Raw genomic sequence first — 57,671 nt, forward strand, 5'->3', positions numbered from 1 at the left:
GGTTCTTCTCCCAACTGAGGGGAGAGGCGCACGGCCGACCGGGCAGACTTGCTGATGTCTAAGGCAACAAACTGGGGCCGGCCGTGGCCGAGGGTCATTGTATTTCCCAGCTGGGCGGCTGGGAGGGGTATCGGGTTGAGGACTGGCGGCACGAGCAGCGCGGAGAGCACCGTTGGCTGGTGCTGGAGCTGAGTCCGGCATCTGGCGAATCTCGCCGCTGCAGCGGCTGTGGTGAGGTCGTTGCGACGATCCACGACCGCACGCCGCGTCGGATACGCGATCTGCCGGTGTTCGGGACCCCGGTCGAGCTGCGCGTCGAGCGCCTGCGACTGGCTTGCCCTCGCTGCGGCCCGCGGCTGGAGCACCTTGCATGGCTGGATCCCCACTGCCGGGTGACGCGCCGCCTGGCCGACAGTGTCGCCCGCCTGTGCGCGGTGACCTCGGTGCTGCATGCCGCACGTTGGCATGGCATCGACTGGAAGACCGCCAAGACCATCGACTTCCGGGCGCTGGAGCGCAGCTTGGGGCCGGTGGACCTGGACGGCATTCGCCGGCTGGCGATGGACGAGTTCGCAATCCAGAAGGGCCACCGCTACGCCACCGTGGTGGTCGATGTGGAGCGCAAGCGGGTGCTGTGGGTGGGGCGCGGCCGTTCGCGGGCTGAGATCAGGCCGTTCTTTGAACTGCTCGGCGCTGCCCGCTGCGCACGCATCGAGGCCGTGGCCATGGACATGAACACGGCCTACGACCTGGAGGTGCGCCAGCACTGCCTGAACGCCCGGGTGGTCTACGACCTGTTCCACGTCATCGCGAAGTACGGCAGGGAAGTGATCGGGCGCGTGCGGGTGGATGCGGCCAACCAGTTGCGCCACGACAAGCCGGCTCGCAAGGTGGTCAAACGGGCGCACTGGCTCCTGCTGCACAACCCGGAAAAGCTCAGAACGAGCGAACAGGTGCGATTGGACGAGGTGCTAGCCGCCAACCAGTCGCTAATGACGGTCTACGTGATGAAAGAACAGCTCAAGGCGCTATGGTCGGTACCGACCGCATGGGCATGGAGGGGCGCGTGGACGCAGTGGCTGCGTCACGCCCGGGCAAGCGGCATCCCGGCCCTGATGCACTTCGCCAAGTGTCTGCGTCCCTACTGGCGCGGCATCCTCAGCCGGGTCCGCTGGCCGATGCACACGGGCATCGTCGAAGGCATCAACAACCGCATCAAGGTCATCAAGCGTATGGCCTACGGCTATCGCGATGACACCTACTTCTTCCTCAAGATCCGCGCCGCATTCCCCGGAGTTGGGAGATGAACCTTTTTTTGGAGCATTCACAATGAAGTCTCGTCATATCCTGCTCGCCGGTGCGGTTGCGCTGGCCCTGTCCGCCTGCGGCAACTCGTCCGCGCCCGCCGATTCCGCGGCCCCGGCCGATGCAGCGCCGGCGGCCGAAGCCCCCGCCGCGGCCCCGGTCGAGGCTGCTCCGGCCGAAGCCGCGCCCGCTGCCGCCAGCACCAAGCCGGCCGTGGTCGAAAACTGCGCCACCACCATCGAATCGAACGATGCGATGCAGTACAACGCCGACTCGATCACCGTGCCGGCCAGCTGCACCCAGTTCACCATCAACCTGAAGCACGTCGGCACCATGGCCGCCAACGTCATGGGTCACAACGTGGTTGTCGCCAAGGAAGCCGACATGGCCGGCATTTCCGCCGACGGCGCCTCCAACGCGGCCGAGCACGTCAAGGCCGGCGACACCCGTTCGATCGCCCACACCAAGATCATCGGCGGCGGCGAATCCGCGTCGGTGACCTTCGACGTGGCCAAGATCAAGGACGGCGGCTACAAGTTCTTCTGCAGCTTCCCGGGCCACCTGGCGCTGATGCAGGGCAACATCCAGGTCCAGTAAGCCGCGCCACCCACGGGCGGGCGGCCCATGCCGCCCCGCCCGTTACCGGAAGTCCGGGTACCGGCCCGCTCGCAGGCTGGTATCCTTCGCAGGATTGACCACGGCGCGTCCACGCCGCTCCTGCCAAGGCCAAGATGTCTCCGCTGATCCGCTGGTTCCACCAACTCGGCTCGCCCCCGTACTTCGATCGCTTTGCCGCCCGCTGGACGCCGTGGGCCTGGCTGCTGGGGCTGGTGGCGATGGTCGTGGGCCTGTATGGCGCGCTGTTCCAGGTCCCCGCCGACTACCAGCAGGGCGACAGCTTCCGCATCCTCTACATCCACGTCCCCGCGGCCTGGATGAGCATGGCCATCTTCGGCCTGATGGCGTTCTATTCGGCGATCGCGCTGATCTGGCGGATCAAGCTCTGCGAAATCCTGGCAATGGCCTGCGCGCCCACCGGCGCCGCCTTCACCTTCGTCACCCTCGCCACCGGCTCGATCTGGGGCAAGCCGATGTGGGGCACCTGGTGGGACTGGGACCCGCGCCTGACCACCGAGCTGATCCTGCTGTTCCTGTACCTGGGCGTGATGGGCCTGTACGCCGCCATCGACGACCGCCGCAACGCCGCCCGCGCGGCCGGCCTGCTGGCCATCGTCGGCGTCGCCCTGCTGCCGGTGATCCGCTGGTCGGTGGTGTGGTGGAACTCGCTGCACCAGGGCCAGACCATCCGCGTGTTCGGCGAGTCCAGCATGGACGCCAGCATGCTGCCGCCTCTCATCTGGATGATCGTCGGCACCAAGCTGTGGTTCGTCGGCTCGCTGCTGGCCCGCGCCCGCGCCGACAACCTGCGCCGCGAGGCCGCCAAGGACTGGGTCTCGAAGCTGGCCGCCGGGGAAGCGCGATGAGCTACCGCGAATACGTCATCGGCGCCTACGCGGTATTCGCCGCGATGCTGCTGTGGGACTTCCTGGTGCCGAAGCTGCAGATCCGCGCCGCCCTGCGCGCCGCCAGACTGCGCAGCACCCGCCGGCAGGCCGCCCCTCCCCCCGATACCGAACGCCCGCTGTCGCGGGACTGACCTGGACGCCATGCACCCCACCCGCAAACGCCGCCTCCTGCTGATCCTCGCCCTGGTCGCCGTCGCCGGCGTCGCCACCGCGCTGATCGCGATGGCGCTGCAGCGCAACGTCGCCTATCTCTACACCCCCCACGAAGTGCTGGGCGGCAGCGCCGGCGACAACGTGCGCAGCGGCGAGGCCCGCTTCCGCCTCGGCGGCATGGTCGCCAAGGATTCGTTCAAGCGCGCACCCGGCTCGATGGAAGCCCATTTCGAAGTGGACGACGGCGATGCGCGCCTGCCGGTGGTCTACACCGGCATCCTTCCCGACCTGTTCCGCGAGAACCAGTCGGTGGTGGCCACCGGGCGGATGCAGGGCGACGTGTTCGTGGCCGAGGAAGTGCTGGCCAAGCACGACGAAACCTACATGCCCAAGGAAGTGGCCGACAAGATGGGCGCAGCGCACAAGAAGCACAACGTGCAGGACAAGACGGCGCCTGCGGAAGGCGCACCGTAATGCTTCCCGAACTCGGCCAGATCGCGCTGCTGCTGGCGCTGCTGGTGGCGGCGCTGCAGGCGCTGCTGCCCCTGCTGGGCGCGCAGCGCGATGTACCGGTGCTGATGGCTGTGGCGCGGCCCGCGGCCTGGATGCAGCTGCTACTGGTGGGCCTGGCCTTCGCCATCCTCACCTACGCCTTCGTGGTCAACGACTTCTCGGTGCAATACGTGGCCGAGAACTCCAACTCGCTGTTGCCCACGCTGTACCGCTACACCGCCGTCTGGGGCGCGCACGAGGGCTCGCTGCTGCTGTGGGCGCTGGTGCTGGCGCTGTGGACCGCGGCGGTGGCGCGGTTCTCGAAGGCATTGCCGCTGCCGGTGGTGGCGCGGGTGCTGGGCGTGATGGGCGTGGTGTCGGTCGGCTTCCTCGCCTTCCTGGTATTCACCAGCAATCCGTTCATCCGCATCCTGCCGGCCGCGGGCGAAGGCCGCGACCTCAATCCGCTGCTGCAGGATCCGGGGCTGATCGTGCACCCGCCGATGCTCTATGCCGGTTATGTCGGCTTTGCGGTGCCGTTCGCCTTCGCCATCGCCGCATTGCTGGAACGCCGCATCGACGCGCAGTGGCTGCGCTGGACGCGGCCGTGGACCAACGTGGCCTGGGCCTGCCTCACCCTCGGCATCGCGCTGGGGTCGTGGTGGGCCTATTACGAACTGGGCTGGGGCGGCTGGTGGTTCTGGGACCCGGTGGAAAACGCCAGCTTCATGCCGTGGCTGGCCGGCGCCGCGCTGCTGCATTCGCAGGCGGTCACCGAAAAGCGCGGCAGCTTCGGCGGCTGGACGCTGCTGCTGGCCATCGCCACCTTCTCGCTGTCGCTGCTGGGCACCTTCCTGGTGCGCTCCGGGGTGCTGACCAGCGTGCATGCGTTCGCCGCCGATCCGGGCCGCGGCCTGTTCGTGCTGATCTTCCTCGGCATCGTGGTTGGCGGTTCGCTGGTGCTGTACGCGCTGCGCGCCCCGGACACCGAGAGCAACGCCAAGCCCTTCGCCCCCGGCTCGCGCGAGACCCTGCTGCTGCTCAACAACCTGCTGCTGACCACCGCCTGCGCGATGGTGCTGCTGGGCACCCTGTACCCGCTGCTGGCCGACACCCTGGACCTGGGCAAGATCTCGGTGGGTCCACCCTATTTCGCGATGATGTTCATCCTGCTGATGGCGCCGCTGGTGGCGCTGGTGCCGCTGGGTCCGCTGACTCGCTGGCAGCGCGAGCAGATGGCCACGCCGCTGCGCCTGCTGCTGCCGTGGGCGGTACTGGCGCTGGTGGCCGCCGTCATCGCGTTCTTCCTGGCCCCGCAGGGCCAGTGGAAGACCGCCGCCGGCATCCTCGGCGCGGTCTGGGTGGGCGCGGGCACGCTGCGCTTCGTCTGGACCCGCCTGCGTTCCGCCGGCGGCCGCCTGACCCGCGAGATGTGGGGCATGGTGCTGGCCCACCTGGGCATTGCGGTGTTCCTGGTCGGCGCGCTGCTGGTCGAAGGCCTGAACCTGCAGCGCGAGCTGGCGGTGAAGGCCGGCGACACGGTGACGCTGGGCGATTACGCGTTCCGCTTCGACGGCATCGTCGAACGCGAGGGCCCGAACTACGTGTCCGACCGCGGCACCGTGCAGGTGCTGCGCGATGGCCGCATCACCCACACCCTGCATCCCGAGAAGCGCCGCTATCGCGCCGGCGGCCAGGTGATGACCGAATCCGGGATCGCCCGCGGCGTGTTCGCCGATGCCTACGTGGCGATCGGCGAATCGCTGGGCAACGATGCCTGGGCGCTGCGCGTCCATATCAAACCATTCGTGCGCTGGATCTGGGCCGGCGCACTGCTGATGGCGCTGGGCGCCGTCGTCACCGCTTTCGACCGGCGCTTCCGCAGCGTGCGCAAGGATCTCCAATGAAGGGCCTCGCATGAAAACCTCCCGCTGGCTGCCGCTGGCCGCCTTCGCCCTGCTTGCCGCGCTGCTGGCGGCGGGCGTGTGGATGAGCCGCAAGCCCAACCGCGATGCCCTGCCCTCGCCGCTGATCGGCAAGCCGGCGCCGGAGTTCGCGCTGCCGGTGCTGCACGACCCCACCTACATGGTGAAGCTGTCCGACCTGCGCGGCCAGCCGTTCCTGATGAACGTCTGGGGCAGCTGGTGCGTGGAGTGCCGGGTAGAGCACCCGGTGCTGACCAAGTTCGCCGAGACCAAGCGCCTGCGCGTGGTCGGCTACAACTGGAAGGACGAGCCCGCCGACGCGCTGCGCTGGCTGGAGCAGTTCGGCAATCCCTACATGGTGGTGCTGTCCGACGTCGAAGGCCGCACCGCGCTGGACTGGGGCGTGTACGGCGCGCCGGAATCGTTCCTGGTCGACGGCCGCGGCATCGTGCGCTGGAAGCACGTCGGCCCGCTGACCGACGAGTTGATCGCCAAGGAACTGCTGCCGATGGTCGCCAAGATCGAGGCCGATCGATGAGCCTGTCCGCGAAACTTCTTCGCCGCGGCAAAATGCGGATCGCCGGCCTGTCCCTCGGCCTGATGCTGGCCTGTGGCGTTGTCCCGCCCGCCTTCGCCCAGGCCAACCAGCAGGCCGACGCCGCCCCGTTGCAATTCCGGAATGCCGCCGAGGAATCCCGCTTCCACGCGCTGACCCTGCAGCTGCGCTGCGTGATGTGCCAGAACCAGTCGCTGGCCGACTCCAACGCACTGATCGCGCTGCAGCTGCGGCGCGAGGTGCTGGAGCTGATGCGCAAGGGCATGAGCGATGCACAGATCAAGGATTACCTGGTGCAGCGCTACGGCGAATTCGTGCTGTACAAGCCGAAACTGGAAGGCGGCACCCTGCTGCTGTGGATCGGCCCGGCGGTAGTGCTGCTGGCCGGCGCCGGCGTGGTCGCCGCGATCGTACGCCGACGCAGGCCCGCGGCCAACCGGGATGCCAGCGACGACGGGCAGGAGTGGTGATGACCGCTTTCGTCGTATTCGCCGCGCTGCTTTGCCTGATCGTGTTGGCCGCCCTGCTGCGCCCGCTGTGGCGCGATGCGCGCGGCGTGGCGCTGGGCATCGGCCTGATCACCCTGCTTTCCACCGGCCTGCTGTACCGGCTGGTGGGCACCCCGCAGGCACTGGACCCCGCCGCCCGGCAGGCGCCGCGCACGCTGGAGGAAGCGGTGGTCCAGCTCAAGGCCGCGCTGGCGCGCGACCCGCAGCAGGCGGAAGGCTGGGCCCTGCTCGGCCAGGCCTATCTGCGCATGGAAGACGCCGCCAACGCCCGCGACGCCTTCGCCAAGGCCGCCAGGCTTGCCCCCGACAACGCCGACTTCCTCACCGAAGCCGCGCAGTCGCGCGCAATGGCCAACCCCAGCCGCACCTTCGACGCCGAGGCGCTGGCGCTGCTGGAGGCCGCGCTCAAGGCGGATCCCAACCACCAGCGCGCGCGCTGGTTCCTCGGCGTGGCCCAGCGTCAGGCCGGCAAGCATGCGGAAGCCGCCGCCACCTGGGCGCCGCTGCTGACGCAGGTCAGCGCCGACACCGCTGCCAGCCTGCGCAAGGAAATCAACGCCGCCCGCGCCGATGCCGGCCTGCCACCGCTGGCCGAAGCCGCCGCATCGCCCCATTCGGTCGCGTTGCTGACTGTCGAAGTGGCGCTCGATCCGGCGTTGGCCGAACGGGTGCGCCTGCGGCCGGATGCCACCGTCTATGTGATCGCCCGCCAGCCCGGTTCGCCGATGCCGGTGGCCGCACAGAAGCGCGCGGCCTCGGAACTGCCCTTCAGCACTGCGCTCGGCGATGCCGACAGCCCGATGCCCACCCTCAAGCTGTCGCAGCTGCAGGAAGTCGAACTGGTGGCGCGGCTGTCTGCCAGCGGCGAAGCCAGCCGCCAGGAAGGCGATCTCGAATCCAAGCCGGTGCTGGTGAAATTGCCGGCCGACAAGCCGGTGAAACTGGCGATCGGCACGCAGTAACCGCGGGTTCATGGCGGCATGCCCAAATGGCATGACCGCCCGCTGCGCCAGGGGGGATGATGGCCTACCGGTCTTCTCCCCCCGCATGTCCATGGCCGAATTCATTCCCCCCGGCACCCGCTGGTTCGATCTGCCCACGCCGTTTCCGATGAAGCGCGGCGGCACGCTGCACGGCGCGCGCTTGGCCTATGAAACCTGGGGCCGGCTGGATGCCGACGGCGGCAACGCCATCCTGATCCTCACCGGAATGTCGCCGGACGCCCACGCTGCGTCCAGCGACGCCGACCCCGCGCCGGGCTGGTGGGAATGGATGATCGGCCCCGGCAAGCCCATCGACACCCGCCGCTGGTTCGTCATCTGCGTGAACCCGCTGGGCAGCTGCAAGGGCAGCACCGGGCCGGCGTCGGTCGATCCCGCCAGCGGCCAGCCCTATCGCCTGACGTTCCCCGAGCTGTCGATCGAGGACGGCGCCGATGCCGCCGCCGCGTTGCTGCGTGTGCTGGGCATCGCGCGGCTGGCCTGCGTGGTCGGCAATTCGATGGGCGGGATGGGCGCGCTGTCGCTGCTGGCCCGCCACCCCGGCATTGCCCGCAGCCACGTCAATATCTGCGGCGCGGCGCGCGCGCTGCCGTTCTCCATCGCCATCCGCTCGCTGCAGCGCGAGGCGATCCGGCTGGACCCGCAGTGGAACGGCGGCGCCTACGACGACGCGGAGAATTACCCGGAAAACGGCATGCGCATGGCGCGCAAGCTCGGCGTCATCACCTACCGCTCGGCGCTGGAATGGGACGGCCGCTTCGGTCGGGTGCGGCTGGATTCCGACCGTCGCGAGGGCGAGGATCCGTTCGGGCTGGAGTTCGAGGTGGAAAGCTACCTGGAAGCGCACGCGCGCCGCTTCGTGCACAAGTACGACCCCAACTGCTACCTCTATCTCAGTCGTTCGATGGACTGGTTCGACCTCGGCGAGGCGCACGCCGGCGACACCGCGCGCGGGCTGGCCGCCATCGAGGGCGTGCGCCATGCGCTGGTGATCGGGGTCAAGACCGACATCCTGTTCCCGATCCAGCAGCAGGAAGAGATTGCCGCCGGCCTGCGCAACGCCGGCTGCGACACCCGCTTCCTGCCGATGCCGTCGCCGCAGGGCCACGACGCCTTCCTGGTCGATGAAGAACGCTTCGGCCCCGCCGTCGCCGGCTTCCTGCGCGCGCTGCCGGCCGCGGCCCTGCCCAGCGGCAAGGTGGCCTGAACGCGCCGCATCGGAAGGACTGGAACCAGCAGAGGCGACGGCCTCGCTCCCGCCGCCGAGGCGTGCATAAAGGCGCGCCGTCACGGTAAGATAAGCGCATGCCGGTGTGGCGGAATGGTAGACGCGGTGGACTCAAAATCCACTGGCAGCGATGTCGTGTAGGTTCGAGTCCTATCACCGGTACCAGCGATCCGAAGGGTCGGGCCTTGCGCCCGGCCCTTTCGCGTTTTTGCGGCCCCCGCGACCGCCACGGCGTCCGGCCGCGCAGGAACCGCCGCCGCGCTGGATTAGACTCCGAGGGTGAATCTTCCCCAGCCCAGCGCACCGACGCCGCAGATCGCCTTCCCCGGAAGCGCGCACTTCCAGGCCATGCTCGATGCCGCCGTTGCGCTGGGTGGAGTGCAGGCGGTCACCGCTGCGCTGCGCGACGCGCTGACTGCGCTGATCGTCGACCCCGGGGTTTGCCTGCCGGACTACGTGCACGCGCCGATGGCCGGGCACTACGCGCGGCGCGAGCTTTACCGCAGCCCCGAGCACGGCTACAGCGTGGTGGCCATGACCTGGGCCCCCGGGCAGGGGACGCCGCTGCATGACCACGACGGCCGCTGGTGCGTGGAAGGGGTCTGGCAGGGCCAGCTGGACATCGTCCAGTACGAACTGGTGGAAAAGGCAGGCGAGCGGTTACGCTTCCGCGTCGCCGGGCGCAGCAGCGCTGGCCCCGGCAGCGCCGGCAGCCTGATCCCGCCGCACGAGTACCACACCATCCACAACGCGGACCCGGACCACATCGCGGTCTCGGTGCATGTCTACCAGGCGCCGCTGGAAAGCTGCGCGAGCTTCTGCCCGCAGGAAGACGGCTGGTTCGTGCGGGAATCCACACGGCTGGCCATCGACGAAGCTGCCTGAGCCGGCAACCGTATCCACGCGCCTCGCTAGGCCGTCGGCGCCGCCCGCCCGTCGAGCGTCGCGCGCAGGTGATCGGCCAGCGCCTGCGCCTGTCCGCGCAGCTCCGGAATCGCCAGGCTTTCCCACAGCGTGCCGATCCGCATCGCACCGAGCACGAACAACCCCGGATCTGGCTGGCCATGTGCATCCAGCACGCGCCCCGGTTCTTCACTGGCAATGCCGATGCCATGCGGGCCGGGCAACACGCGGCCGCGTACCCGCAGTGCGCCCAGCAGCGTGTCCGGCCGCAGGTCGATATGGGTCTCGACGCCGGTGGCATTGATGAGCCAGTCGGCGCGGAACGCGCACTCGCCGTCGGCGTGGCGCGGCCGGTAGCGGACATCGAGGCCCCCGTCCGCGCGTGCCGCGACCGATTGCAGCCGTCCGGCCAGGACTTCCAGCCGGCCACCCTCTCGCAACGCCCCCAGCGTCTGCGCGGCCTGGGGCGCGATGCGGTGCCGATGGATGTCCCAATAGCGCACCAGATGACGCAGGAACCGCTGCTGCTCCACGTGCGCCAGCGAGCGCCAAAGCGCCTGCCCGTGCGGGCGCAGGCGGTCGAACACCCATTGCCAGGGCTCGCCGGCTGCGGTTGCCTCCCGCGTCCACGCACGGATCCGGCGCAGCCGCTCGCGCAGGCCGAGTGCGAGCAGCGCATCGATGGGGGCAGTGTCTGTCCCGCCGGACTCGGCATGCGCCAGCGGCATCAGGCCATGGCGCGACAGCACCCGGATGCGGCCGCGATGTCCACCGTGGACCAGGCTGAGCACCGCGTCCACCATGCTCAATCCGGAGCCGATGATGCAGACGTCCGCCTCGGCGGGAATGGCGGCCACGCCCTCGTAATCCCAGGCATCGGCCAGGCGCACGTCGCCGTGCAGCCGCGCGGCGGGAATGCGCCGCGGCGCATTGCCCACCGCCAGGACCACTGCGCGGGCCGCCAGGGTGGCGCCGGACGCGAGCGTCAGCAGGCTGTCTGTATCGCGCCTTTCGATGTCGGTCGCGCGTTCCTGAAGCCATTGCAACGCCGGATAACGCGGCTGCGCGCGCAGCGTGTCGCCCAGATAGCGGCCGTAATCGCGACGCGGCGCGAACCCGGTCGCCAGCGCCGCGGCCGTGCCGGCATCGTCGCTGCCGGACAGGAAGCGGACGAAATGCCCCGGGTCTTCGGCCAACGCGCTCATCCACCCGGCGGTGACATTGAGCAGGTGGGCGGGCTGGTTGGTCGCATACGCGGCGCCGCGGGCCAGCTCGGCGGCGGGCTCGATGATGGCAATGCGCAGCCGCGAGGCCGGATCGGACAGCAGCCGGGTAGCGACCAGCACACCGGCCGCACCGCCACCGACGATGGCGACATCGACGCCGGAAGACCCGGCGGATTCAAGGGACATGGACAGGGGCCGAGGACTCCGGAGCCCGCATTGTAAGTGGCGCGCGACCGATGCCGGCCGTCATCCACGGGTCATCCGCGCGACACCGTCCGTTCACCGCCATCGCCGACGCTGTGCCGCGACCAGCCCGTGCTGGCGGAGTCGCCCATGCGCTACGGCATCGTCACCGAAACCTATCCGCCCGAAGTCAACGGCGTGGCGCTGACCGTGCAGGGGCTGGAGCACGGCCTGCGCCAGCGTGGCCACGAAGTTGCGATGGTGCGCCCGCGCCACGATGGCGAAGCCGAGCCTGCTGTGGATACGCTGCTGGTGCGCGGCGCCGCCCTGCCCCGCTATCCCGGCCTGAAATTCGGCCTGCCGGCCACCCGCCTGCTGCACAACCACTGGCGGCAGGCCCGTCCCGACGCGATCTACGTGGCGACGGAAGGCCCGCTGGGCTGGTCGGCGCTACGCGCCGCGCGCAGGCTCGGCATCCCGGCCGCTACCGGCTTCCATACCCGCTTCGACGACTACGTGCGCAGCTACGGCGCCCCGTGGCTGGAGGGCACGGCGCTGCGCTGGATGCGGCATTTCCACAACGGCGCGCAGGCGACCCTGGTGCCGACGCGCGAACTGCAGGCGTTCCTGCAGACGCAGCGGTTCCGCAACGTGGTCCGGCTGCCGCGCGCGGTGGACACGGTGGCGTTCCATCCGGGCCACCGCGATGAAACGCTGCGCCGGGAATGGGGACTGGATCCGCACGCGCTCGCGGTGATCCACGTTGGCCGCATCGCCGCGGAAAAGAACCTGCCGCTGGCGGTACGCGCGTTCCGCGAGCTGCAGCGGGTGCGCCCGGAGGCGCGCTTCGTGTGGGTCGGCGACGGCCCCGCGCGCGAGGCCCTGCAGCGCGAAAACCCGGACTTCGTCTTCCGCGGCATCCAGCGCGGCGGAGCGCTGGGCCGGCATTTCGCCAGCGCCGACTTGTTCCTGTTCCCCAGCCGCAGCGAAACCTTCGGCAACGTCACCCTGGAAGCGCTGGCCAGCGGCGTGCCGGTGGTGGCGTTCGACTACGGCGCCGCGCGCGAATTCCTGCGCGACTGCATCCACGGCGCGGCAGTCGCCCTTCCCGATGACGCCGGCTTCATCGCTGCCGCCCTGCGCCTGGCCAGTGACGACGCGCTGCGCACGCAAATGCGCCCCGCCTGCCGCGAAGCGGTGGCGGCGCTGCGCCCGACGCAGGTCGCCGACGCGTTCGACCGTCTCCTGCAATCGCTGACACGGAGCGATTCCCATGCCGCGCCCACCGTCCCCTGAGCGACCGCTGTCGATGGAACACGGCTGGTGCCTGCGCGCCAACGCCCTGTGCGCCCGCCGGCTGCCGTTCCGCTATTTCGCCACCGTCAGCCGGCTGGGCGATGGCGTGTTCTGGTACGCATTGATGGGCGTGCTGGTGGCGCTCGACGGCCTCGACGGCCTGCGCGCGTCGCTGCATCTGGCCGCCACCGGTTTTGTTGCGCTGCTGCTGTACAAGCGGCTGAAGCGCTGGACCCGCCGCCCTCGCCCGTCGGCCCGCGATCTGCGCATCCGCGCCTGGGTGGCGCCGCTGGACGAGTTCAGCTTTCCGTCGGGGCATACCCTGCATGCGGTCGCCTTCAGCGTGGTGGCGGTGGCGCACTATCCGCTGCTGGCCTGGCTGCTGGTGCCGTTTGCCGCCAGCGTCGCGCTCTCCCGCGTGGTGCTGGGCCTGCACTATCCCAGCGACGTGCTGGCCGCCACCGGCATCGGCGGCGTGCTGGCGGCGGCATCGCTGTGGCTGGTGCGGACGGTCGGGATGGGGCCGCTGTAGGAACCACGCGTCGAAAACGCAGGCATCGGCACCGGCAGGGCCACCGTTACAATCGGGGCCTGCCCAGGGAGCCCGCATGAACCTTGATCTTTCCGGCAAACACGCGCTGGTCTGCGGCGCCTCCGAAGGCATCGGCCGCGCCGCCGCCATCGAACTGGCGCAGCTCGGCGCCAGCGTCACCCTGCTGGCGCGCCGCGCGGACGTGCTGCGCGACATCGCAGCCACGCTGCCGCGCGCACAGGGGCAAGCGCATGACTGCCTCGTCGCCGATGTCGCCGACACTGATGCGCTGCGCGGCGCCGTCGTCGCGCTGGCGGCGCGCACGCCGGTGCACATTCTGATCAACAACACCGGTGGCCCGCCCGGCGGCCCGGCGCACAGCGCCTCCATCGATGCCTATCTCGATGCCTTCCGCAAGCACCTGGTCGCCAACCAGACCCTGGTGCAGGCACTGCTGCCGGGCATGCGCGCCGTGCGCTGGGGCCGCGTCGTCAACGTAATCTCGACCTCCGTGTACGAGCCGATCCCCAACCTCGGCGTGTCCAACACCATCCGCGGCGCGGTGGCCAGCTGGGCCAAGACGCTCTCGCGCGAACTCGGCGGGGATGGCATCACGGTCAACAACGTGCTGCCCGGCTACACCCGCACGCGCCGGCTGGAGCAGATCCTGGCCGACCGCAGCGCGGCCTCCGGCAAGTCGCAGGACGCAGTGGCGCAGGCCATGCTGGCCACGGTACCGGCGGGCCGCTTCGCCGAAGCGGAAGAACCCGGCGGCGTGATCGCCTTCCTGTGCAGCCCGGCCGCGGGCTACGTCAACGGCCAGTCCATCGCGGTGGACGGCGGCCGCATGCAGTCGATCTGAGCCGATGCCCGAAGGCCCGGAAATCCGCCGCGCCGCCGACCGTCTGGCCGCGGCGGTGGCCGGGCAGACCGTGCTGCGGGCGCAGTTCGCGTTCGCGCAGCTGCAGCGTTTCGAACGCGAATTGGTGGGCAGCCGCATCCTCTCCATCACCCCGCGCGGCAAGGCGCTGCTGACCGCCTTCGACAACGGCTGGACGCTGTACACCCATAACCAGCTGTACGGCGTGTGGAAGGTGGCACGGCCGGGCCAGCGCCCGGACACCACGCGCAGCCTGCGGGTGGCGCTGGAAACGGCCAGTGCGGCGATCCTGCTGTATTCGGCCTCCGACATCGAACTGTGGCGCAGCGACGAGATCGAGGCGCATCCGTTCCTGCAGGGGCTGGGGCCGGATGTGCTTGATCCTGCATTGAATGCCGATGCCGATGCCGTCGCCGCGCGCCTGCAGTCGCTCGCCTTCCGCGGCCGTGCGCTCGGCGCGCTGCTGCTGGACCAGGGCTTCCTTGCCGGCATGGGCAATTACCTGCGCGCGGAGGTGCTGTTCGACACCGGCCTGCACCCGGCACTGCGCCCGCGCGATCTGGACGCAGCACAAACCGCCAAGCTCGCACGGGCTCTGCTGGCGATCCCGCGCCACAGCTACACCACCCGCGGCATCGAACCCACGCCCGGCATGCGCGCTGACTATCTTGCCCACGAAGGCGAGCGCTTCCGCTTCCGCGTGTTCAAGCGCGAGGGCCAGCCCTGCGAGCGCTGCGGCACGCCGATCACGCGCATCGCCAGCCAGTCGCGGCCGCTGTTCCTGTGCCCACATTGCCAGCCGGGACGTCCATCACAGTAAACTGGCGGGATGCGACGGTTCGGACATGTCATCGGCGCGACTCGCGGCGAAGCGACCAGCACCCGCTGGCTACCGGTATTCGATCCCGCACATGCGCAACCGTATGCACAGGTCGCCGATGGCGATGCCACCCATGTCGAGGCGGCGGTCACGGCCGCCGAAGCCGCGGCACCGGCCTGGGCGGCGCTGCGGCCGAGCGAGCGCGCGCACCATCTGGAACGATTGGCCGATGCGCTGGAGGCCCAACTCGACGCTTTCGCCCATGCCGAAGCCATCGATGCCGGCAAGCCGCTGGCGCTGGCGCGCGACATCGAGATCCCGCGGGCGATCGCAAACCTGCGCTTCTTCGCCCACGCCGCCACCCAGTTCGCCAGCGAATCCCACCACGGCGAGGCCGGCCTGAACTACACCCTGCGCCTGCCGCTGGGCGTGGTGGGCTGCATCAGCCCGTGGAACCTGCCGCTGTACCTGTTCACGTGGAAGATCGCGCCGGCGCTGGCCGCCGGCAACGCGGTGGTGGGCAAGCCTTCGGAAATCACCCCCGCCACCGCCACGATGCTCTGCCAGCTGGCGCTGGATGTCGGCCTGCCGGCGGGCGTGCTCAACCTCGTCCATGGCTCCGGGCCGAACGTCGGCGAGGCGCTGGTGTCGCATCCGCGGATCAAGGCGATCTCGTTCACCGGCAGCACTGCGGTAGGGCGCCGCATTGCCGGCATTGCCGGGCCGCTGTTGAAGAAGGTCTCGCTGGAACTCGGCGGCAAGAACGCCACGCTGGTGTTTGCCGACAGTGACTGGCGCGCCAACCTCGACACGCTGGTGCGCAGCGCGTTCCAGAACAGCGGGCAGATCTGCCTGTGCGGTTCGCGGCTGCTGGTCGAACGCGGCATCTACGACGAGTTCCGCGATGTCTTCGTCGAACGCGCCCGCGCGCTGCGGCTGGGCGCGCCGCTGGAGCCCGATACCCAGCTCGGCCCGATGGTGTCGCAGGCGCATTTCGACAAGGTGCAAGGCTGCATCGAACGCGCCCGCGGCGAAGGCGGCCGCGTGCTCTGCGGCGACACAGCCGCGGATCGTCCCGGTTGGTTCATTGCGCCGACGGTGATCGAAGGCCTCGGCCCGGACTGCGCGACCAATCGCGAGGAAATCTTCGGCCCGGTGGCGACGCTGCAGGCGTTCGACAGCGATACCGACGCGCTGGCGCTGGCCAACGCCTCGGATTACGGCCTGTCCGCCAGCGTGTGGACGCGCGACCTTGCCCGCGCGCACCAGCTGGCCGCGCAGCTGCGCACCGGCATCGTCTGGATAAACAGCTGGATGCTGCGCGACCTGCGCACGCCGTTCGGCGGCAGCCAGGCATCCGGCCTTGGCCGCGAAGGCGGACTGGAAGCAATGCGCTTCTTCACCGAACCGCGCAACGTCGGCATCGCCTTTCCCCACATCCCCCCCACAAGGCAACACATGAAAAAGGAACTCGACACCCTACTGCGCAACAACCAGGGCTGGGCCGAACGCGTCACCCGCGAGGACCCGACCTTTTTCGAACGCCTGTCCAAGCAGCAGGCCCCCAAATATTTGTGGATCGGCTGCTCGGACTCGCGCGTGCCGGCCAACCAGGTCATCGACTTGGTACCGGGCGAGGTGTTCGTCCATCGCAACATCGCCAACGTGATGGTGCATACCGACCTCAACTGCATGTCCACCATCCAGTTCGCGGTCGACGTGCTCAAGGTGCGGCACATCCTGGTGGTGGGCCATTACGGCTGCGGCGGCGTCGGTGCGGCCCTGCACGGCACCCGGCTGGGGCTGGCCGACAACTGGATCCGCCATGTCGGCGACGTGGCTCAAAAACACGCCGGGCTGCTGGGGCAGCTTCCGGCGGAAGCGCGCCACGACACCCTGTGCGAGCTCAATGCCATCGAACAGGCGGAAAACGTCTGCCTGACCACCGTGGTGCAGGACGCCTGGGCGCGCGGCCAGCAGCTGGCGGTGCACGGCTGGGTCTACAGCCTGGCCGACGGCAAGGTGCGCGAGCTGGCGATGGACGTCGATGCACCGGAGGCGCTTACCTCCGTTTACGCCGCCGCCATCGCCAGCGTGCGCGAGCGTCGCGGAATCAGCGGGTGACGCTCTCCGGCATCCATGCCGCCGCCGCGCCCAAGGCGGTAGGCCACTACCCACATGCGCGCCGCATGGGTGACCTGCTGTTCCTGTCCGGCATCGGGCCGCGTGATCCGGCCGACAATTCCATCCCCGGCAACGACTACTTCGCCGACGGGCGGGTGCGCCGCTACGACATCGAGGCGCAGGCACGCGCGGTGCTGGCCAACGTGCGCGCCGTGCTGGAAGCCAGCGGCGCGCGCTGGGAGGATCTGGTCGACGTGACCGTCTATCTCACCGACATGGCCCGGGATTTCAAGGCCTACAACGCGGTCTGGGCCGAGCACTTCCCGGATCCGGCCAGCGCGCCCTGCCGCACCACTGTCGGCATCACCGCGCTGCCCACGCCGATCGCCATCGAACTCAAGTGCATCGCCCGCATCGAGGACTGAAGCCATGTTGCCCGCCGCCTTCAACCTGCACGCCTGGATCGAGGAGCACCGCCACCTGCTGCAGCCGCCGGTGGGCAACAAGTGCATCGTCCAGGACGACTTCATCGTGATGGTGGTCGGCGGGCCGAACGCGCGCACCGACTACCACTACGAGGAAGGGCCCGAGTGGTTCTACCAGCTGAAAGGCGAGATGGTGCTGCGCGTGCAGGAGGATTTCAACGGCGAGCGCGGCACCCCGCGCGACATCCCGATCCGTGCCGGCGAGGTGTTCTACCTGCCGCCGCGGGTACCGCATTCGCCGCAGCGCATGGCCGGCTCGGTGGGGCTGGTGATCGAACGCAAGCGCCTGCCGCACGAGGACGACGCGCTGATGTGGTTCTGCGTGGCCTGCAACCACCGGCTGTACGCGGACTTCTTCCACCTGGTCGACATCGAGCAGGACTTCCTGCGGGTGTTCGAGAAGTTCTACCGCGACGACCACCTGCGCACCTGCAGGCAGTGCGGCACCCTCAACCCGCGGCCGGGCCGCTACGAGCAGCCGGCGGAATAGACCCCGGAGCGCACTTCCACAAGGCGCGCACCGGCGTCGCCTATGCAAAGAAAAAGCGGGCGCAAGGCCCGCTTTTTCATGTCCGGCATTTGCAGCGGCGATTACTCGCCGGTGCCCTCGCCTTCGGTCACGGCCTTGATCGACAGGCGGATGCGGCCCTGCTTGTCGACTTCCAGCACCTTGACCTTGACCATGTCGCCTTCCTTCAGCACGTCGGACACCTTTTCCACGCGCTCGCTGGAGATCTGCGAGACGTGCACCAGGCCGTCCTTGCCGGGGGCGATGGTGACGAACGCGCCGAAGTCCATGATCTTGGCGACCTTGCCTTCGTAGATGCGGCCCGGCTCGACGTCCGAGGTGATCTGTTCGATGCGCGACTTGGCGGCCTGGCCGGCGGCGGCGTTCACCGAGGCGATGGTGATGGTACCGTCGTCCTGGATGTCGATCTGGGTGCCGGTTTCCTTGGTGATCGCCTGGATCACCGAGCCGCCCTTGCCGATCACTTCGCGGATCTTGTCCGGGTGGATCTTGATGGTCAGCAGGCGCGGTGCGAATTCGGACAGCTCGCCGCGCGGAGTGGTCAGCGCGTTCGCCATCTCACCGAGGATGTGCAGGCGGCCGGCCTTGGCCTGCGCCAGTGCGACCTTCATGATTTCCTCGGTGATGCCCTGGATCTTGATGTCCATCTGCAGGGCCGAGATGCCGTTGCTGGTGCCGGCGACCTTGAAGTCCATGTCGCCGAGGTGATCCTCGTCGCCGAGGATGTCGGACAGCACCACGAAGTCGTTGTCTTCCTTCACCAGGCCCATGGCGATGCCGGCCACCGGCGCCTTCACCGGCACGCCCGCGTCCATCAGCGCCAGCGAGGAACCGCAGACCGAGGCCATCGAGGAGGAGCCGTTCGACTCGGTGATTTCCGAGACCACGCGGATGGTGTACGGGAACGCCTCCATGGTCGGCATGACGGCCAGCACGCCGCGCTTGGCAAGGCGGCCGTGGCCGATCTCGCGGCGCTTCGGGCCCATCATGCGGCCGGCTTCGCCCACCGAATAGGGGGGGAAGTTGTAATGGAACAGGAAGTGTTCCTTGTACTCGCCGGCGACGGCGTCGATGACCTGGCCGTCACGGGCAGTGCCGAGGGTGACGGCGACGATGGCCTGGGTCTCGCCGCGGGTGAACAGCGAGGAGCCGTGCACGCGCGGCAGCACGCCGACCTTGGAGCTGATCGGACGCACCGTGTCCAGCGCGCGGCCGTCGATGCGGATCTTGGTGGCCAGCACCGAGCCGCGCATGGTCTGGTATTCCAGCTCGCCGAATTCCTTCGAGGCTTCGGCGGTGCTCCAGCCGTTGGCTTCGATCTGCGGGGCGATCTCGGCCAGCACGGCCTTCTTCAGCGCCGAGATGGCGTCCTTGCGCTCCAGCTTGTCGCGCACCTGGAAGGCGGCCGACAGCTTGTCGCCGATCGCGCCCTTCAGCGCGCCGATCAGCGCATCGTTCTTGGCCGGGGCGGCCCAGTCCCACTTCGGCCGGCCGGCTTCGGCGACCAGCGCGTTGATGGTGTCGATCGCCACCTGCATCTGCTGGTGGCCGAACATCACCGCGCCCAGCATCACGTCTTCCGACAGCTCGGCGGCTTCGGACTCGACCATCAGCACGGCGTCCCTGGTGCCCGCGACCACCAGCTCGAGCTGCGATTCCTTCAGCGCGCTGACGGTCGGGTTGAGCAGGTACTGGCCGTCCTTGTAGCCGACCTTGGCGGCGCCGATCGGGCCCTGGAACGGGGCACCGGTCAGGGCAACGGCGGCGGAGCAGCCGATCAGCGCCAGGATGTCGCCGTCGACTTCCGGGTTCAGCGACATCACCGTGGCGATGACCTGCACTTCATTGCGGAATTCTTCCGGGAACAGCGGACGGATCGGGCGATCGATCAGGCGGCTGGTCAGGGTTTCCTTCTCGGTGGCGCGACCTTCGCGCTTGAAGAAGCCACCCGGGATGCGGCCGCCGGCGTAGAACTTCTCCTGGTAGTCGACGGTCAGCGGGAAGAAATCCTGCCCTTCGCGCTGGGTCTTGGCCGCAACGGCGGTGCACAGCACCACGGTGCCGTCGCACGACACCATCACCGCGCCGCCTGCCTGGCGCGCGATCTCGCCGGTTTCGAGGGTGACGGTCTGGTTGCCGTACTGGAAGGTCTTGCTGATCTTCGCCACTTGGGAATCCTTGGTTTGACGGGTTCATCGACGCAGGCAAGCCCCGCTTGCTGCGCTGCATCGCGACATGCGATGCGAAGTTGCGGGCTGGCCGCGATCGGGTGGAACGGTAGGGCAAAAACGAACCGCGGCGCATTCCTGCGCCGCGGTGGGTGTTCTCTTAGCGACGCAGGCCGAGCTTGCCGATCAGCGCCTTGTAGCGGTCCGCATCCTTCTGGTGCAGGTAGTCGAGCAGGCTGCGACGGCGGTTGACCATCATCAGCAGGCCGCGGCGGCTGTGGTGATCCTGCTTGTGCGCCTTGAAGTGCTCGGTGAGAAGTTCGATGCGGGCGGTCAGCAGGGCAACCTGGACTTCCGGCGAGCCGGTGTCGTTGTCGCCGCGCTTGTGTTCGTTGATGACTTTCTGGGTATCGATGGACATGGTTGCCTCGTAGTCGCGTGACCGGCAGGAACGGGCGAAAAGAGCATCGCCCGCACCGCACGGCTCGCCGTGATGATGCGGATGGAAAGAAGATTTGCCCGGATGAGCAGCGGGATTATAGCCCGCGCCGGGAGTCACGGGCAATGCGGGGTGTCGATGTGCCCGCCGGTGAACGCGGCCCAGCGGAACAACCGGGCCGGGTGCAGGCCCCCTTCGGCATCGACATCGCCCAGACCCAGGCCGCGGCCCTGCTCGTCGAGGATCGCCACCTGCAGGCCACGCGGCGGATACGGGCCGCGCAGGCCCTGCCCGCGCCCCAGCCGCTGCGCCTGCGCCGCGTTGACGCGAACCTCCGGCCACGAGGTCATGCCGGCTTCGATCGGCAGCAGGCAGGCGTCGAGCACGCGCTCCCCGGCCTGTTCGCGCAGTTCCTCCAGCGCCGCCAGCGTCCACATCCGCGGCTCGCGGAACGGGTCCACCCACAGCCGGCGCAGCTGCGCCACGTGGGCCCCGCAGCCCAGCAACTCGCCGAGATCGCGCACCAGACTGCGCACATAGGTGCCGGAGCCGCATTCCACGTGCAGCCGCAGGTTGGGCGATGCGCCGTTCTCCAGCTGGCCGTCCAGCAGGTCGGCGGCGTTGAGCAGGTCGAAGGCGTGCACTTCGACCTCGCGTGGCTCCATTTCGATCGTTTCGCCGCGGCGCGCCTTGAGGTACAGCGGTTCGCCGCCGCGCTTGAGCGCCGAATAGATCGGTGGACACTGCTGGATGCGTCCGCTGAAGGTCTTCAGCGCAGCGTCGATGGCGTCGAGGGTCAACGGCGGCACCGGCCGCTCGCGCAGCACCTGGCCGTCGGCGTCGTCGGTATCGGTGACCACGCCCAAGCGGGCCACGGTTTCGTAGGCCTTGCGCGCGCCCAGCAGGCCGCCGGCGATCTTGGTCGCTTCGCCGAAGCAGACCGGCAGCAGCCCGGTGGCCAGCGGATCCAGACTGCCGGTATGGCCGCCCTTTTCGGCGCGAAACAGGTGGCGAACGCGCTGCAGGGCCTGGTTGGACGACAGCCCCTGCGGCTTGTCCAGCAGCAGGATGCCGTCCAGGCGACGGAACACGGTGCGCGGGCGACGCTCGCGCGGGTTATTCGGCGTCGCCACTGCCGTGCAGGTCGGGCAGGTCGCGCAGCAGGTTGTCGATGCGTTCGCCGCGGTCCACCGATTCGTCGTAGTGGAAATGCAGCTCCGGCACGTGCCGCAGCTTCACCGCGCGCGCCAGCTGGTAGCGGATCTCCGGCGCCAGCGCCTTCAGCGCCTTGACCGTCTCCGCGGCCCGGTCGGGCTGCAGCACGGTCACGAACACCTTGGCGTGCGCCATGTCGCGGGTGACTTCGACATCGGACACGCTGGACGATGCCAGCCCATGCTCGCGCACGGCCGCATGCACCAGCGTGCCCAGCTCGCGGCGGAGCTGGGCGGAAACGCGGTCGGTGCGGTGGAAGGACTTCTGTGCCATCGGGGAAGGCACGCCTTACAGCGTGCGCTGCACCTCGATGCGTTCGAAGCATTCGATCTGGTCGCCCGGCTTGACGTCGTTGTACGCCTTCACGCCGATGCCGCACTCGGTGTTGACGCGGACTTCGTCCACGTTCTCCTTGAAGCGGCGCAGCGATTCCAGCTCGCCCTCGAACACGACCACGCTGTCGCGCAGCACGCGGATCGGCTTGGACTTCTTGACCACGCCTTCCACCACCATGCAGCCGGCGACCGCGCCGAACTTGGAGCTGCGGAACACGTCGCGGACCTCGGCGATGCCGATGATCTCCTCGCGGATTTCCTTGCCCAGCACGCCCGACGCGATCTGCTTCACCTGGTCGATGACGTCGTAGATGATCGAGAAGTAGCGCAGGTCGACGCCATTGCCCTCGATGACCTTGCGCGCGGACGCGTCGGCGCGCACGTTGAAGCCGATCACGGTGGCCTTGGAGGTCATCGCCAGCTGGGCGTCGGACTCGGTGATGCCGCCCACGCCGGAGCCGATCACGTTGATCCGGATCTGCTCGTTGGACAGCCCGGTCAGCGCCTCGCGCAGGGCCTGCATGGTGCCGTGCACGTCGGCCTTGACCACCAGGTTGAGGGACAGCTGCGCCGCGCCCTCGCCCATCTGCGCCATGATGTCTTCCATGCGGTTGCCCGCAGACGCCACCAGCCGCATCTCGCGACGCTTGGTGTCACGCTGCTGCGCCACGTCCTTGGCCAGGCGCTCGTCGGCGACGACGACGAAGTCGTCGCCCGCCTCCGGCACGCCGGACAGGCCGAGGATCTGCACAGGGATCGACGGGCCGGCGGCCTGCACCTGGGTGCCGGTCTCGTCGAACAGCGCGCGCACGCGGCCGTACTGGATGCCGCAAACCAAGTAGTCACCCTTGGCGAGGCTGCCCTGCTGCACCAGCACCGTGGCGACCGGGCCGCGGCCCTTGTCGAGCGCGGATTCGATGACCACGCCGGTGGCGCGGCCTTCCGGCACCGCCTGCAGGTCGAGCACTTCCGCCTGCAGCGAAACCGCGTCGAGCAGGTCGTCCACGCCCAGGCCGGTCTTGGCCGAGAGCTCCACCATCTGCACGTCGCCGCCGAAGTCTTCGGCCACCACGTCGTGCGCCAGCAGGTCGTTCTTGACCCGCGACGGATCGGCGTCGGACTTGTCGATCTTGTTGATGGCGACGATCAGCGGCACCTTCGCCGCCTTCGCGTGCTGGATCGCCTCCACCGTCTGCGGCATCACGCCGTCGTCGGCCGCGACCACCAGGATCACGATGTCGGTCAGCTTCGCGCCGCGCTGACGCATGTGGGTGAACGCCGCGTGGCCGGGGGTGTCGAGGAAGCTGATCACGCCCTTCGGCGTGGTCACGTGGTAGGCACCGATGTGCTGGGTGATGCCGCCTGCTTCGCCGGTGGCGACCTTGGTGCGACGGATGTAGTCCAGCAGCGAGGTCTTGCCGTGATCGACGTGGCCCATGATGGTGACCACCGGCGGACGCGGCGCCTTGTCGCCCTGCACTTCCTCGGTGTGCGCCAGCAGTTCGGACTCGGCGTCGCCCGCATCGGCATGCACGGCCTTGTGGCCGAGTTCTTCGGTGACCAGCGCCGCGGTGTCGTGGTCGATGGTCTGGGTGATGGTGGCCATCACGCCCATCTTGAACAGCGCCTTGACCACTTCGCCGCCCTTCATCGCCAGCTTCTGGGCAAGGTCGCCCACGGTGACCGCATCGCCGATGGCGATTTCGCGGATCACCGGCGCGGTGGGCCTGTTGAAGCCGGTGCCCGTGCGCGACTGGTCCAGCGAGCGCCTGGCCGGCTTGCCGCGGCCACGCGGCGCATTGCTGCGACGCGCGCGGTCGGACGGGGACAGGTGCAGCTGGCCGGCGAAACGCGCGGTGCTGTCGTCATCTTCGACGCCCGCCTGCATGACGTGCGAGCCGCGGTGCGCGGGCTTGCCCTTGGCATGCGCGGCGCCCTTGTCGGCTTCGCGCACCGGCGCGACCGGCTTCGGCGCATGACCGTGGCCATGGGCGTGGCTCTTGGGCTTGCCGGATTCCTCCAGCGCGACTTCGGCGGCAGCGGTAGCTTCCGCGGCGGCGCGCTCTGCGCTTTCCTGCTCGCGGCGACGGATCTCCGCCAGCTCCTCGGCGCGCTGCCGGTCCTTTTCGGCCAGCGCCTGCTGCTCGGCGACGTTGCGGGCGCGGGACTCCTCCAGCTTGCGCAGCGCATCGGCGCGCTCGGCATCCAGCACTTCGGCGGCGCTGGGCGCGCGGCCGCTGCCCGGCTTGATGGTGATCTTCTTGCGGGTCACCACTTCGACGGTGCTTGCGCTGCGGCCGGCCTTGCCGCCGCCGCCGACGGTGATCTCCTGCTTGCGGCTGCGGTTCAGGGTGATCTTGCCGGGCGCGATGACCTCGTCGGCAGGCTTGTCGGCCTTGCCGTGCGCGCGGCGCAGGAAGCCGTGCAGCTTGAGTTTCTCGGCGCTGGTGATGACCTGGTCGGGACCGCTGAACTTCATGCCGGCTTCGGCCAGCTGTTCCAGCAGTTTATCGACCGGCGTATTCACCAGTTCGGCCAGCTTGCGGATGGTGGTTTGCTGCGACATTCGGTTTCCGGTGTCTTTGGCCGCCACGCGGGCGACCGAATCTGTGGATTGTAGGGCGGGCCCCAGCCCGCCGGCCAATCAGGCAGCGCAGGCCAGGGCCCGCGCCGTGCCAGGCGTCATTCGAACCAGTGCTTGCGCGCTTCCATGATCAGCACCGCGGCGCGTTCCTCGCCCATGCCCTCGAGATCGGCGATCTCGTCGGTTGCGGCTTCGGCCAGCTCTTCGCGGGTGCGCACGCCACGCTCGGCCAGTGCATAGGCGGTGGTTTCGTCCATGCCGTCGAGCGACAGCAGGTCTTCGGCCGGCTGATTCTCTTCCAGGTTCTCTTCCGCCGCCAGCGCTTCGTTGAGCAGCGAGTCGCGGGCGCGGGAACGCAGTTCCTCGACGATGTCCTCGTCGAAGCCCTCCACCGCCAACAGCTCCGCCATCGGCACGTAGGCCACTTCCTCGACAGTGCTGAAGCCTTCGCTGACCAGGATGCCGGCGATTTCCTCGTCCACTTCCAGCTTGTCCATGAACAGCTGGCGGGCGGTGGCCTGCTCGGCCTCCGACTTGGCCTGGACCTGGTCGGCGGTCATCACGTTGAGCTGCCAGCCAGTCAGGCGGCTGGCCAGGCGCACGTTCTGGCCGCCGCGGCCGATCGCCTTGGCGAGGTTTTCCTCGGCCACGGCCAGGTCCATCGAATGCTTGTCTTCGTCGACGATGATCGACTGCACTTCGGCCGGCGCCATCGCGTTGATGACGAACTGGGCCGGGTTGTCGCTCCACAGGATGATGTCCACGCGCTCGCCATTGAGCTCGTTGGTCACCGCCTGCACGCGCGAACCGCGCATGCCGATGCAGGCGCCGATCGGATCGGTGCGGTTGTCGTGGGCGAGCACGGCGATCTTGGCGCGGTCGCCCGGATCGCGGGCGCAGCCCATGATCGAGACCAGGCCCTGGCCGACTTCCGGCACCTCAAGCTTGAACAGCTCGATCATGAATTCCGGCGCGGCGCGGCTGATGAACAGCTGCGGGCCGCGCGGCTCGCTGCGCACGTCGAACAGGTAGCCGCGCACGCGGTCGCCGGTGCGCAGCACGTCGCGCGGAATCCCCTTGTCCTTGGAGATGATCGCCTCGGCGTTGCCGCCCAGGTCGACATAGACGTTGCCGCGCTCGACGCGCTTGACCACGCCAGTGACCAGTTCGCCCACCCGGTCCTTCCAGGCATCGACCACCTGCTGGCGCTCGGCCTCGCGCACGCGCTGCACGATCACCTGCTTGGCGGCCTGCGCGGCGATGCGCCCGAAATCCGGGTTCTCGATCTGCTCTTCGATGTAATCGCCGACCTCGGCTTCGTCGCTCTCGTCCACCGCGTCCATCAGGCGCACCTGGCGGTCGGGCGACTCCATCACCACGTCATCGGCCACCACTTCCCAGCGGCGGAACGTTTCGTAGCTGCCGTCCTTGGGGTCGATCTGCACGCGCACCAGCACGTCCTGCTCGACGTAGCGCTTCTTTGCGGCCGATGCCAGCGCGGCTTCGATGGCCTCCAGGATCACCGACTCCGGTACGCCCTTTTCGGCCGCAACCGCATCGACGACCAGCAACAGTTCCTTGCTCATACCCGCTTACTCCGCATCAGGCGACCCGCTGGCCGCCGCCTTGTTGGTTGGATTCTTCTTCGCCGCGGGCTTGCCCGCCGCGCCTTGATTCTTGCCCTGCTTCTGCTTGCCCGGCCGCGCGTCGCGCCCGGACTTGTCCTGCGCCGGCGCCAGGCCCAGCGCCACCCAGTCGGGAACCAGCCGTGCCTTCTCGATGTTGGCCGCGGCCGTCGCGAATTCCGCGCCGTCCACGTCGAACACCACGGTGTCGCCGTCCACGCGCAGGATCGCGCCCTGCAGGCGGCGACGGCCGTCCTGCGGCAGCTTCAGGGTGACCTTGGCGCTCTCGCCGACGTAGCGGGCGAACTGCGCCGCGCCGAACAGCGGGCGGTCGATCCCCGGCGAAGACACCTCCAGGGTGTAGTTGCCGCTGATCGGATCTTCGACGTCGAGTTGCGCGGACACCTCGCGGCTGACCGCTTCGCATTCCTCGATGCCGACGCTGCGGGCCTCGGCTTGCGCCTGCGGCACGTCGATATACAGGCGCACCGTGGCGCCGCCCGGCGCGGGCAGGTATTCGATGCCAAGCAACTCCAGCCCCATCGATGCGACGGTGGGCGAAAGCAGCGCGGCGATGTCGTCGGCCTTGTCTGTCACGTCTTTCCTGTCGGAAATCTGAAATGCGGAACCAACACCCGGAAACGAAAAAAGGGCCCTCTGGGCCCTTTTCCGATGACGCTGGATTGCGAAAGCTTGGAGAGACTTTCGCGGCCCGAGCCTAGTGCCGAAACGCAACACTGAAACTTGGTAGCGGGGGCAGGATTTGAACCTGCGACCTTCGGGTTATGAGCCCGACGAGCTGCCAGACTGCTCCACCCCGCAGCAGAGTGGCGCATTGTAGGGAAGCCGGCGCATTCGCGCAAGCACTTTCATCAAAGTCATTTCATGAAGTCATCGCTTGCCGTGCCTGTGCGCCGGCAGGCACCGCGGCGATGCCGTCACACCAACGGAAACGGCGGACGGATGCCTGCCGCCAACCGCGTTCCCAGCCAGACCAGCAGCAGCCCCGCCGCCAGCGTCGTACCGAGGTAGACCAGCGCCATGCCCGCGCGCGGCGAGCGCGCCAGCAGCAGGCATTCCAGCATCAGCGAGGAATAGGTGGTCAGGCCGCCCAACAGACCCACGATGAGAAAGGCGCGCCAGTACAGCACCTGCGGGCCGCGTCCCTCCAACCACACGGCGAGGAAGCCGATCGCGAACGAGCCGATCAGGTTGGCCGCCAGCGTCCCCCACGGGAAACCCTCGCCCAGCCGACGCAACAGCGCGCCACCCAGCCAGAAGCGCCCGGCCGCGCCCACCGCGCCGCCGCACATCACCAGGATCAGTTGCTGCCACCAGATCGTCGCCATCGTTCGCTCCTTCGTGCAACCGGAGCGCGCGCCTGCCGCCCGGTCATGGGTTGGCAGGCATCATCAGCCGGGACGGCGGTTCGGGGAGGATGCCATCTCCCGTCCGTGCAGTATGCCTAGCCGCCGCGCTCGCCGCGAGCGCGGGCGCGCGCCGCGCGCAGGGCGTCGAGCTTTTCCTTGAGCTTGATCTCCAGCCCGCGCGCCACCGGGTGGTAATAGATGCGTTCGCCCATGCCGTCGGGGAAGGCGGTCTGGTCCAGCGCGATGCCACCCTCCGCATCGTGGTCGTACTGGTAGCCGCTGCCGTGGCCCAGCGATTTCATCAATCGCGTCGGCGCATTGCGCAGGTGCATCGGCACCGGCTGCGTGCCCAGCGCGGCGATGTCCGCGCGCGCGGCCTTCAGCGCCATGTAGCTGGCGTTGGACTTGGCGGTGCTGGCCAGGTAGATGGCGAGGTTGGACAGCGCGATGTCGCCTTCCGGCGGGCCGATGCGGTCGTAGGCGTTCCAGACGTTCAGCGCCATCTCCAGCGCGCGTGGATCGGCCAGGCCGATGTCCTCCACCGCCATGATGGTCAGCCGGCGCAGCAGGTAGGACGGATCGCAGCCGCCGTCCAACATGCGCGCCAGCCAGTAGATCGCCCCGTCCGGATTGGAGCTGCGCACCGACTTGTGCAGTGCGGAGATCTGGTCGTAGAACTGGTCGCCGCCCTTGTCGAAGCGGCGGGTACGGTCGGCCAGCACCTGGTGCAGGGTCGCTTCCGTGATGGTGCCACCCTCGCCTTCCGCGATATCCGCGGCGATCTCCAGCAGAGTCAGCGCGCGGCGCACGTCACCGTCGGCAGCCGCGGCGATTTCACCCAACGCCACATCGTCGATGCGCAGGCCACGCCCGCCCAAACCGCGCTCGTCGTCATCCAACGCCTGCCGCAGCGCACGCGCGATGTCCGGCGCCGACACCGCTTCCAGTACGTGCACGCGGCAGCGCGACAGCAGCGCGGAGTTCAGTTCAAACGAGGGATTCTCGGTGGTGGCACCGACGAACAGGATGGTGCCGCGCTCGATATGCGGCAGGAACGCGTCCTGCTGCACCTTATTGAAACGATGCACCTCGTCCACGAACAGCAGGGTGCGGCGGCCGGCGTCGAAGCGCGCCTGCGCCTGCGCCAGCACCTCGCGTACCTGCGGCAGGCCCGACAGCACCGCCGAGATCGCCACGAACTCGGCGTCGGCATGCTGCGCCAGCAGCAGCGCCAGCGTGGTCTTGCCGCAACCCGGCGGCCCCCACAGGATCATCGAATGCATGCGCCCGGCCTGGATGGCGCGACGCAGCGCGGAACCGGGCGCAAGCAGGCGCTGCTGGCCGACCATCTCGTCCAGCGTGCGCGGGCGCATGCGCTCGGCGAGCGGGCGCAGCGCCTCGTTCTGGGCGGCCAGCAGGTCGGGAATGGGATCAGGCGGGCGCGGACGCGACATGGGCGGATTCTACCCGCCGCGCTGCAGGCTCAATTGCCGATCACGTCCACGCCCTTGCCCGGCGCATAGGCAAAGGTGCCCTTGGCGAAGGCCGGGTTGCGCTTCCAGCCGGAAAACGCGATCACGGTGCGCTGGCCCAGCGCATCCACGTATTCCAGCCGCGCCAGCTTGCTGCCGGCGAAGCCCAGGCGCGCGGTCTTGAAGCTGGCGTCGGTCGAGCGCGGCGCCACTTCCAGCCAGGCAACGCCATCGCGACTGCCGCCGTCCTTGACCGCGAAATCGCGCTCCAGCCGCGCCGGTTCCAGCAGGATCGCCAGCGGGCTGTTGGCCTCTTCCGGGCCCTGCGGGCGGCGGGTGGCCTGGTTCAGGTCGGGGTCGACCACCCACACGGTCTTGCCGTCGGCCACCACCAGCTGCGCATATGGCTTGGTGTACTCCCAGCGGAACAGGCGCGGCGCGGACACCGCCACGCGGCCGCTCGAAGCTTCCTTCTGCTTGCCGCGCACGTCGAACACCTGCTGGCTGAACTGCCCGTCCAGCCCCTTCAGGCCTTTGGTGAAGACGGCCAGATCCTCGCGCGCACCGGCGACGGCAAAGTTGCTGGCCAGCAGCAGTGCGGCAGACAACACGGTGGGGGCGATGCGCATCGGAAATTCTCCTGACTTGGATGCGGTGCAGTGTCCCGCAGGGAAGCTGAATGCGCCGCGATGACCGGCGCCAGATCAAACCTGCGAGTGACCGCGCGTTGCCGCGGATTCAGGCCCGCGGCGGCGGCGGCGCCAGCACCGTGCGATCGCCGTTGTGCTCGGGCGTGCTGACGATGCCGGCCGCTTCCATCGCCTCGACCAGCCGCGCGGCGCGGTTGTAGCCGATCTTCAGCCGGCGCTGGACGCCGGAAATCGAGGCGCGGCGGGTTTCGGTGACGATCTGCACGGCCTGGTCATACAGCGGGTCGGCTTCCGGGTCGTCGCTCGCCGCCGCCTCCGGCAGGCCATTGGCGCCCACGCTGCTGCCGTCGTACAGGGTCTGCGCCTCTTCCAGCACGCCTTCGATGTAGTCCGGGCCGCCGACTTGCTTGAGGTGTTGGACCACGCGATGCACTTCCTCGTCGGACACGAACGCGCCGTGCACGCGCTCCGGCATCGCGGTGCCCGGCGGCAGGTAGAGCATGTCGCCATGGCCAAGAAGGGTTTCCGCGCCGCTCTGGTCGAGGATGGTGCGCGAGTCGATCTTGCTCGACACCTGGAACGCGACGCGGGTGGGGATGTTGGCCTTGATCAGGCCGGTGATGACGTCCACCGACGGCCGCTGCGTGGCCAGGATCAGGTGGATGCCGGCGGCGCGCGCCTTCTGCGCCAGCCGCGCGATGAGTTCCTCGACCTTCTTGCCGACGATCATCATCATGTCGGCGAATTCGTCAATGAACACGACGATGAAGGGCAGCGGCTCCAGCGTCGGCGGCGCCTCGTCCATGCCGGGCGTGGGCTTGAACAGCGGGTCCAGCAGGGGCTGGCCGGCGTCGGCGGCGTCCTTCACCTTCTTGTTGAAGCCGGCCAGGTTGCGCACGCCCACCGCGCTCATCAGCTTGTAGCGGCGCTCCATCTCCGCCACGCACCAGCGCAGGCCGTTGGCGGCCTCCTTCATGTCGGTGACCACCGGCGCCAGCAGGTGCGGGATGCCCTGGTAGACCGACAGCTCCAGCATCTTCGGGTCGATCATCAGCATCCGCACATCCTTGGCGGAGGCCTTGTAGAGCAGCGACAGCACCATCGCGTTGACCGCCACCGACTTGCCGGAACCGGTGGTGCCGGCCACCAGCAGGTGCGGCATGCGCGCCAGGTCGGCCACGATCGGCTTGCCGGCGATGTCCTTGCCCAGCGCCAGGGTCAGCGGGCTGCCGGCCTTGTCGTATTCTTTCGAGCGCAGCAGCTCGGACAGGTAAATCATCTCGCGATGGGTGTTCGGCGTTTCCAGGCCGATCACCGACTTGCCGGGGATCACGTCGACCACGCGCACCGATTTCACCGACAGGCCGCGGGCTATGTCCTTGTCGAGCGAACTGATCTGGCTGACCTTCACGCCCGGCGCCGGCTGCACCTCGAAGCGGGTGATCACCGGGCCCGGATAGGCACCCACCACCTCGGCATCGATGCGGAAGTCCTTGAGCTTGAATTCGATCTGCCGCGACAGCGTTTCCAGCGTCTGCGCGTCGTAGCCCTTGGGCTGCGGCTTGGGGTCGTCCAGCAGCGCCAACGGCGGGATGCCGGAACCGTCGTCGGCGTGGAACAGCGGGATCTGCTGTTCGCGCTTGGCGCGTTCGCTTTTTTCCACGGCGGGCGCGGCCGGCGGCTCGATCTTGACCTTTTCGCGGCGCAGGCGGATTTCGCTGTCGGCCTTACGCGCCACTCCGCGCTCCTCGCGCAGCGCGCGCGCCTCGTTCCACTCACTGGCCTGCCTCACCCCCTGCCGCGCACCACGATCCAGCAGCCCCGGCAAGGCCAGCACCCAAGCGCCGATGCGGTCCATCACCGCCAACCAGGACAGCCCGGTGGCCAGGGTCACCGAGATCAGGAACAGGCTGATCAGGAACAGGTTGGAACCCAGCGGGCCGAAGCCGCGCTGCAGCGACCGCCCGGTCAGCTCGCCGAGGATGCCGCCGCTGCCGGCGGAAAAATCGTTGCCGCCGCCGACCCGCAGGTACAGCAGCCCGCAGGCCGCGACCAGGAAACCGACGATGCCGACCAGCCGCAGCGCCGGCCCCAGGTCGGCTTCGCCATCGCCGTCCGTATCCATGCCGAACAGTGCGATCCACGCGATCGCGCCCAGCACCAAAGGCAGCAGGAAGGCGACGTAGCCACACAGGAACAGCAGAAAGCTGGCGATCCATGCGCCGGCCAGGCCACCGACGTTGTGGATGGGCGTCAGCAGGCTGGAATCACGATCCCATCCGGGGTCGGCCGGCGAATAGGTGAACAGGCAGGCCAGCAGGTACAGCAGCAGCGGCGCGACCACGATCAGGGCGAGATCGCGCCACAGGCGCTGCCGGCGCGGGCTTTCCGCCGCGCGCGCGCTGCCCGTTTTCGCCGCCGCTTTACGGCCGCCGCCGACCTCGGATACCGCTTTCGCCACCTGCGATCAGACCTCAGGAAATCCCCATAGGCCTTTGATAATACGTCAAAGACCCATGTCCCGCAGCGCCGGATGTACGATCTTCCCGGCGTCCACGTTGATGCCCTTGGCCAGCGCCGGATCGCTGCGCCAGCCGGCGTCGCTGGCGAGGCGGTTGACCCACGGCAGGATTGCCGCGCAGATCGCCTGCGAGGAGGTCTGCGGCACCGCACCCGGCATGTTGGTCACGCAGAAGTGGGTCACCCCGTCCTGCACGTAGGTCGGATCTTTCCAGCTGGTCGGGCGCGAGGTTTCGAAACAGCCGCCCTGGTCGATGGCGATGTCCACCACCACGCTGCCCGCCTCCATGCCGGCCAGCATCTCCCGGGTCATCACGTGCGGCGCACGGGCGCCGGTGACCAGCACCGCGCCGATCACCAGGTCGGCGGCGGCCACTTCGCGCGCCACCACGTCGTGGTAGGGATACAGCGCGGTGACGTTGTGGCCCAGCCGCATCATGTCGTCCATGCGGTCGGGGCGCATTTCGAACACGGTGACGTTGGCGCCTTCCGCGGCGGCCAGCGCGGCGGCGGTGCCGCCGGCCTTGCCGGCGCCGAACACCACCACCCGGCCGCGCTCGGTGGCCGGGAGCCCGCCCAGCAGCTTGCCCTTGCCGCCCAGCGGCTGGTGCAGCAGGTGGGTGCCCACCTGCACCGCCAGCTTGCCGGCGATCACCGACATCGGCGCCAGCAGCGGCAGGTCGCCGTTGGGCAGCTCCACCGTTTCGAAGGCGACGCCGGTCAGGCCGATCTCCAGCAGGCGGCGGGTCAAGGCGGGTTCGGCGGCCAGGTGCAGGTAGCAGAACAGCAGATGGTCCTTGCGCAGCAGCGCGAGGTCGCCGTCGATTGGCTCCTTGACCTTCACGATCAGCTCGCCCTTCTCGTACAGCGCGGCGGCGTCGGCGGCGATGTTGACGCCGAGGCGGGCGTACTGCTCGTCGGAGAAGCCGCTGCTGGTGCCGGCGTCGGCCTCCAGCCAGACCTCGTGGCCGCGCTTGACCAGGTCGCCGGCGGCGGCGGGCACGAGCGCGACGCGCCCTTCGAGGGTCTTGGTTTCCCTGGGTACACCAATGCGCATTGCTTCGCTCCTGGGCGATCATGGGGCCGCCGTTCGCACGACAGCGTTCCGGCCGTCGCCGCTTGTGTCGCGACTCCGGCGCCGCCAAGCTAGTGACGAACGACGCCCTGCGCGACTCCAGCCGATTATAGGGAAACCGCTTCAAGCCATGACCACGACCAAGCACACCCGCCTCCTGATCCTCGGTTCCGGCCCCGCCGGCTGGACCGCTGCCGTCTACGCCGCCCGCGCCAACCTCAAGCCGGTGGTGATCACCGGACTGCAGATGGGCGGCCAGCTGATGACCACCACCGAAGTGGACAACTGGCCGGGCGACGCCCACGGCCTGATGGGGCCGGACCTGATGACCCGCCTGCAGGCGCACGCCGAGCGCTTCGACACCGAAACCGTGTTCGACCATATCCACACCGCCGATCTTTCCAAACGGCCGTTCCGGCTGGTGGGCGATTCCGGCGAGTACACCTGCGACGCCCTCATCATCGCCACCGGCGCCACCGCCAAATACCTCGGCATTCCGTCCGAAGAAGCATTCAAGGGCCGCGGCGTCTCCGCCTGCGCCACCTGCGACGGCTTCTTCTACAAGGACCAGGATGTGGCGGTAATCGGCGGCGGCAATACCGCGGTCGAAGAGGCGCTGTACCTGTCCAACATCGCCCGCAAGGTCTACCTGGTGCACCGCCGCGACACCCTGCGCGCGGAAAAGATCATGCAGGACAAGCTGTTCGCCAAGGTCGCCGCCGGCAAGATCGAAACCGTCTGGCACCACACCGTGGACGAGGTGTTGGGCAACGACGCCGGCGTCACCGGCATGCGCCTGAAATCGGTGCAGGACGGCAGCAGCCGCGACATCGACGTGCAGGGTTTCTTCGTCGCCATCGGCCACAGCCCCAACACCTCGCTGTTCGAAGGCCAGCTGGAGATGAAGAACGGCTACCTGAAGATCCACACCGGGCTGGACGGCAACGCCACCCAGACCAGCGTGCCGGGCGTGTTCGCCGCCGGCGACGTGGCCGACCAGGTCTATCGCCAGGCCATCACCTCGGCCGGCTTCGGCTGCATGGCCGCGCTCGACGCCGAGAAGTTCCTCGACGACGAGTGATCACCCTTGCGGATTGTCCTGCCGGCAATCCGCGCGGCTGCGGGCGCCCGGCCATGGATGGCCTGGCCGAACCGAGCCATGGATGGGAGCCGCGCTGGTCTTCGCCAATGCCTGCAATCCGCCTCCACCGCACCATGTCCGAGCTCCCAGCCGCTGCCTGGGACGCGCTGCACGACGGCCGCAACCCCTTCGTCGCGCATGACTTCCTGTGCGGGCTGGAAGCCACCGGCTGCCTGCGCCCGGACTGGGGCTGGTCGCCCTGCCACGTGGGCCTGTGGGAAAGCGAGACGCTGGTCGCCGCGGCACCCGGCTACCTGAAGACCAACTCGCACGGCGAGTTCGTGTTCGATCAGGCCTGGGCACAGGCCTATGCGCAGCATGGATTGCACTACTACCCGAAGTGGCTGGGCGCGGTGCCCTACTCACCCGTGACCGGCCCGCGGCTGCTGGCCCGAGACGAGGCGGCGAAGCGCCGGCTGCTCGATGCGATTGCCGGCTTCATCGGGCAGAACGGCCTGTCTTCGGCGCACGTCAACTTCCACGATGACGCCGACGAGGCGGCGTTCGACGGCCACCCGCAGGACGACCGCTGGCTGCTGCGCGAGGACATCCAGTACCACTGGCGCAACGACGCCGGCTGGGCCACGTTCGAGCACTGCCTCGACGCCATGGACCGCAAGCACCGCAAGAACATCCGCCAGGAACGCCGCAAGGTGCGCGAGGCCGGGATTTCCTTCCGCATCGTCCATGGCGAAGAAGCTGCGGACGACGATCTTGCCGCGATGCACCGCTTCTACCTGCAGACCTTCGCCGACTACGGCAATTCGCCGGCGCTAACGCTGGAATTCCTGCGCCATCTCGCGCGAACGATGCACCGCCAGCTGGTCATCGTGCTGGCCGAACGCGGCGGCGCGGCGATCGCCGGTGCGCTCTGCCTGCGTGGCGGAAACACCCTGTACGGACGCTACTGGGGCGCCGCGGAACAGCACCCCGGCCTGCATTTCGAAACCTGCTACTACCAGGGCATCGACTACTGCCTGCGCGAAGGCCTGACCCACTTCGAACCAGGCGCGCAGGGCCGCCACAAGATCGCCCGCGGCTTCCTGCCAACCCTGGTGCGCAGCCGCCACTGCATCGTCGATCCGCGCTTTGCCCGCGCCCTGGGTGAGCGGTGCGCGCAAGAACGCCACGAGGTGCGGCAGCACCTGCAGCAATTGCAGGCACATTCGCCGTTCCGCGACGGTGCACCGGCATGAGCCTGCAGCTGTTCGAACTGGACGCGGAGCCGGCCTCGCGGTTCCCCCCGGTCGAGTTGGCGCTGGCCGACCCCGATGGACTGCTCGCCTTCGGCGGCGACCTGTCGCCCACGCGCTTCCTCAATGCCTACCGCAGCGGCATCTTCCCGTGGTTCTCCGAGGGCGAGCCGATCCTGTGGTGGAGCCCGTCGCAGCGGGCGGTGTTCCGCAGCGACGGCGTGCACCTGCCTTCGCGCCTGTGCCGGCGGCTGCGCAACAGCGGCTGGACGGTGCGCGCCGACAGCGCCTTCACGCAGGTCGTCGCCGGCTGCGCGGCGCCGCGCGCGGGACAAGGCGGCGGCACCTGGATCACCGCCGACATGCAGGCGGCCTACCTAGCCCTGCACCGACTCGGCCACGCCCACAGCATCGAAGTGTTCGATGCCGAAGACCGGCTGATCGGCGGACTGTTCGGGCTGTCGTTCGGGCACATGTTCTGCGGCGACAGCATGTATTCGGTGGAATCCGGCGCATCCTCGCTGGCGCTGGCGGCGCTGGCGCGGCGGCTGCGCGATTGGGGCTGGCCGCTGCTGGATGCGCAGGTGCCCAATCCGCACACCCGCCGGCTGGGTGTGGAAATCTGGCCGCGCGCGAACTATCTGGCCGCCCTTGCCCGCCTGCGTGACCTTCCCGCCACGCCGGGAAATTGGCAGGAACGCTTCGGCCAATGGCCGGCTTCTGCGCTTGCCTCCGCCTGAACGATTAACGGGTTTTTTGCAAGACCCGGCCCGACGTGGCAGAATGTCGGACTTTCGGGCCCCGTATTCATGGCGCCCTCCCCAGATACAGGACACGCTCCGGCAGACACATGGCGAAAGACGACGTCATCGAATTCGAAGGCACGATCTCCGAAACCCTTCCGAACACCATGTTCCGGGTGAAGCTGGAGAACGGCCACGAGATCATCGCCCACATCTCCGGCCGCATGCGCAAGAACTACATCCGCATTCTGACCGGCGACCGGGTCAAGGTCGAAATGACCCCCTACGACCTGACCAAGGGTCGGATCACCTACCGCCACCGCTGAACCACGCCGGTTCGGCCCTGACGGCTACCTCCGCAGACGCCCCGCAAGGGGCGTTTCGCGTTCCTGCGCACCGTTGACCTGCATCATGGGGCGGCGACCGGCGCCGGTGCAGACTGCAGGCCACCCCGCAGCGGAGCAATCCCGTGTCCACCCGCCATCCCGGCATTGCCAGCAGCATCCTCGACGCCATCGGCGATACCCCGCTGCTGGATATCGACGGCGTGCTCGCCAAGTGCGAATTCCTGAATCCGTCCGGCTCGATCAAGGCGCGCATCGCCCGCTACATCGTCGAACGCGCCGAACAGGAAGGCCTGCTCAGGCCCGGCGACACCATCGTGGAGGCTACCAGCGGCAATACCGGCAACGCCTTCTCGATGGTGGCCGCGGTCAAAGGCTACCGGATGCTGGTGGTGATGCCGGAAGGCCTGTCCAGCGAGCGGGTGGCGATTTCCCGCGCGTTCGGCGCCGAAGTGCTGTTCTGCGGCAACTTCCACGTCAATGCCGCGCTGGAACGTGCGCGCGAACTCGGCCAGCAGCCCGGCTACTTCTTCCCCGGCCAGTTCGAGAACGAATGGAACGTGGACGAGAACCGCAGCTGGCTGGGCCAGGAAATCCTTGCCCAGCTGGGCGGGCGGGTGCCGGATGCGTTCGTGCACGGGGTCGGCACCGGCGGCACGTTGATCGGCGTCGGCCAGGCGCTGCGCGCGGTGAATCCGAACGTACGCCTGTTTGCGATGGAACCTTCGGAATCGCGCACCATCCTTTGCGGCGAGGTGGCGTTGCACAAGATCGAGGGCATCTCCGACGGTTTCATTCCCGCCATCTATGCCCGTCATCGTGAGCTGGTGGATGCCACCATCAGCATCTCCAGCGAGGATGCGGTGGCGCAGATGTACGCGCTGGCACGCGAGCGCGGCCTGCTGTGCGGCCCCAGTTCCGGCGCTCATGTGCTGGCGGCGCGCCGCATCATGGCGCAGTACCCGGAACTGAAGACGGTGGTCACCATCCTCGACGACGAGGGTGAGAAATATCTGCACGATTTCCACATGCAAACCGATCCCGCACGGCAACGCGCACCGGCCGGCTAGCGAGGGCCGGGACTTCATCGCGCGCGGCCGGTTGCCAGCGCAGGGCACGTCTAGTATGAAGACCCGGTCATGGTGGCTTGCTCCACCCCGGCTGGGCAACGCTTCATTCCCTCGACGAGACCCTACGTGCTGCACAACCGGCCGCGCACATCGCTGATCCAACGGCTGTCCCTGAGCATCTGGGGATTGTTTCTCGCCCTACTGCTGCTGCTGTCCGCGCTGGGGTACCTGGCGATGCGGATGACGGCCGACAGGCTGGTGCCGATGGTTGCCCGGCACGCGGTGGAGCTGCGCGCGAATGCCAGCGAGGGCTTGTTCCTGCAGGCCGAGCAGAGCGTGCAGCGGCTGCGGGGGGAACTGCTGCTGCGGCTTACGCAGGCCGACCGCGATGCCACCCTGGCGCGCTTCGATGCGCTGTTCGCGCGCAGCGCCGACGGCCTGTGGCGGCTGCGCCCGGAGCTGGTGGATGTGCAGCGCGCGCCCACCTTGTATCTGCACCAGCCGCCGCAGGGGCTGGGCGACTCCGCGCGCCTGCGCGCCGTGGTCGCCTACGACCTGTTGCGCGAGCAGGGCCCGGCGCTGGCACCGCCGTTCTTCTCGGTCTACATGGATTTCGTCGAAGACGGGCTGATGGTCTACGCCCGCGGGGTGGACTGGGGCAGCGGCGCCGATGCTGCCGCCACCAATACCGGCTATCCGACCATGCAAGGCTCGGAGCCGCGCCGCAACCCGCAGCGCAAAGTGTTCTGGACGCCGGTCTACTTCGACAAACAAGCGGCCACCTGGATGGTCTCGGTGATCAAGCCGCTGGACTGGCAGGGCCAGTGGGTGGGCACGCTGGGACACGACGTCTCGGTGCAGACGCTGATCGACCGGAGCGCCGCCAGCCACGCTGACGAAGGCACCCAGCTGGTCATGAGCGCCGAAGGCGAGCTGATCGCACACCCGCAGCTGGCCCGACGCATCGCCGCCGCCGATGGCCAGCTCAAGATCGCCAGCCTCGACGACCCGGTGCTGGAGCAGGTGCAGCGCATGGTCGTCAAGGCCGGCACCAACAGCGGCGCCAGCCGCACCCCGGACGGCAGCCAATGGGTGGCGTGGTCGAAGATCCACGGGCCGGGCTGGTTCCAGATCTACCTGCTGCCGCAGGCGCGGATCAACAACCTGCTGATGTGGGGCACGGCCGCGCTGTTCTGCATCGGCATTGCCGGCCTGCTGCCGGCGATGTGGATGCTGCGGCGGCGCGTGCGCCGGTTGTTCGCAATCCCGCTGAAGCGGCTGGCGGTGGCGGTCGACGAACTGGGCCAGGGCCGCGATCCGCAGCCCATCGCCATGGGCAGCCGCGACGAACTCGGCAGGCTGGCCGATGCCTTCGACGACATGGTGGAGGAATTGATCCAGCAGCGCGCAATGCAGTTCGCGCACGCACAGGCGCTGCAGACCGAGATCGACGAACGCCGCCAGTTCATGACCCGGCTAGAGGAAGAACGCGCGCGCCTGCTGGCGCTGCTGGGCGCGATGAACCTGGGCATCGTGTTCGTTGGCAACGGCAACCACATCACCTATTGCAACGAGGCGTTCCTGTCGATCTGGGAGCTGCCCGAGGGCACCACGGTGGTCGGCCGCAACACCCGCGAAGCGCTGGAGATCGCCAAGCGGCGGATGACGACCCCAGAAGCGGTGCTGCCACAGCTGGAGGATTCCCTGACCCACCAGGAGCGGCCCCGGCAGCTGGAGATCCGGCTGTTGGACGATCGCGTGATCACCCACGATTCCTACCCGGTGCACGACGGCCATGGTCATTTCATCGGCCACCTGTGGGTGCAGGAGGACGTGACCCGCGAACGCCAGACCGCGGCGCAGCTGGTGCGCCTGGCCGAACATGACGCGCTGACCAACCTCTACAACCGCCACCGCTTCGGTGACGAGCTGACGCGTTTCTTCCACGACACCGAGCGCATCCCGGCCCAGGCGGCGCTGCTGTTCTTCGACCTGGACGAATTCAAGTACGTCAACGATACCTTCGGCCATCGCGCCGGCGATGCGGTGCTGAATCGGGCTGCGATCGAGCTGCGCACCCTCGTTCGCGAGGGCGACATCCTGTTCCGCCTCGGCGGCGACGAGTTCGCCGTGCTGATGCCGCATGCCAGCCAGGACGATGCCGAGCACCTGGCCGAGCGGATCGTGCGGCGCATCTCGCAGACGCCGATGGCGATGCAGGACCAGACCGTGCGCATGACCACCAGCCTGGGCATCGCGCACTACCCCACCCATGCCGGCAACGCCGAAGAGCTGGTCGCGCACGCGGATGCCGCCATGTACCAGGCCAAGCACACCGGCAAGAACCGCTGGAAGGTGTATCGCCTCGACCGCGACACCTCGCGCGAGATGGCAACCCGGCTGGCCTGGAACGACCGCATCGCGCGGGCGCTGGAGAACGGCCACCTGCAGCTGCACTTCCAGGGCGTCTATCGCGCCGGCAACGGCCACCTCGCCCATCTGGAAGCGCTGATCCGGATGGAGGACGAGACCGCGCCGGGCCAGCTGATCCTGCCCGGGCAGTTCATCGACCAGGCCGAGAAGAGCGGCAAGATCCTCGAAATCGACCGCTGGGTGGTGAACGAGGCGATCCGCCTGCTGGCCGCCCATCCGCACCTGCCGGCGATGGCCATCAACATCTCCGGCCGCTCCTTCGACGATCCCGACGTGCCCGCCTACATCAGCGCGCAGCTGCAGCGGCAGCACGTCTCGCCCAAGCGGCTGCTGGTGGAGCTGACCGAGACTTCGGCGGTGTCCGACATGGGCGATGCCGCGCGCTTCATCGCCGCGCTGCGCCGCACCGGATGCCCGATCTGCCTGGACGATTTCGGCACCGGGTTCGCGTCGTTCGCCTACCTCAAGCACCTGCAGGCCGACATCCTCAAGATCGACGGCATGTTCATCCGCGACCTGCCGCTGGAACGCGACAACCAGGTGTTCGTGCGCGCCATCATCGAGGTTGCACACGGCATGGGGAAGCAAGCCGTTGCCGAGTTCGTGGAAGACGGCAAGACCCTGCTGATGCTCCGCGAAATGGGCGTGGACATGGTCCAGGGCTACCACCTCGACCGCCCCAAGGCCGACCACCCGGCGCTGCGCGCGGGCGCGTCGGTTCTGCGGCCCTGAGCGAACCCGCCGGTCTCCCGCCTAGGCCGCTGGGAGCATCGCGGGGCCGAAAACCAAAAGCCCCAGCCGCGGACGGCTGGGGCTTGGATTTGGTGGAGCCAGGGAGGATCGAACTCCCGACCTCGTCATTGCGAACGACGCGCTCTCCCAGCTGAGCTATGGCCCCATGAGGGAATGGCGATTATACGGATGCCGCCGCGCGCTGCCAACTCCCCGCGCGCAGGGCCGCCTTGCTTGACGAACCGCCGGTGGCATGGCCCAACATTGCGCCTGCTGCGGCGATAGCGGTGAACAAGGAGGGCGGCCCCGGGAAGGCCTTGCCCAAGTCTTCTTGGCCTGCGGGGACGTCGAGCTGGGCGATGCCGAGCGCGGTTGGCGGGTGCTCAGCAACCTTGTGGAGCTGATGCCGAACGACCCCGCCAGTCTGCGTGGTGGCTTACCGGCTGCAGGAAGCTGGCCTGCAGGAAACCGCCATTGCACTGCTGCGCAAGCTGCGCGAGCTCGCCCCGGACGAACCGCAGTCATTCCGCGACCTGGCGTTGGCACTGCGTGCGCCGGCAACCTGCGCCGAAGCGCTGGCCTTGCTGGACCACGTGGTGGATGCGCCGTGGTCGCCGCGCTTCGCGGACATCGGGGTGATTGCGCTGGCAGAGCGCAACGACCTGCGTACACGCTGCCCTGCTGCGACGATCACGACCGCTGGCGACCTGCTAGCGCAGCCTCTGCCGGTGGGCCTGCGCGCCGTGCTGCGCTGGGACCTCGACGACACCGACATCGACCTGCACGTGACCGATCCGAATGGCGAGGAGGTTTATTACAGCCATCGCCTCAGCTACCAGGGCGGCACCATCTCGCGCGACTTCACCGCCGGCTACGGCCCCGAAGAGTTCATCCTGCGCAACCCCAAACCCGGCATCTACGAGGTGGCGGTGAACTACTACGGCAGCCGGCTGGCGAAGCTGACCCGCGGCGCCACCCTGAACCTGAGCCTGCAGACCGGCTTCGGCACCGCCGGCGCGCACGAGCAGACCGTCAACCTTCGCCTGCTGGAGCAGACCGGCAAGATAGTGGTGGGGCGTTTCATCGTGCACGCGGACGGCACGCTGGGGCTGACGCACGCAGGCAGCGGCAAAACCTCGCCGTGAGCCTCCACCAGCCACCGCTCACCGTTCGGGTAGTGGCGGTGTTCCGTCTGCGTTGAAGCGCAGGCGGGCGCGCCCGCTCAATCGCGCAGGAACAGCGCGCCGATCTCCAGCGCGGTCCTGTACGGCTCGGGATCGTTGCGATTCGTCAACAGCACCACGGTGAGCTGCCGCGCCGGCCAGCGCACGATGACGTTGCGGAAGCCGATGGTTTCACCGGAATGCCACAGGGTGTCGCCGGTGATGCGCCAGCCGAAACCGTAGTGCGCGTCGAAGCCCTCGCCCACCACCTTCACGTGCGGGGCGAACGCCAGCGCGCGCGAGGCGTCCGACAACAGGCGGTCGTCGTACAGCGCCGCGTCCCAGCGCGCCAGGTCGTCGATGCTCGAGTAGATGCCGCCATCGCCCAGCACCGCGCTGGTCGAACTCTGGTCGGTGCGCTGCCAACGGCCGTCGATCTCGCTGTGGCCGAAGGCCCGGTGCGGCACCTCCGGCCCGCCGGCCACATAGGCCAGGCTGCCGTGCATGCCCAGCGGCTGGAAAATGCGGCTGCGCAGGAAGTCCGGGTAGGCCATGCCCGACGCACGCTCCACGACCAGCGCCAGCAGCGCGTAGCCGCCGTTGCTGTAGCGATAGGCGCTGCCCGGTGCGAAGTACAGGCGGCTTTCCTTTTCCAGCAACGCCAGCACCCCAGCGTCGCGGATCTGCCCCTCGTACGGCTCCTGCATCAGGTCTTCGTAGTCCACCAGCCCGGAGGTGTGGGTCAGCAACTGGCGCAAGGTGATCGCGGCGGCGGCGTCCGGCAGCGTCGGCAGCCACTTGCGCGCCGGATCGTCGATGGACAGCCTGCCGTCCTGCGCCAGCAGCAGGATGGCGGCGGCGGTGAACTGCTTGCTGATCGAGGCCAGCCGGTAGGCGGTGGCCGGACCGGCTTCGATGTCGCGCGCCAGGTCGGCGCGGCCGTAACCGCGCGCCACCACCGCCGCGCCGTCCTTCAGCACCAGCAGGGAAGCGCCGGGGGCTTCACCCTCATAGCGTTGCATCAGCGCATCGATGGCGGCGTCGCGGGTCGGGGGCGCGGTCACGGGCACGTCGTAATACCGGTCGGGAGAAGGTTCTGGATCGAGGCGGAAATGCCACCACTCCTCGGGCAGGTTGACGAAACCTTCGGCAGCCATCGCATCGCGCAGCCGGTGGCGGTTGGCGCGCTGGGCGGCGCTGGCCTCGGGACTGTCGGTATTCGCGCGGGTGCCGAAGAAGTCGAAGGCGGTGCCCATGTCCAGCGGCGTGCAGGCCGCGCCCTGGGCATCGCACTGCAGCAGGGTCAGGTCGACGGTGCCGCCGCGGCTGTGCCCGGAGACCGGGGCGATGTAGACGCCGCGCAGCTGCGGCTTGTGGAGGTCGGGGTAGAACTCGGCCTTGGTGCGGAGATCGGTGGGGTCGTCCATCCAGCGCACGAACTGCGCCACCGCGCGTGCCGGGCGGTAGCAGTCGTACACGCGCAGGCGCTGGTGCCGTTTGCGCAGCGTCGCCTCCACCCGCGCCAGCGCCTGCGCCGCCTCGGGCTTGAGCCAGCAGCGCGGCGCCAGATAGCCGTCGATGGGCACGCCGACGAAGTTGTGGCTGCCGGCGTAGCGGATCTCCTGCGACAGGTCCGGCACCAGCGTGCGGATGTCCACCAAGCCGGCCTCGTCCATGCTGCGCGCGGGCGACAGCACCGGCGCTTCGCCGGCATGCAGCGGCGCGACGCAGGCCAGCAGCGCCGCCAGCAGAAATGCCCTACTCACAGCCGCGCTCCCGCACGAAGGCCAGGTCCTCGTAGTCGGAACTGAAATCACCATCGGGATTGAGCTTGGCCATGCGCAGGCGGGCCTTGCCGTCCTCGCGAGAGAACGCCAGCCAGGCATTCTCGTCCACCGCCTCGTCGTCCCAGACCAGCAGGTGGCGGCCGTCCAGGCGGCTGATCCGGCCGTGCATCTTCGGCGACTTGGCCGCGCGCCACTCCACGCCTTCGCCGACCGCGCAGATCCGCACTTCGCCGAACCACGGGTCGCGCCAGACGCCCAGCCATTCGCGCAGTTCGCTCGCTGAGACCGGCTGGCGCCGGGCGATATCCGGTAAGGCAGGCTTCGGCGCCGCGGCCGGCGGCGGCGTGGCCAGCGCGTCGGCATAGCCGGCCACGCCCAGGGACTTTTCCGGGGCGGTGAACAGCTTCAGCAGCGCGGTGCCCAGCACGGTGCGGGCACTGCCGCCGTCGCCGTTGATCATGAACACGAAGCCGGACTTGCGGTCCGGCAACAGCATCATCATCGAGTACATGCCGCCCAGCGTGCCGGTGTGCGAGACCGTCCACTCGCCGTCCACGTCGGCCAGGCGGAAGCCATAGGCATAGGCGTAGTAATGGGTGTCGTCCCACTGCCGCTTGAGCCGGGAGATCGGCATAGGAGTGCGCGCCTTCCACATCTCGGCGCGCTGCGCGTCGCCCAGCCACACCTTCTGCGCGTCCGTAGGCGCCAGCCAGCTGTTGGCCCAGACCAGCATGTCGTCCAGCGTGCAGCGAATGCCGCCGGCGGGCGCGGAGGCAATCGCCGGGACGATATCGGCATCGCCGCGGGTGCGCACGATCGCATCGCCATCGCGCCCGTGCGGCTGCGCCACGCTGCCGGCATCCTTCAGCGCGAACTCGCCGACGCGGCAGCCTTGCAGTCCCAGCGGCGCGAACAGCTCGCGCCGCACCAGCTCTTCGTAGGATGCGCCGCCTGCCGCGGCAGCCACTTGCCCGGCCACCACGTACAGCAGGTTGTCGTAGGCATAGCCGGCGCGGAACCCGTAGGCCGGCTTGATGTGGCGCAGCCCGCGCACGATGTCATCGCGATCGAACAGATTGGGCTCGGGCCACAGCATCAGGTCGCCGCCACCTTCGGGCAGGCCGCTGTTGTGCACCAGCAGGTCGCTGACCGTCATGTGCGCGGTCACCCATGGGTCGTGCATGGCGAATGCCGGCAGGTGCTTCACCACTGGGTCGTCCCACTGCAACCTGCCCTGCTGCACCAGCCGCGCCAGCACTGCGGCCGTCATCGCCTTGCTGTTGGAGGCGATCTTGAACAGGGTCTTCTCCGTCACCGGATCACCGCTGCCATGCACGGTTTCGCCGTAGCCGCGGGCGAAGACCACCTTGCCGTCTTCGATCACGCCCACCGCGATACCCGGCAGGCGATAGCGGGCGATGAGCTGACGCACGCTGGCGTCGATGGCCTGCGGGCCCGGCCCTGCCGGCGCTGCGGCGGATGCGGCGGCCGGCAGCAGCAGGGCCAGCAACAGGACAAGGGCGGGCTTCATGCGCTTTTCCATTCGTTCGCGGGGCGTTCGTCGGCGATCATCGCATCGAAGTCCTGGCGCTTGCGGATCAACGCGTAACGGCCGTCCTCAACCAGCACTTCCGCCGCCAGCGGGCGCGAATTGTAGGTCGATGCCATCGACGCGCCATAGGCTCCCGCGCCGAGGATGGCGACCAGGTCGCCGGCCTCGCAGTGCGGCATCTCGCGTTGCTGGGCGAAGGTGTCCCCGGTCTCGCAGACTGGCCCGACCACGTCGTAGGCCACCTGCTCGCGACCGGCGTCGCCACCGACCCGCACGATGTCGTGCCAAGCCTCGTACAGGCTGGGCCGCAGCAGGTCGTTCATGCCAGCGTCCAGCATCAGGAAGCGACGCGCGCGGCCCTGTTTTTCCAGCACCACGCGGGTCAGCAGCAGTCCGGCTTCCGCCACCAGCCAGCGGCCGGGCTCCACCAAGATGCGGCCAGTGAACCCAGCCAGCGCCTCGCGGATCGCGGCCGCGTACTCGGCCGCATCCGGCGCCACTTCGCCATCGCGGTAGCGCACGCCGAGGCCACCCCCGACATCGATGCTGGCGATGGCATGGCCGGCGGCTGCCAACTCACGCCAGAACGCGGCCATCCGCTGCAGCGCCTCGCGCACCGGCTGCAGGCTCAACAGCTGCGAACCAATATGCATGTGCAATCCGTCCAGGCGCACGTTTGGCCACTGCGCGGCGCCATCGAACCACGCCCGCGCTTCGTCGGTCGGGACGCCGAACTTGTTCTCCGCCTTGCCGGTGGAAATCTTGGCGTGGGTCAGCGCGTCCACGTCGGGATTGATCCGCACCGAGGCCACCGCGATGCATCCGCGGGCGGCGGCGATGCGCTGGATGGCGTCCAGCTCCGCGCGCGACTCCACGTTGAAGCGGCCGATGCCCGCCGCCAGCGCTGCGTCGATCTCGGCATCGGTCTTGCCGACCCCCGAGAACACGATGTCGGCGGCGGCGATGCCGGCACGCAGCGCGCGTTCCAGCTCGCCACCGGAGACGATGTCGGCGCCCGCGCCTTCGGCAGCGAGCAACTGCAGGATCGCGCCGTTGCCGTTGGCCTTGACCGCATAGCGGATGCCGGCATCCAGTCCGGCCAGCGCACCGCGCATCGCGCGAACACGTTCACGGATCGCCGGCGCCGAATACACGTATAGCGGCGTACCCTCGCGCGCGGCCAATGCCGCCAGTGTCACGCCCTCCAGGGTGCCCGTTATCGCGTCCATCCAGCGCACTTCCATCTGATCAAAAAAAAAGGGCGGCCCGGCAAAGGGCCGCCTCCAGGGGAACAGCAACCAGTTCTCGACGGATCAGAAGTTGTAGGTCACAACCAGGTTCATGTAGCGCGGCGACTGCCAGACCGTGGCCTGCCCGAAGTACGGCATCACCACGCCGGGGGTGCTTTCGTGGCGCGAATGCACGTTGACGGCGGTCTGGTTGTTGAGCAGGTTGTAGACGGAGAAGCGCGCCTTGAGGTCGACGCCTTCCACCGGCAGGGTCCACGTCACATTGGCGTTCAGGTCGGTGACCCAAGGCATGCGGCCAAAGGCCCCCCGCTCCGAATAGGTCAGCTGGCGCGTTGCCCACTTGGAACAGTCGTTGCTGGCGGACTGCTCACACAGCCAACCCGAGCCACCGCCGCTGAACTCGCCGGAACCGCCCGCCGCCCGGTTGTCGTTGGGCCAGACCACGCCGAACGCGGTGATCGGGCCACCCGAACGCGCGGCCAACGTGGCGCCGAAACTCCACATGTCATTCAGCTTGAAGCTGCCGCGCAGCTTGATCTGGTGGCGGAAGTCGTTGAACAGCACGCCGTGACGCTCGTTCACCGCCGGGTGGTCGTAGTACTGCACCAGGTTGGTGTCGGCATAGCCGGTATCGGAGTTCACCGGGCCTTCGATATTGCCCTCGCTGCGGGACCACAGGTAGCTGGCGTTGAACGCCCACTTGTCGTCCCACGCACGATCGAGCTGGAACTCCACCGCCTTGTAGGTGCGCTTGGGCTTCTTGTAGCCCATGATCGCGCCGCTGCCCAATGCCTTGTAGCCGTCCTTCGAACTGTCGAAGGTCACCCAGTCATTGGTGGTGGGGCACCACAACGTGGTGGTTTCGCCCGGGTTGATGATCGGCCAGTCGCCGGAGTACCAGGGGCAGCCTTCGACATGATTGATGCGCACGTCTTCCACCGAGCGCGTCATCCGCCGGTAGGTGGCATTGACGCCGTACGACCACGCCGGGTTGATGGCGCGCTGGAACCCGAGGATGAACTCATCCTGGAACACCATCTTCAGGTCCCGCGCCACGGCGGTGCGGAAGTCCTGCGGTGCGGGGACGTTGCCGCTGGTATTGATGCCGCCGATCTGCGCGCCGAGGATCGGCAGCAGGTAGGTGCCCGCCACCGGATGCTGCATCTGTTGCCAGCCCTCAAGCACGTAGTAGGTGTGTTCGTCGGTGGTGCCCGCGAAGTAGTCAGGCAGCTTGTTGGTCAGCGGCAGGTAGTAGCGGCCGGCGTTGCCGAACACCTTGGTCGAACCATCGCCCATCACATCCCAGCTGAAGCCCAGGCGCGGGGAAAGCATGTCGGAGAAGTCAGCCTTCGCAAAGGTCACGCCCGAGGCGTACTTGTTGTGGAACTTGTCGGCGCGCAGCCCCAGGCTCAACAACAGATTGGGGGTCACGTTCCAGTTGTCTTCCAGGTAAAGCGCTTCCGCCTCCGTGGTGACCGGCGTGCCCGTGAGGTAACGGCGTGCATCCACGATCGCCGTGGCGCCCGCGGGAATGACGGTGCCGTTGAGTGCGCTGCCGGCGGTAGCGCCTTGCACCTGGTAGCTGCGGCCATCACCCGGATAGCGCACCGAACTGGCTGAGTCCATCACCTCGCGGTCCACGCCGAACCGCAACAAGTGGTCGCCCAGCGCCCATTCGAAATCCAACCGGGCCGCCTCGCGCTTGTCAAAGCGCGTGCCGACGCTGCTTTCGGTCGGGTGGCAACCTTCCGGCGTGGTTTCGTCACCGAACTTCTTGGTGTAGGTGCTCGAACGCGTCACGATGCTGCAATCGGCGTCCTGGGTGCTGCTGTTGGCGGCACTGCGCTTGTTCACGCCGTACATCGCCTTGGCGGTGAAGTTGTCGCCGAAATGGCCGGTATAGGTGAGCGACCAGTTTTTGCCGCCGGAGTCCGCGATGCTGTCGCCCTTCAGGCTGTCCAACGTGTCCGCAGCCCAGGTGTAGCGATAGACGTCAGTCGTCGATTCGGCCTTGTCCGAAAACGCCAGCAACTCGAGCAGATGGTCGTCGTTGATGTGCCAGTCCAGCTTGCCGCCCCAGAAACCGTTGTCCCGGCGCGTCAGCCAAGCGGCAGCGGCGTCGTAGTCCTTGGAGTTGTTGTCGCGTTTTTCGTACATCGCGAAGAAGAACAGCTTGTCCTGCACGATCGGCCCGGACGCCCACACGTTGGTCTTGAAAAGCGGGCTGGTGTCGCGACTGGTGCGGTTGCGTTCGTCCAGCGTGCCGTCGGTGTGGAAGTGGTCCTTTCTTTCCGAAGCCCAGTCCGCCGGCTCCAGCGTCACTTCCATACCTGCCTTGAACTCGTTGCCGCCGGAGCGGGTCACCGCACTGATGACGCCGCCCGTGCTGCGGCCGAACTCGGCCGAGTAGCCGCCGGTCTTGACCTGGAATTCCTTGTAGAACGCGAACGGCACGGACGAGAAGCCCTGGCGCCGATAGGGGTCGGTCACATTCAGACCATTGATGTACGCGGCGTTTTCCGCCACCGACGAACCACCGAAGGTCAAACCCCCGAAGGTGGCGCCCGATGCGACCACGCCGGGCGCAAGCAGCGCCACCGCGCCAATGCTCTGGTCGACCGGCATCCGCGCCAGCTCTTCGCGGCTGATGTTGGTCGAAGTCTCGGTGGAATAGACATCAACGCGGTTGACCACGCGTGAGCCCACCACCTGCACTGCATCCAGATTGGTCAGGTTGCCTTCATTGCCAAGATTGACCGTGGTGGTGCCACCCAGCGACACGTTCACCGCCAGTGCCTGGCCCACGTCCTCGCCTGCGCGCTTGAGCCGCAGGCTGTAATCGCCCACCGGCAGTTGGCTGACGCGATAGCTGCCGTCACCGCCAACGGTCACCGTGCGGCTGGCACCGGTGGCGTTGTTGACCAGCACCACCTGGTCGCCGGCGCTGGCGCGACCGGCCACGGCACCAGTGGCGCTCTGCGCGAAGACCGGCGAGGCTGCCAGCGATGTCAGGCACATGCCCATCGCGATACTGAGTACGGACTTGCGCAAATTGCGGGTGCTGCTCATAACCTCTCCCCGGTCGATGATTGAGTTGTTCTGGTGCCGCGGCGCGCGGGATTCCCGCCCCTCGCCCGCCGCCGGCAGCGACTGTCGTGGCTGTGTAACACGCTGGGAAAATATGGTCAATAATTTATTCTTGGCGTATAACAACCACGAATCAGATATTCCGCAGTGCACAATCCGCAACACCGCCCGCAGTGCCTTCACCCGGCTGCGTGCTCCACCTGAAGGAGTCGGAATGACACCCACGCGATCCCCGCGCGCCGGCATGCCGGCCGCACGCCTGCTGGCACTGGCGCTGGCATTGGCAGCCCTGCCCGGCACCGGCATGGCGCGCACGCCGCAGGCCAACCCACTGCCGGCGCCTGCGCACGGCGTCGTCGGCGTCGCGGACGCCCAGCTCACCCCGGATTTCTGGATCGCCCGCGCCAAGGCGCCGGACGCACTACTGCTTGCGAACCCCGCCATCGACGCCCGCAACGCGCGGCTGCTGCGCGAAGACACCTCGATGCACGACCTGTCCGCGCTGCCGGCCACGCTGGCGCGCGCGCAGGTTACCGGCTGGATCACCGACCTGGCCTCGCCGCCAACCCGCGCCCTGTGGGACGAGGCCGGCCAGCCGGTGGCGAAGGCGACGCTCGACGCCATCGTCGCCAACCGCGCGCTTGACGCCGTCCCCGCCAGCCAGCCGACGCGTTTCGGCATGGCCGTCCATCGCGCCTCGCTGCGCGCGTTTCCCTCCGCGCTGCGGGTGTTCAACAGCGACGACGACGCCGACATCGACCGTTTCCAGGAAAGCGCGCTGTTCCCGGGCGATGCGGTGGTGATCGCGCACGCCAGCGCCGACGGCCGCTGGCTGTTCGTGGTCAGTCCGCGCTACGCCGCCTGGGTGGAAGCCGCGGCCATCGCGGCGGGCAGCCGCGAGGCCGTGCTGGGCTACGCGCAGCGCGCACCGTACCGGGTGATCACCGGCGCCAAGCCGCGCACCGTGTTCACCCGCGAGGAGCCGCGCCTGTCGGAACTGCAGCTGGACATGGGCACGCGCGTGCCGCTGGCACAGGCCGCGCCGGACCAGCCGATCAACGGCCAGCATCCGTACAGCGCGTGGACGCTGGAGCTGCCGGTGCGCAACGCCGACGGCAGCCTGGCGTTCGCGCCGGCGCTGTTGCCGCGCATCGAGGACAGCCGCGCCGACTACCTGCCGCTGACCCGCGCCAACCTGATCCGGCAGGCGTTCAAGTTCCTGGGCGAGCGCTATGGCTGGGGCCATGCCTACAACGCCCGCGACTGCAGCGGCTTCGTCTCCGAGGTCTACCGCAGCATGGGCGTGCAGCTGCCGCGCAATACCAGTGCGCAGGCGGTCAGCCCGGTGTTCGCGCGCACCCGCTTCGCGCCGGAGGACGGTCGCGACAAGCGCATGGCGGCGGTCAGGGCACTGCAGGTCGGTGACCTGATCTACATCCCCGGCCACGTGATGATGTACATCGGCGACATCGACGGCATGCCCTACGTGATCCACGACACCAACGGCGGCACCGTGCTCGGCGCGGACGACCAGCCGCATTCGCTGCGCCTCAACGGGGTTTCGGTCACCCCGCTGCTGCCGCTGCGCTTCGGCAAGGACCACGACTACGTCGACCGCATCACCAACATCGTCAAGGTGGCAGCCACCCAATGAAGATCACTGACATCCGCTTCGGCATGCTGCGCGTGCCGCTGAAAACCCCGTTCAAGACCGCACTGCGCACCGTCGAGCAGGTAGAGGACGTGGTGGTGATGGTGCATACCGACGATGGCCACGTCGGCTACGGCAGCGCGCCCGCCACCGCGGTCATCACCGGCGACACCCATGGCTCCATCGTCGAGGCGGTGCGCCACTACATCGCGCCGCGCCTGATAGGCCACGAGATCGCCAACCTCAACCACCTCACCCACCTGGTGCAGGGCGCGATGGAGAAGAACACCAGCGCCAAAGCGGCGGTGGAGATCGCCCTGTACGACCTGTGGGGCCAGCTGTACCGCGCGCCGATCTACCAGCTGCTGGGCGGCGGCGACCCGGCCATCACCACCGACATCACCATCAGCGTGGACTACATCGACAAGATGGTGGCGGACTCGCTGGCGGCGGTGGAGCGCGGCTTCGAGTCGCTGAAGATCAAGGTAGGCAAGGACATCGGCGTGGACATCGAGCGCACCAAGGCGATCCATGCCGCGGTGGAAGGCCGTGCCCTGCTGCGGCTGGATGCCAACCAGGGCTGGACCGCCAAGCAGGCGGTGTATGCGCTGCAGACGCTGGAAGACGCCGGGGTCAAGCTCGAGCTGGTCGAACAGCCGGTCAAGGCGCACGACCTGGCCGGGCTGCGCTACGTCACCGAACGCGTGCATACGCCGGTGATGGCCGACGAAAGCGTGTTCGGCCCGCGCGAGGTAGTGGAGCTGATCCGCATGCGCGCCGCCGACATCGTCAACATCAAGCTGATGAAGACCGGCGGGATTTCCAACGCGGTCAAGATCGCAGATATTTGCAGCCTGTACGGGATCGACTGCATGATCGGCTGCATGCTGGAATCCAGTATTGGCGTCGCCGCCGCCGTGCATCTGGCGGTGGCGAAATCGGACGTGATCAGCAAGGTGGACCTCGACGGACCATCGCTGTGCCGCTTCGACCCGGTGCAGAGCGGCGTGATATTCAACGAATCGGAGATCAGCGTGACCGACGCACCCGGCCTTGGCATCCGCCACATCGAAGGCCTCGCGCCCGCGCATGACCTGGCCGCCTGAGGCGATCCCGGTGGGCACGGCGCTGGTCAAGATCCGCTCCGAGCGCGACCGCATGTCGGCGATCGAGCGGCGCATCGCCGACTTCATCGTCGAGAACGCCCAGCTGATGCGCGACTACTCCTCGCAGCACCTGGCCAACGCGCTGGGCATCAGCCAGTCCAGCGTGGTCAAGTTCTGCCAGAAGCTGGGCTTCAAGGGCTATCCGGACCTGAAGCTGGCGATCAACGAGGCGGTGATCCGCGCCGACAGCAACGGCAGCGCGCAGCCGCAGCCGCAGGATGCCTCGCAAGCCGCCGCGCAGGGCTACGGCCTGTGGCTGCGCAAGTCGGAGGCCGAAGAAGCCACCCGCCTGATCAACCCGCCCGGCACGCTGACCGCCGTCGCCGAGGCGATCGGGCGCGCCGGCACCGTGTTCATCATCGGCCAGGGCGAAGACGACCTGCACGCGCGCACGCTGGCACTGCGGCTGGCGCAGCTGGGCATCCTCACCGTGCACAACTTCGACGCCGCACACATGACCGCCAGCCTGTCCGCGGCCAGGCCGGACGACGTGTTGCTGGCGTTCTCCGAGCACGGCCAGCAGCCCGTGCTGGGTCAGCTGGCGCGGCACATGCGCAGCCAGCGCGGCAAGGTGGTCACCATCACCCGCCACAGCGCCAACGCCCTGCGCGCGCAGGCCGATCTGGCGATGCTGGTGTCCGCGCACGACGAGCGTACGCACATCGAACCCCTGCTCTACCACTCGGCCATGCAGCACCTGCTCGACCGGCTGTTCATCCGCCTGTACGAGGCCGACGGCGCGCGCCGCACCCGCCTGCAGGAAACGCTGGAGCGCATCCAGCCGCTGCTGGATCCGTGATGGCCCTGGCTCGTCTTGCACAGGTGATGACGGCATTCCCGCGCAGCCGGAAACCTCCGGCAAAAGCCCGCTACGATTCCACAATTCCCCGGACCCCATGACGATGCCGATCCGCCGCACCGCCACCGCCCTGCTCGCCCTGTCGCTTGCCGCCTGCGCCCATCGCAGCGCACTCCCCTCTGCAGATGCGCGCAACTGGGCGGACGCGCAGCAGATGGTGTTGGTGACCTCCGCCGACTGGGACGCCCCCGGCGGCGAGCTGCGCCGCTTCGAGCGCAACGGCGGGGGCGACGGCTGGAAGCAGATCGGCGAAACGGTGCCGGTGACCCTGGGCCGCAACGGCAGCGGCTGGGGCCTCGGCCTGAATCCGCAGCGCGGCGACGGCCCGGTCAAGCGCGAGGGCGACGGCAAGGCGCCGGCCGGCGTGTTCGCCGTCGGCACCGCGTTCGGCTACGCCGACAGCGCGAACACCGGGCTGCGCTACCAGGCAATGACAACCAATGACTGGTGCATCGACGTGCCGGCGTCGAACTACTACAACAAGATCATCGACCGCAGCACGGTCAAGGCACCGTACCTCGACCAGTCCAGCGAGCCGATGCGCCGCGATATCCACGCCGATGGCGACCAGCGCTACCGCGAAGGGTTCGTGATCGAACACAACCAGGGCGGCACCGCGCGCCAGGGCGGCAGCTGCATCTTCGCCCACCTGTGGAAGGCGCCCGGGGAGGCCACCGCCGGCTGCACCGCGATGGCGCCGGCCAGCATGGACGCGCTGCTGGCTTGGCTGGATGCGCGCCGCAAGCCGGTGTTCGTGCTGCTGCCCAACGCCCAGTACGCGGCGCTGAGACAGGACTGGAAACTGCCGGAAATCACCGCGCCGGAGGCCCGCCCGTGAGCCAGACCGCACGCGTGCTGACCGGCCTCGTCGCCGGCATCGTCCTCGGCATCCTGCTGGCGTGGCTGGCACCGGACACCGGCCTGCGGATCGCCGCCGTAGTCGAGCCGTTCGGCAAGCTCTGGCTCAACGCCCTGCAGATGACCGTGGTGCCGCTGGTGTTCGCGCTGGTGGTGGTGGGCATCAATCAGGCCAGCGACGCCGCTCATTCCGGGCGGGTGGCGCGGCAGGCCATCATCAGCTTCGTGGTGCTGCTGTCCGCCGCCGCGGCGATGACCGCGGTGCTGGCGCCGCTGGCGCTGTCGATGCTGCAGCCCGATCCGGCCGTCGCCGCCGCGCTGCGCGGCCATGCGCAGGACATCGTCCCCCGGGCCGGCGGCTGGGCCGAGGCGCTGGTGGCCTTGGTGCCAAGCAATGCCGTCTCCGCCGCCGCCGCCTCGGCGATGCTGCCGCTGGTGACGTTCGCGTTGTTCTTCGGCTTTGCCCTGACCCGCCTTGCGCCCGAGCCGCGCGCGCAGGTGGTGGGCCTGCTGAAGGCGATCAGCGACGCGATGATCGTGATCGTGCACTGGGTGCTGTGGGCCGCGCCGGTGGGCATCTTCGCGCTGGTGCTGGCGCTGACCGCGCGCGCCGGCCTCGGCATGCTGCAGGCGCTGGGCATCTACATCCTGCTGGAATGCGCGCTTTACGTGCTGGCGGTGGTGCTGCTGATCGCGGTGGCGGTCATCGTGGGCAAGCGCCGCTTCCGCCACTTCATGGCCGGGCTGGTGCCGGTGCAGGTGGTCGCGGCCAGCACGCAGTCGTCGCTGGCCACGCTGCCGGCAATGCTGGACAGCGCGCAGAACCGGCTGGGCATCCCCGCCCGCGTGTCCGGGCTGGTGCTGCCGATGGCGGTCTCGCTGTTCCGCATCACCTCGCCGATCCAGTACATCGCCACTGCCTGCTTCATCGCCTGGGCGCTGGGCGTCGAACTCACCACCGCGCAGCTGGCCACCGGCGTCGGGTTGAGCGTGCTGGTCAGCATGGGCTCGGTGGGTCTGCCGGGCCAGGCGATCTTCCTTGCCACCAACCTGCCGATCACCCAAGCCATGGGCCTGCCGATTGCCGCGCTGCCGGTACTGATGGCGGTCGATGCCATCCCCGACGTGCTGGCGACGGTGGGCAACGTCACCGGCGACATGACCGCCACGGCGGTGGTGGCGGCGCGGAATGGGGAAGCGGAGCAATCGGTTCCATCCGAAACCGCCGCTTGACAATTTTCGTTGCAGTGCAGCAGAGTCGGCCCATGTCCTGCCGCATGACCACCACCACGACCATTACCACCGGTACCACGCCGGTGCGGTCGGTCATGCCTGGATAACCCATCCCAGACACACGGCCCCCCGCAGCAGAGATGGCGGGGTGCGAATCCCGACTCGACGCGACGCGGGGCTTCCACCGGAGGCTCCATGGATTCGTCGCCGCTCGATCCGTCCAAACCCGTTTGCCGCGCGCACAAGTTCGGCGGCAGTTCGCTGGCCGATGCCGGGCGCATCCGCCATGTCGCCGACCTGCTGCTGGCGGATACCGCCTCGCGACAGATCGCGATCACCTCCGCGATGCACGGCACCACCAATGCGCTGGTCGCACTGGGCGATGCGGCCACTGCCGGCGCCGAATGGCAGGACGCGCTCCATGCCCTGCGCCTGCGCCACTGCGACACCGCGCGTGCATTGCTGGCGCATCCGGATGCGATGCTGGCGCGGATCGACGTGTTCTGCGGCGAACTGAGCGACCTGCTGCGCGCCAGCTCGCTGCTGCGCCAGCCGGGCCGCACCGCGCTGGAGCGCATCCACGGCATGGGCGAAGTGCTGTCGACGTCGCTGCTGCATGCGCACCTGCTCGAACGCGGCGGCGACTACGCCCTGCTGGACGCGCGCGAGGTACTGGTGGTGCGCCATACCGACCTCGGCGCGGTGGTGGACTGGGAGGCCAGCGCGGCGCTGCTGGCCGACTGGCGCGCGCGCCACCCGCAGGCGCGGGTCAACGTGACCGGCTATGTCGCCCGCGACGAACACGGCCTGCCCACCACGCTGGGCCGCAACGGCAGCGACTACTCCGCGGCGATCTTCGCCAGCCTGTTCGAGGCCGACGAGCTGCATATCTGGAGCGATGTCGATGGGGTGCTTTCTGCCGATCCGCGGATCGTGCCGGAAGCGGTACCGCTGACCGCGATGAGCTATCGCGAGGCCTGCGAGCTGGCCTACTTCGGCGCCAAAGTCATCCACCCGCAGACGATGACCCCGGCCATCGCGCGCCGCCTGCCGATCCTGATGCGCAACACCTTCCGTCCCGATTTCCCCGGCACCCGCATCGACGCCGATGGCGACCGCAGTGCCGCCGGCCCGGTGAAGGGACTCACCCTGGGCGGCGACCTGGCGCTGGTGTGCCTGGAAGGCGCGGGCCTGATCGGCGTGCCCGGCACCGCCGAGCGCGTGTTCGCGGCGCTGCATGCCGCGCACATCTCGGTGGTGATGATTTCGCAGGGCAGCTCCGAGCATTCGATCTGCTGCGTGGTCCACCAGCGCGAAGCCGCGGCCGCCCGCGACGCCCTGCGCGAAGCATTCGCCCGCGAACTGGCCGGCGCACAGGTGCAGGGCGTGACGATGCTGGCCGGCATCAGCGTGCTGGCCGCGGTGGGCGACGGTATGGCCGGCACGCCGGGCGTGGCGGCGCGGATGTTCGACGCGCTGGCGCGCGCGCGGGTCAACATCCGCGCGATCGCGCAGGGCGCGTCCGAGCGCAACATCTCGGTGGCGATCGACTCCAATGATGCCGCGCGCGCGCTGCGCGCCGTGCACGCTGCGTTCTGGCTGTCGCCGCAGACCATTGCGCTGGCGGTAATCGGCCCCGGCAAGGTCGGCAGCGCCCTGCTCGACCAGCTGCAGGCGGCGCTGCCGCGGCTGCGCGAGCGCCACAACATCGACCTGCGCCTGCGCGCGCTGGCCAGCCGGAACTCGCTGTGGCTGTGCGAACACGGCGCAGATGCCGACTGGCGCACGCGCATGCAGTCCGCGCCGTCCGCGGACGGCCTCGATAATCTAGCCGCACATCTGCTGGAAGCGCACCTGCCGCATGCCGTGGTCATCGACTGCAGCGCCAGCGACGGCGTGGCGCAGCGCTATCCGGAATGGCTGGCAGCCGGCATCCACGTCATCACCCCCAACAAACAGGCCGGCGCCGGGCCGATGGAACGCTATGAAGCAATCCGCGCAGCGAAGGCAAAAAGCGGCGCGCGCTTCCGCTACGAGGCCACGGTGGGCGCCGGGCTGCCGGTGATCTCCACCCTGCGCGACCTGCTGGATACCGGCGACGAACTGCTGGCCATCGAGGGCATCTTCTCCGGCACCCTGGCGTGGCTGTTCAACATGTTCGACGGCAGCAAGCCCTTCTCCACGCTGGTGCGCGAGGCGCATGCGCTGGGCTACACCGAACCCGACCCGCGCGACGATCTCTCGGGCACCGACGTGGCGCGCAAGCTGGTGATCCTGGCGCGC

General features: G+C 68.6%; 48 protein-coding genes, 3 tRNA genes, 1 pseudogene and 1 riboswitch (1 of these 53 running past the window's edge). Of the genes and pseudogenes, 33 read left to right on the forward strand and 19 right to left on the reverse strand.

Features of this window, described 5'->3' with window-relative positions; genetic code table 11:
- Positions 1-83 precede the first annotated feature (83 nt).
- The 12 genes from G582_RS0107900 to G582_RS0107955 all read left to right on the forward strand — a co-directional run bounded on the left by G582_RS0107900 (position 84) and on the right by G582_RS0107955 (position 9,580).
- Positions 84-1,307: an ISL3 family transposase gene (locus G582_RS0107900; RefSeq protein WP_083961090.1), complete on the forward strand. Its 1,224-nt coding sequence runs from the start codon at positions 84-86 to the stop codon at positions 1,305-1,307.
- Positions 1,308-1,329: 22 nt separating this feature from the next.
- On the forward strand, positions 1,330-1,902 hold the full coding sequence (gene azu / locus G582_RS0107905; protein ID WP_028839375.1) for an azurin: 573 nt from the start codon (positions 1,330-1,332) through the stop codon (positions 1,900-1,902).
- Positions 1,903-2,036: 134 nt separating this feature from the next.
- Positions 2,037-2,789, forward strand: a complete 753-nt coding sequence (locus G582_RS0107910; protein WP_028839376.1) for a heme ABC transporter permease — start codon at positions 2,037-2,039, stop codon at positions 2,787-2,789.
- Positions 2,786-2,962 carry a heme exporter protein CcmD gene (gene ccmD, locus G582_RS0107915; RefSeq protein ID WP_028839377.1) on the forward strand — a complete coding sequence of 59 codons (177 nt, stop codon included), beginning with the start codon at positions 2,786-2,788 and terminating at the stop codon, positions 2,960-2,962. The genes G582_RS0107910 and ccmD overlap by 4 nt, the downstream gene beginning before the upstream one ends.
- Before the next feature lie 10 nt (positions 2,963-2,972).
- Positions 2,973-3,458 carry a cytochrome c maturation protein CcmE gene (ccmE, locus tag G582_RS0107920; protein WP_028839378.1) on the forward strand — a complete coding sequence of 162 codons (486 nt, stop codon included), beginning with the start codon at positions 2,973-2,975 and terminating at the stop codon, positions 3,456-3,458.
- Entirely contained in the window at positions 3,458-5,383 is a 1,926-nt protein-coding gene (locus G582_RS0107925) for a heme lyase CcmF/NrfE family subunit (RefSeq protein WP_028839379.1), read from the forward strand. Before ccmE ends, G582_RS0107925 begins: the two co-directional genes overlap by 1 nt.
- Positions 5,384-5,393: 10 nt before the next feature.
- Positions 5,394-5,939 carry a DsbE family thiol:disulfide interchange protein gene (locus G582_RS0107930; protein WP_051247011.1) on the forward strand — a complete coding sequence of 182 codons (546 nt, stop codon included), beginning with the start codon at positions 5,394-5,396 and terminating at the stop codon, positions 5,937-5,939.
- A 62-nt stretch (positions 5,940-6,001) separates the two neighbouring features.
- Positions 6,002-6,427, forward strand: coding sequence for a cytochrome c-type biogenesis protein (locus G582_RS0107935; RefSeq protein WP_051247038.1), 426 nt, complete (start codon positions 6,002-6,004; stop codon positions 6,425-6,427).
- Complete coding sequence (locus tag G582_RS0107940; RefSeq protein WP_028839382.1) at positions 6,427-7,428, forward strand: c-type cytochrome biogenesis protein CcmI/CycH; 1,002 nt, start codon at positions 6,427-6,429, stop codon at positions 7,426-7,428. The genes G582_RS0107935 and G582_RS0107940 overlap by 1 nt, the downstream gene beginning before the upstream one ends.
- A 91-nt stretch (positions 7,429-7,519) precedes the next feature.
- Entirely contained in the window at positions 7,520-8,674 is a 1,155-nt protein-coding gene (metX, locus tag G582_RS16005) for a homoserine O-acetyltransferase MetX (RefSeq protein ID WP_051247040.1), read from the forward strand.
- Between the two features lie 100 nt (positions 8,675-8,774).
- Positions 8,775-8,860 (forward strand) — tRNA-Leu (locus G582_RS0107950).
- Between the two features lie 183 nt (positions 8,861-9,043).
- A complete protein-coding gene (locus G582_RS0107955; RefSeq protein ID WP_051247013.1) occupies positions 9,044-9,580 on the forward strand; it encodes a cysteine dioxygenase family protein in 537 nt (178 codons plus the stop codon).
- A gap of 26 nt (positions 9,581-9,606) precedes the next feature.
- Here G582_RS0107955 and G582_RS0107960 read toward each other — a convergent pair whose 3' ends face one another.
- Entirely contained in the window at positions 9,607-11,010 is a 1,404-nt protein-coding gene (locus G582_RS0107960) for an FAD/NAD(P)-binding protein (RefSeq protein ID WP_028839384.1), read from the reverse strand.
- A gap of 147 nt (positions 11,011-11,157) precedes the next feature.
- Between G582_RS0107960 and G582_RS0107965 the strand changes: the two genes are divergently transcribed.
- From G582_RS0107965 to G582_RS0107995, 8 genes and pseudogenes are all read left to right on the forward strand, one after another.
- Positions 11,158-12,303 (forward strand): glycosyltransferase family 4 protein, encoded by a 1,146-nt coding sequence (locus tag G582_RS0107965; protein ID WP_028839385.1) that lies wholly within the window; start codon positions 11,158-11,160, stop codon positions 12,301-12,303.
- Positions 12,281-12,835: a phosphatase PAP2 family protein gene (locus G582_RS0107970; RefSeq protein ID WP_425476543.1), complete on the forward strand. Its 555-nt coding sequence runs from the start codon at positions 12,281-12,283 to the stop codon at positions 12,833-12,835. Before G582_RS0107965 ends, G582_RS0107970 begins: the two co-directional genes overlap by 23 nt.
- A 76-nt stretch (positions 12,836-12,911) precedes the next feature.
- Positions 12,912-13,697 carry an SDR family oxidoreductase gene (locus G582_RS0107975; RefSeq protein ID WP_028839387.1) on the forward strand — a complete coding sequence of 262 codons (786 nt, stop codon included), beginning with the start codon at positions 12,912-12,914 and terminating at the stop codon, positions 13,695-13,697.
- Between the two features lie 4 nt (positions 13,698-13,701).
- Positions 13,702-14,535, forward strand: a complete 834-nt coding sequence (gene nei / locus G582_RS0107980; RefSeq protein ID WP_028839388.1) for an endonuclease VIII — start codon at positions 13,702-13,704, stop codon at positions 14,533-14,535.
- Positions 14,536-14,544: 9 nt separating this feature from the next.
- Positions 14,545-15,942, forward strand: a pseudogene (locus G582_RS16010) (aldehyde dehydrogenase); the annotation flags it as partial.
- 51 nt (positions 15,943-15,993) lie between these two features.
- Complete coding sequence (gene can, locus G582_RS18180; RefSeq protein ID WP_138348426.1) at positions 15,994-16,659, forward strand: carbonate dehydratase; 666 nt, start codon at positions 15,994-15,996, stop codon at positions 16,657-16,659.
- On the forward strand, positions 16,656-17,084 hold the full coding sequence (locus G582_RS0107990) for a RidA family protein (protein WP_028839389.1): 429 nt from the start codon (positions 16,656-16,658) through the stop codon (positions 17,082-17,084). Before can ends, G582_RS0107990 begins: the two co-directional genes overlap by 4 nt.
- Positions 17,085-17,088: 4 nt before the next feature.
- Entirely contained in the window at positions 17,089-17,634 is a 546-nt protein-coding gene (locus G582_RS0107995; protein WP_028839390.1) for a 3-hydroxyanthranilate 3,4-dioxygenase, read from the forward strand.
- A gap of 101 nt (positions 17,635-17,735) precedes the next feature.
- Here G582_RS0107995 and pnp read toward each other — a convergent pair whose 3' ends face one another.
- The 13 genes from pnp to ald all read right to left on the reverse strand — a co-directional run bounded on the left by pnp (position 17,736) and on the right by ald (position 33,108).
- The gene (gene pnp, locus G582_RS0108000) at positions 17,736-19,841 is read right to left on the reverse strand and encodes a polyribonucleotide nucleotidyltransferase (RefSeq protein WP_028839391.1); all 2,106 of its coding nucleotides are present in this window, start codon (positions 19,839-19,841) and stop codon (positions 17,736-17,738) included.
- A 160-nt stretch (positions 19,842-20,001) separates the two neighbouring features.
- Entirely contained in the window at positions 20,002-20,262 is a 261-nt protein-coding gene (gene rpsO / locus G582_RS0108005; RefSeq protein WP_028839392.1) for a 30S ribosomal protein S15, read from the reverse strand.
- Positions 20,263-20,396: 134 nt separating this feature from the next.
- Positions 20,397-21,413 (reverse strand): tRNA pseudouridine(55) synthase TruB, encoded by a 1,017-nt coding sequence (truB, locus tag G582_RS16015; protein WP_038053425.1) that lies wholly within the window; start codon positions 21,411-21,413, stop codon positions 20,397-20,399.
- Positions 21,397-21,768, reverse strand: coding sequence for a 30S ribosome-binding factor RbfA (rbfA, locus tag G582_RS0108015; RefSeq protein WP_028839393.1), 372 nt, complete (start codon positions 21,766-21,768; stop codon positions 21,397-21,399). Before rbfA ends, truB begins: the two co-directional genes overlap by 17 nt.
- Positions 21,769-21,783: 15 nt before the next feature.
- A complete protein-coding gene (gene infB, locus G582_RS0108020) occupies positions 21,784-24,396 on the reverse strand; it encodes a translation initiation factor IF-2 (protein WP_028839394.1) in 2,613 nt (870 codons plus the stop codon).
- Between the two features lie 116 nt (positions 24,397-24,512).
- Entirely contained in the window at positions 24,513-26,000 is a 1,488-nt protein-coding gene (gene nusA, locus G582_RS0108025; RefSeq protein WP_028839395.1) for a transcription termination factor NusA, read from the reverse strand.
- Positions 26,001-26,006: 6 nt separating this feature from the next.
- A complete protein-coding gene (gene rimP, locus G582_RS0108030) occupies positions 26,007-26,636 on the reverse strand; it encodes a ribosome maturation factor RimP (RefSeq protein WP_028839396.1) in 630 nt (209 codons plus the stop codon).
- A gap of 148 nt (positions 26,637-26,784) precedes the next feature.
- Positions 26,785-26,861: transfer RNA gene (locus G582_RS0108035), tRNA-Met, on the reverse strand.
- Positions 26,862-26,977: 116 nt separating this feature from the next.
- Positions 26,978-27,388 carry a fluoride efflux transporter CrcB gene (gene crcB / locus G582_RS0108040; protein ID WP_028839397.1) on the reverse strand — a complete coding sequence of 137 codons (411 nt, stop codon included), beginning with the start codon at positions 27,386-27,388 and terminating at the stop codon, positions 26,978-26,980.
- A 47-nt stretch (positions 27,389-27,435) separates the two neighbouring features.
- Positions 27,436-27,497, reverse strand: a riboswitch (Fluoride riboswitch).
- A gap of 7 nt (positions 27,498-27,504) precedes the next feature.
- Positions 27,505-28,863: a replication-associated recombination protein A gene (locus tag G582_RS0108045; protein ID WP_028839398.1), complete on the reverse strand. Its 1,359-nt coding sequence runs from the start codon at positions 28,861-28,863 to the stop codon at positions 27,505-27,507.
- 29 nt (positions 28,864-28,892) lie between these two features.
- A complete protein-coding gene (gene lolA / locus G582_RS0108050; protein ID WP_028839399.1) occupies positions 28,893-29,510 on the reverse strand; it encodes an outer membrane lipoprotein periplasmic chaperone LolA in 618 nt (205 codons plus the stop codon).
- Positions 29,511-29,619: 109 nt separating this feature from the next.
- Positions 29,620-31,992: a DNA translocase FtsK gene (locus tag G582_RS0108055; protein WP_028839400.1), complete on the reverse strand. Its 2,373-nt coding sequence runs from the start codon at positions 31,990-31,992 to the stop codon at positions 29,620-29,622.
- A gap of 45 nt (positions 31,993-32,037) precedes the next feature.
- Positions 32,038-33,108, reverse strand: coding sequence for an alanine dehydrogenase (gene ald / locus G582_RS0108060; protein ID WP_028839401.1), 1,071 nt, complete (start codon positions 33,106-33,108; stop codon positions 32,038-32,040).
- Between the two features lie 148 nt (positions 33,109-33,256).
- Between ald and trxB the strand changes: the two genes are divergently transcribed.
- The 6 genes from trxB to G582_RS17225 all read left to right on the forward strand — a co-directional run bounded on the left by trxB (position 33,257) and on the right by G582_RS17225 (position 40,782).
- Complete coding sequence (gene trxB, locus G582_RS0108065) at positions 33,257-34,207, forward strand: thioredoxin-disulfide reductase (RefSeq protein WP_028839402.1); 951 nt, start codon at positions 33,257-33,259, stop codon at positions 34,205-34,207.
- A 107-nt stretch (positions 34,208-34,314) separates the two neighbouring features.
- On the forward strand, positions 34,315-35,463 hold the full coding sequence (locus G582_RS0108070) for a GNAT family N-acetyltransferase (RefSeq protein ID WP_028839403.1): 1,149 nt from the start codon (positions 34,315-34,317) through the stop codon (positions 35,461-35,463).
- On the forward strand, positions 35,460-36,200 hold the full coding sequence (aat, locus tag G582_RS0108075; protein ID WP_028839404.1) for a leucyl/phenylalanyl-tRNA--protein transferase: 741 nt from the start codon (positions 35,460-35,462) through the stop codon (positions 36,198-36,200). Before G582_RS0108070 ends, aat begins: the two co-directional genes overlap by 4 nt.
- Before the next feature lie 110 nt (positions 36,201-36,310).
- The gene (gene infA, locus G582_RS0108080) at positions 36,311-36,529 is read left to right on the forward strand and encodes a translation initiation factor IF-1 (protein ID WP_028839405.1); all 219 of its coding nucleotides are present in this window, start codon (positions 36,311-36,313) and stop codon (positions 36,527-36,529) included.
- A gap of 143 nt (positions 36,530-36,672) precedes the next feature.
- Positions 36,673-37,617 (forward strand): PLP-dependent cysteine synthase family protein, encoded by a 945-nt coding sequence (locus G582_RS16020; RefSeq protein WP_051247015.1) that lies wholly within the window; start codon positions 36,673-36,675, stop codon positions 37,615-37,617.
- 186 nt (positions 37,618-37,803) lie between these two features.
- Positions 37,804-40,782: a bifunctional diguanylate cyclase/phosphodiesterase gene (locus G582_RS17225; RefSeq protein WP_169380594.1), complete on the forward strand. Its 2,979-nt coding sequence runs from the start codon at positions 37,804-37,806 to the stop codon at positions 40,780-40,782.
- A gap of 90 nt (positions 40,783-40,872) precedes the next feature.
- On the opposite strand, the gene G582_RS0108095 is transcribed toward G582_RS17225, so the two are convergent.
- A tRNA-Ala gene (locus tag G582_RS0108095) sits at positions 40,873-40,948 on the reverse strand.
- A gap of 265 nt (positions 40,949-41,213) precedes the next feature.
- Here G582_RS0108095 and G582_RS0108100 point away from each other — a divergent pair.
- Positions 41,214-41,927, forward strand: a complete 714-nt coding sequence (locus G582_RS0108100; RefSeq protein ID WP_169380596.1) for a YfaP family protein — start codon at positions 41,214-41,216, stop codon at positions 41,925-41,927.
- A 77-nt stretch (positions 41,928-42,004) separates the two neighbouring features.
- Here the strand turns inward: G582_RS0108100 and G582_RS18665 are convergent, their stop codons facing one another.
- The 4 genes from G582_RS18665 to G582_RS0108125 form a co-directional block, all read right to left on the reverse strand.
- Positions 42,005-43,765, reverse strand: coding sequence for a serine hydrolase (locus G582_RS18665; protein ID WP_083961094.1), 1,761 nt, complete (start codon positions 43,763-43,765; stop codon positions 42,005-42,007).
- Positions 43,704-45,263 (reverse strand): serine hydrolase, encoded by a 1,560-nt coding sequence (locus G582_RS0108115; RefSeq protein ID WP_248642729.1) that lies wholly within the window; start codon positions 45,261-45,263, stop codon positions 43,704-43,706. Before G582_RS0108115 ends, G582_RS18665 begins: the two co-directional genes overlap by 62 nt.
- Complete coding sequence (gene lysA / locus G582_RS0108120) at positions 45,260-46,513, reverse strand: diaminopimelate decarboxylase (RefSeq protein ID WP_038053484.1); 1,254 nt, start codon at positions 46,511-46,513, stop codon at positions 45,260-45,262. The genes G582_RS0108115 and lysA overlap by 4 nt, the downstream gene beginning before the upstream one ends.
- A gap of 84 nt (positions 46,514-46,597) precedes the next feature.
- A complete protein-coding gene (locus G582_RS0108125) occupies positions 46,598-49,603 on the reverse strand; it encodes a TonB-dependent receptor (protein WP_028839409.1) in 3,006 nt (1,001 codons plus the stop codon).
- Between the two features lie 232 nt (positions 49,604-49,835).
- On the opposite strand from G582_RS0108125, the gene G582_RS0108130 reads away from it, so the two are divergent.
- The 6 genes from G582_RS0108130 to thrA form a co-directional block, all read left to right on the forward strand.
- On the forward strand, positions 49,836-51,275 hold the full coding sequence (locus G582_RS0108130) for an SH3 domain-containing protein (RefSeq protein ID WP_248642731.1): 1,440 nt from the start codon (positions 49,836-49,838) through the stop codon (positions 51,273-51,275).
- A complete protein-coding gene (locus tag G582_RS0108135; RefSeq protein ID WP_028839411.1) occupies positions 51,272-52,378 on the forward strand; it encodes a dipeptide epimerase in 1,107 nt (368 codons plus the stop codon). The genes G582_RS0108130 and G582_RS0108135 overlap by 4 nt, the downstream gene beginning before the upstream one ends.
- Complete coding sequence (locus tag G582_RS0108140; protein ID WP_038053433.1) at positions 52,362-53,237, forward strand: MurR/RpiR family transcriptional regulator; 876 nt, start codon at positions 52,362-52,364, stop codon at positions 53,235-53,237. Before G582_RS0108135 ends, G582_RS0108140 begins: the two co-directional genes overlap by 17 nt.
- Before the next feature lie 97 nt (positions 53,238-53,334).
- Positions 53,335-54,135 carry a L,D-transpeptidase family protein gene (locus G582_RS0108145; protein WP_028839413.1) on the forward strand — a complete coding sequence of 267 codons (801 nt, stop codon included), beginning with the start codon at positions 53,335-53,337 and terminating at the stop codon, positions 54,133-54,135.
- The gene (locus G582_RS0108150) at positions 54,132-55,388 is read left to right on the forward strand and encodes a dicarboxylate/amino acid:cation symporter (protein WP_028839414.1); all 1,257 of its coding nucleotides are present in this window, start codon (positions 54,132-54,134) and stop codon (positions 55,386-55,388) included. Before G582_RS0108145 ends, G582_RS0108150 begins: the two co-directional genes overlap by 4 nt.
- A gap of 195 nt (positions 55,389-55,583) precedes the next feature.
- Positions 55,584-57,671: the 5' portion of a bifunctional aspartate kinase/homoserine dehydrogenase I gene (gene thrA / locus G582_RS0108155; protein WP_028839415.1), read on the forward strand. Its footprint extends 399 nt past the window's final position; only the first 2,088 of its 2,487 coding nucleotides appear in the window; its start codon is at positions 55,584-55,586; the stop codon falls past the right edge of the window.

The sequence above is a fragment of the Thermomonas fusca DSM 15424 genome, from assembly GCF_000423885.1.
Lineage (GTDB): Bacteria > Pseudomonadota > Gammaproteobacteria > Xanthomonadales > Xanthomonadaceae > Thermomonas > Thermomonas fusca.

What these genes read in the sequence shown, in the direction of transcription:
- azu (WP_028839375.1), top strand. Translation starts at nt 1,330, where the DNA reads ATGAAGTCTCGTCATATCCTGCTCGCCGGTGCGGTTGCGCTGGCCCTG.
- G582_RS0107910 (WP_028839376.1), top strand. Translation starts at nt 2,037, where the DNA reads ATGTCTCCGCTGATCCGCTGGTTCCACCAACTCGGCTCGCCCCCGTAC.
- ccmD (WP_028839377.1), top strand. Translation starts at nt 2,786, where the DNA reads ATGAGCTACCGCGAATACGTCATCGGCGCCTACGCGGTATTCGCCGCG.
- ccmE (WP_028839378.1), top strand. Translation starts at nt 2,973, where the DNA reads ATGCACCCCACCCGCAAACGCCGCCTCCTGCTGATCCTCGCCCTGGTC.
- G582_RS0107925 (WP_028839379.1), top strand. Translation starts at nt 3,458, where the DNA reads ATGCTTCCCGAACTCGGCCAGATCGCGCTGCTGCTGGCGCTGCTGGTG.
- G582_RS0107930 (WP_051247011.1), top strand. Translation starts at nt 5,394, where the DNA reads ATGAAAACCTCCCGCTGGCTGCCGCTGGCCGCCTTCGCCCTGCTTGCC.
- G582_RS0107935 (WP_051247038.1), top strand. Translation starts at nt 6,002, where the DNA reads ATGCTGGCCTGTGGCGTTGTCCCGCCCGCCTTCGCCCAGGCCAACCAG.
- G582_RS0107940 (WP_028839382.1), top strand. Translation starts at nt 6,427, where the DNA reads ATGACCGCTTTCGTCGTATTCGCCGCGCTGCTTTGCCTGATCGTGTTG.
- metX (WP_051247040.1), top strand. Translation starts at nt 7,520, where the DNA reads ATGGCCGAATTCATTCCCCCCGGCACCCGCTGGTTCGATCTGCCCACG.
- G582_RS0107955 (WP_051247013.1), top strand. Translation starts at nt 9,044, where the DNA reads ATGCTCGATGCCGCCGTTGCGCTGGGTGGAGTGCAGGCGGTCACCGCT.
- G582_RS0107960 (WP_028839384.1), bottom strand. Translation starts at nt 11,010, where the DNA reads ATGTCCCTTGAATCCGCCGGGTCTTCCGGCGTCGATGTCGCCATCGTC.
- G582_RS0107965 (WP_028839385.1), top strand. Translation starts at nt 11,158, where the DNA reads ATGCGCTACGGCATCGTCACCGAAACCTATCCGCCCGAAGTCAACGGC.
- G582_RS0107970 (WP_425476543.1), top strand. Translation starts at nt 12,281, where the DNA reads ATGCCGCGCCCACCGTCCCCTGAGCGACCGCTGTCGATGGAACACGGC.
- G582_RS0107975 (WP_028839387.1), top strand. Translation starts at nt 12,912, where the DNA reads ATGAACCTTGATCTTTCCGGCAAACACGCGCTGGTCTGCGGCGCCTCC.
- nei (WP_028839388.1), top strand. Translation starts at nt 13,702, where the DNA reads ATGCCCGAAGGCCCGGAAATCCGCCGCGCCGCCGACCGTCTGGCCGCG.
- can (WP_138348426.1), top strand. Translation starts at nt 15,994, where the DNA reads ATGAAAAAGGAACTCGACACCCTACTGCGCAACAACCAGGGCTGGGCC.
- G582_RS0107995 (WP_028839390.1), top strand. Translation starts at nt 17,089, where the DNA reads ATGTTGCCCGCCGCCTTCAACCTGCACGCCTGGATCGAGGAGCACCGC.
- rpsO (WP_028839392.1), bottom strand. Translation starts at nt 20,262, where the DNA reads ATGTCCATCGATACCCAGAAAGTCATCAACGAACACAAGCGCGGCGAC.
- rbfA (WP_028839393.1), bottom strand. Translation starts at nt 21,768, where the DNA reads ATGGCACAGAAGTCCTTCCACCGCACCGACCGCGTTTCCGCCCAGCTC.
- infB (WP_028839394.1), bottom strand. Translation starts at nt 24,396, where the DNA reads ATGTCGCAGCAAACCACCATCCGCAAGCTGGCCGAACTGGTGAATACG.
- nusA (WP_028839395.1), bottom strand. Translation starts at nt 26,000, where the DNA reads ATGAGCAAGGAACTGTTGCTGGTCGTCGATGCGGTTGCGGCCGAAAAG.
- crcB (WP_028839397.1), bottom strand. Translation starts at nt 27,388, where the DNA reads ATGGCGACGATCTGGTGGCAGCAACTGATCCTGGTGATGTGCGGCGGC.
- G582_RS0108045 (WP_028839398.1), bottom strand. Translation starts at nt 28,863, where the DNA reads ATGTCGCGTCCGCGCCCGCCTGATCCCATTCCCGACCTGCTGGCCGCC.
- lolA (WP_028839399.1), bottom strand. Translation starts at nt 29,510, where the DNA reads ATGCGCATCGCCCCCACCGTGTTGTCTGCCGCACTGCTGCTGGCCAGC.
- ald (WP_028839401.1), bottom strand. Translation starts at nt 33,108, where the DNA reads ATGCGCATTGGTGTACCCAGGGAAACCAAGACCCTCGAAGGGCGCGTC.
- trxB (WP_028839402.1), top strand. Translation starts at nt 33,257, where the DNA reads ATGACCACGACCAAGCACACCCGCCTCCTGATCCTCGGTTCCGGCCCC.
- G582_RS0108070 (WP_028839403.1), top strand. Translation starts at nt 34,315, where the DNA reads ATGCCTGCAATCCGCCTCCACCGCACCATGTCCGAGCTCCCAGCCGCT.
- aat (WP_028839404.1), top strand. Translation starts at nt 35,460, where the DNA reads ATGAGCCTGCAGCTGTTCGAACTGGACGCGGAGCCGGCCTCGCGGTTC.
- infA (WP_028839405.1), top strand. Translation starts at nt 36,311, where the DNA reads ATGGCGAAAGACGACGTCATCGAATTCGAAGGCACGATCTCCGAAACC.
- G582_RS18665 (WP_083961094.1), bottom strand. Translation starts at nt 43,765, where the DNA reads ATGGTGATTTCAGTTCCGACTACGAGGACCTGGCCTTCGTGCGGGAGC.
- G582_RS0108115 (WP_248642729.1), bottom strand. Translation starts at nt 45,263, where the DNA reads ATGAAGCCCGCCCTTGTCCTGTTGCTGGCCCTGCTGCTGCCGGCCGCC.
- lysA (WP_038053484.1), bottom strand. Translation starts at nt 46,513, where the DNA reads ATGGACGCGATAACGGGCACCCTGGAGGGCGTGACACTGGCGGCATTG.
- G582_RS0108125 (WP_028839409.1), bottom strand. Translation starts at nt 49,603, where the DNA reads ATGAGCAGCACCCGCAATTTGCGCAAGTCCGTACTCAGTATCGCGATG.
- G582_RS0108130 (WP_248642731.1), top strand. Translation starts at nt 49,836, where the DNA reads ATGACACCCACGCGATCCCCGCGCGCCGGCATGCCGGCCGCACGCCTG.
- G582_RS0108135 (WP_028839411.1), top strand. Translation starts at nt 51,272, where the DNA reads ATGAAGATCACTGACATCCGCTTCGGCATGCTGCGCGTGCCGCTGAAA.
- G582_RS0108140 (WP_038053433.1), top strand. Translation starts at nt 52,362, where the DNA reads ATGACCTGGCCGCCTGAGGCGATCCCGGTGGGCACGGCGCTGGTCAAG.
- G582_RS0108145 (WP_028839413.1), top strand. Translation starts at nt 53,335, where the DNA reads ATGACGATGCCGATCCGCCGCACCGCCACCGCCCTGCTCGCCCTGTCG.